The 56643-nt window shown below is 52.8% G+C and carries 60 protein-coding genes (1 of these 60 only partly in view); 9 read left to right on the plus strand and 51 right to left on the minus strand.

Features of this window, described 5'->3' with window-relative positions:
• Positions 1–315: 315 nt before the first annotated feature.
• The 10 genes from EVJ28_RS07915 to EVJ28_RS07960 all read right to left on the minus strand — a co-directional run bounded on the left by EVJ28_RS07915 (position 316) and on the right by EVJ28_RS07960 (position 7445).
• Positions 316–726, minus strand: a complete 411-nt coding sequence (locus tag EVJ28_RS07915; RefSeq protein WP_016510237.1) for a F0F1 ATP synthase subunit epsilon — start codon at positions 724–726, stop codon at positions 316–318.
• A gap of 28 nt (positions 727–754) precedes the next feature.
• Entirely contained in the window at positions 755–2173 is a 1419-nt protein-coding gene (gene atpD, locus EVJ28_RS07920; protein WP_131488619.1) for a F0F1 ATP synthase subunit beta, read from the minus strand.
• Positions 2174–2207: 34 nt separating this feature from the next.
• Positions 2208–3065: an ATP synthase F1 subunit gamma gene (gene atpG / locus EVJ28_RS07925; RefSeq protein WP_131457705.1), complete on the minus strand. Its 858-nt coding sequence runs from the start codon at positions 3063–3065 to the stop codon at positions 2208–2210.
• 36 nt (positions 3066–3101) lie between these two features.
• Entirely contained in the window at positions 3102–4610 is a 1509-nt protein-coding gene (gene atpA / locus EVJ28_RS07930; protein WP_131457706.1) for a F0F1 ATP synthase subunit alpha, read from the minus strand.
• 18 nt (positions 4611–4628) lie between these two features.
• Positions 4629–5162 (minus strand): F0F1 ATP synthase subunit delta, encoded by a 534-nt coding sequence (locus EVJ28_RS07935; RefSeq protein WP_131469476.1) that lies wholly within the window; start codon positions 5160–5162, stop codon positions 4629–4631.
• Positions 5162–5689: a F0F1 ATP synthase subunit B gene (gene atpF / locus EVJ28_RS07940; RefSeq protein WP_021066136.1), complete on the minus strand. Its 528-nt coding sequence runs from the start codon at positions 5687–5689 to the stop codon at positions 5162–5164. The genes EVJ28_RS07935 and atpF overlap by 1 nt, the downstream gene beginning before the upstream one ends.
• A gap of 71 nt (positions 5690–5760) precedes the next feature.
• Positions 5761–5973 carry a F0F1 ATP synthase subunit C gene (gene atpE / locus EVJ28_RS07945; RefSeq protein WP_035386543.1) on the minus strand — a complete coding sequence of 71 codons (213 nt, stop codon included), beginning with the start codon at positions 5971–5973 and terminating at the stop codon, positions 5761–5763.
• 82 nt (positions 5974–6055) lie between these two features.
• Positions 6056–6793, minus strand: coding sequence for a F0F1 ATP synthase subunit A (gene atpB, locus EVJ28_RS07950; protein WP_016510243.1), 738 nt, complete (start codon positions 6791–6793; stop codon positions 6056–6058).
• A complete protein-coding gene (locus EVJ28_RS07955; protein WP_070328179.1) occupies positions 6793–7221 on the minus strand; it encodes an ATP synthase subunit I in 429 nt (142 codons plus the stop codon). Before EVJ28_RS07955 ends, atpB begins: the two co-directional genes overlap by 1 nt.
• The gene (locus EVJ28_RS07960; RefSeq protein ID WP_131457708.1) at positions 7218–7445 is read right to left on the minus strand and encodes a hypothetical protein; all 228 of its coding nucleotides are present in this window, start codon (positions 7443–7445) and stop codon (positions 7218–7220) included. Before EVJ28_RS07960 ends, EVJ28_RS07955 begins: the two co-directional genes overlap by 4 nt.
• A gap of 757 nt (positions 7446–8202) precedes the next feature.
• Here EVJ28_RS07960 and EVJ28_RS07965 point away from each other — a divergent pair.
• Both EVJ28_RS07965 and EVJ28_RS07970 read left to right on the plus strand, forming a co-directional pair.
• A complete protein-coding gene (locus EVJ28_RS07965; RefSeq protein WP_442899283.1) occupies positions 8203–9306 on the plus strand; it encodes an ABC transporter ATP-binding protein in 1104 nt (367 codons plus the stop codon).
• Positions 9303–10889, plus strand: a complete 1587-nt coding sequence (locus EVJ28_RS07970; protein WP_131457710.1) for an ABC transporter permease/substrate-binding protein — start codon at positions 9303–9305, stop codon at positions 10887–10889. Before EVJ28_RS07965 ends, EVJ28_RS07970 begins: the two co-directional genes overlap by 4 nt.
• Positions 10890–10980: 91 nt before the next feature.
• Here the strand turns inward: EVJ28_RS07970 and EVJ28_RS07975 are convergent, their stop codons facing one another.
• From EVJ28_RS07975 to glyA, 10 genes are all read right to left on the minus strand, one after another.
• The gene (locus tag EVJ28_RS07975) at positions 10981–12132 is read right to left on the minus strand and encodes a GGDEF domain-containing protein (RefSeq protein WP_236634090.1); all 1152 of its coding nucleotides are present in this window, start codon (positions 12130–12132) and stop codon (positions 10981–10983) included.
• A gap of 149 nt (positions 12133–12281) precedes the next feature.
• A complete protein-coding gene (upp, locus tag EVJ28_RS07980; protein ID WP_035386536.1) occupies positions 12282–12911 on the minus strand; it encodes a uracil phosphoribosyltransferase in 630 nt (209 codons plus the stop codon).
• A 142-nt stretch (positions 12912–13053) separates the two neighbouring features.
• Complete coding sequence (locus EVJ28_RS07985) at positions 13054–14427, minus strand: glycoside hydrolase family 191 protein (RefSeq protein ID WP_161566969.1); 1374 nt, start codon at positions 14425–14427, stop codon at positions 13054–13056.
• 355 nt (positions 14428–14782) lie between these two features.
• Positions 14783–16024: a hypothetical protein gene (locus tag EVJ28_RS07990; protein WP_131470398.1), complete on the minus strand. Its 1242-nt coding sequence runs from the start codon at positions 16022–16024 to the stop codon at positions 14783–14785.
• A 154-nt stretch (positions 16025–16178) separates the two neighbouring features.
• Positions 16179–16850 (minus strand): hypothetical protein, encoded by a 672-nt coding sequence (locus EVJ28_RS07995; RefSeq protein WP_236634091.1) that lies wholly within the window; start codon positions 16848–16850, stop codon positions 16179–16181.
• 116 nt (positions 16851–16966) lie between these two features.
• Complete coding sequence (locus EVJ28_RS08000; RefSeq protein WP_131457714.1) at positions 16967–18205, minus strand: sensor histidine kinase; 1239 nt, start codon at positions 18203–18205, stop codon at positions 16967–16969.
• Between the two features lie 2 nt (positions 18206–18207).
• Positions 18208–18885 carry a response regulator transcription factor gene (locus EVJ28_RS08005; RefSeq protein ID WP_131457715.1) on the minus strand — a complete coding sequence of 226 codons (678 nt, stop codon included), beginning with the start codon at positions 18883–18885 and terminating at the stop codon, positions 18208–18210.
• Positions 18886–18957: 72 nt separating this feature from the next.
• Positions 18958–19227: a hypothetical protein gene (locus EVJ28_RS08010; RefSeq protein WP_131469478.1), complete on the minus strand. Its 270-nt coding sequence runs from the start codon at positions 19225–19227 to the stop codon at positions 18958–18960.
• A 108-nt stretch (positions 19228–19335) separates the two neighbouring features.
• A complete protein-coding gene (locus tag EVJ28_RS08015) occupies positions 19336–20274 on the minus strand; it encodes a hypothetical protein (protein WP_131488623.1) in 939 nt (312 codons plus the stop codon).
• Between the two features lie 3 nt (positions 20275–20277).
• Complete coding sequence (gene glyA / locus EVJ28_RS08020; RefSeq protein WP_070328192.1) at positions 20278–21531, minus strand: serine hydroxymethyltransferase; 1254 nt, start codon at positions 21529–21531, stop codon at positions 20278–20280.
• A 130-nt stretch (positions 21532–21661) separates the two neighbouring features.
• On the opposite strand from glyA, the gene EVJ28_RS08025 reads away from it, so the two are divergent.
• The gene (locus EVJ28_RS08025; protein WP_236634092.1) at positions 21662–22447 is read left to right on the plus strand and encodes an alpha/beta hydrolase; all 786 of its coding nucleotides are present in this window, start codon (positions 21662–21664) and stop codon (positions 22445–22447) included.
• A gap of 38 nt (positions 22448–22485) precedes the next feature.
• Here EVJ28_RS08025 and EVJ28_RS08030 read toward each other — a convergent pair whose 3' ends face one another.
• From EVJ28_RS08030 to rho, 10 genes are all read right to left on the minus strand, one after another.
• Positions 22486–23019, minus strand: coding sequence for a TIGR01440 family protein (locus tag EVJ28_RS08030; RefSeq protein WP_131457719.1), 534 nt, complete (start codon positions 23017–23019; stop codon positions 22486–22488).
• 5 nt (positions 23020–23024) lie between these two features.
• Positions 23025–23465 carry a ribose 5-phosphate isomerase B gene (rpiB, locus tag EVJ28_RS08035; RefSeq protein WP_070328195.1) on the minus strand — a complete coding sequence of 147 codons (441 nt, stop codon included), beginning with the start codon at positions 23463–23465 and terminating at the stop codon, positions 23025–23027.
• Between the two features lie 4 nt (positions 23466–23469).
• A complete protein-coding gene (locus EVJ28_RS08040) occupies positions 23470–23970 on the minus strand; it encodes a low molecular weight protein arginine phosphatase (protein WP_131439172.1) in 501 nt (166 codons plus the stop codon).
• Positions 23971–23991: 21 nt separating this feature from the next.
• On the minus strand, positions 23992–25002 hold the full coding sequence (locus EVJ28_RS08045) for an L-threonylcarbamoyladenylate synthase (protein WP_131457720.1): 1011 nt from the start codon (positions 25000–25002) through the stop codon (positions 23992–23994).
• Positions 24968–25840 carry a peptide chain release factor N(5)-glutamine methyltransferase gene (prmC, locus tag EVJ28_RS08050; protein WP_131488695.1) on the minus strand — a complete coding sequence of 291 codons (873 nt, stop codon included), beginning with the start codon at positions 25838–25840 and terminating at the stop codon, positions 24968–24970. Before prmC ends, EVJ28_RS08045 begins: the two co-directional genes overlap by 35 nt.
• Positions 25840–26910, minus strand: a complete 1071-nt coding sequence (prfA, locus tag EVJ28_RS08055) for a peptide chain release factor 1 (protein WP_131469483.1) — start codon at positions 26908–26910, stop codon at positions 25840–25842. Before prfA ends, prmC begins: the two co-directional genes overlap by 1 nt.
• 112 nt (positions 26911–27022) lie before the next feature.
• Positions 27023–27634 carry a thymidine kinase gene (locus tag EVJ28_RS08060; protein ID WP_070328199.1) on the minus strand — a complete coding sequence of 204 codons (612 nt, stop codon included), beginning with the start codon at positions 27632–27634 and terminating at the stop codon, positions 27023–27025.
• A gap of 116 nt (positions 27635–27750) precedes the next feature.
• Positions 27751–28974, minus strand: coding sequence for a cation:proton antiporter (locus tag EVJ28_RS08065; RefSeq protein ID WP_131457721.1), 1224 nt, complete (start codon positions 28972–28974; stop codon positions 27751–27753).
• A 99-nt stretch (positions 28975–29073) separates the two neighbouring features.
• A complete protein-coding gene (locus EVJ28_RS08070) occupies positions 29074–29316 on the minus strand; it encodes a type B 50S ribosomal protein L31 (protein WP_021066109.1) in 243 nt (80 codons plus the stop codon).
• 82 nt (positions 29317–29398) lie between these two features.
• Positions 29399–30739 (minus strand): transcription termination factor Rho, encoded by a 1341-nt coding sequence (rho, locus tag EVJ28_RS08075; protein WP_131457722.1) that lies wholly within the window; start codon positions 30737–30739, stop codon positions 29399–29401.
• Between the two features lie 377 nt (positions 30740–31116).
• Between rho and EVJ28_RS08080 the strand changes: the two genes are divergently transcribed.
• Complete coding sequence (locus EVJ28_RS08080) at positions 31117–31812, plus strand: C40 family peptidase (RefSeq protein WP_131457723.1); 696 nt, start codon at positions 31117–31119, stop codon at positions 31810–31812.
• Positions 31813–31859: 47 nt separating this feature from the next.
• Here the strand turns inward: EVJ28_RS08080 and EVJ28_RS08085 are convergent, their stop codons facing one another.
• From EVJ28_RS08085 to EVJ28_RS08125, 9 genes are all read right to left on the minus strand, one after another.
• Positions 31860–32345, minus strand: coding sequence for a DUF421 domain-containing protein (locus EVJ28_RS08085; RefSeq protein ID WP_236634093.1), 486 nt, complete (start codon positions 32343–32345; stop codon positions 31860–31862).
• 56 nt (positions 32346–32401) lie between these two features.
• On the minus strand, positions 32402–33172 hold the full coding sequence (locus EVJ28_RS08090; protein WP_131488627.1) for an ABC transporter permease: 771 nt from the start codon (positions 33170–33172) through the stop codon (positions 32402–32404).
• Positions 33162–34088, minus strand: a complete 927-nt coding sequence (locus EVJ28_RS08095; protein ID WP_131488629.1) for an ATP-binding cassette domain-containing protein — start codon at positions 34086–34088, stop codon at positions 33162–33164. The genes EVJ28_RS08090 and EVJ28_RS08095 overlap by 11 nt, the downstream gene beginning before the upstream one ends.
• A 100-nt stretch (positions 34089–34188) precedes the next feature.
• Positions 34189–35157 carry a class II fructose-bisphosphatase gene (gene glpX, locus EVJ28_RS08100; protein ID WP_131457727.1) on the minus strand — a complete coding sequence of 323 codons (969 nt, stop codon included), beginning with the start codon at positions 35155–35157 and terminating at the stop codon, positions 34189–34191.
• 17 nt (positions 35158–35174) lie between these two features.
• Positions 35175–36428, minus strand: coding sequence for a UDP-N-acetylglucosamine 1-carboxyvinyltransferase (gene murA / locus EVJ28_RS08105; RefSeq protein WP_131488631.1), 1254 nt, complete (start codon positions 36426–36428; stop codon positions 35175–35177).
• Between the two features lie 26 nt (positions 36429–36454).
• Positions 36455–37105, minus strand: coding sequence for a fructose-6-phosphate aldolase (fsa, locus tag EVJ28_RS08110; RefSeq protein WP_131488633.1), 651 nt, complete (start codon positions 37103–37105; stop codon positions 36455–36457).
• A 226-nt stretch (positions 37106–37331) separates the two neighbouring features.
• Positions 37332–38186 (minus strand): class II fructose-1,6-bisphosphate aldolase, encoded by an 855-nt coding sequence (fba, locus tag EVJ28_RS08115; protein ID WP_131468505.1) that lies wholly within the window; start codon positions 38184–38186, stop codon positions 37332–37334.
• A gap of 156 nt (positions 38187–38342) precedes the next feature.
• Positions 38343–38705: a response regulator gene (locus EVJ28_RS08120; protein ID WP_236634094.1), complete on the minus strand. Its 363-nt coding sequence runs from the start codon at positions 38703–38705 to the stop codon at positions 38343–38345.
• Between the two features lie 107 nt (positions 38706–38812).
• Positions 38813–39157, minus strand: a complete 345-nt coding sequence (locus EVJ28_RS08125; protein WP_161566970.1) for a YxeA family protein — start codon at positions 39155–39157, stop codon at positions 38813–38815.
• A 111-nt stretch (positions 39158–39268) separates the two neighbouring features.
• On the opposite strand from EVJ28_RS08125, the gene EVJ28_RS08130 reads away from it, so the two are divergent.
• The gene (locus EVJ28_RS08130) at positions 39269–39721 is read left to right on the plus strand and encodes a hypothetical protein (protein WP_131470026.1); all 453 of its coding nucleotides are present in this window, start codon (positions 39269–39271) and stop codon (positions 39719–39721) included.
• Between the two features lie 44 nt (positions 39722–39765).
• Here EVJ28_RS08130 and EVJ28_RS08135 read toward each other — a convergent pair whose 3' ends face one another.
• Entirely contained in the window at positions 39766–41421 is a 1656-nt protein-coding gene (locus EVJ28_RS08135; RefSeq protein ID WP_131470024.1) for a glycerol-3-phosphate dehydrogenase/oxidase, read from the minus strand.
• Between the two features lie 281 nt (positions 41422–41702).
• On the opposite strand from EVJ28_RS08135, the gene EVJ28_RS08140 reads away from it, so the two are divergent.
• From EVJ28_RS08140 to EVJ28_RS08150, 3 genes are all read left to right on the plus strand, one after another.
• The gene (locus tag EVJ28_RS08140) at positions 41703–42818 is read left to right on the plus strand and encodes an NADH-dependent flavin oxidoreductase (protein WP_131488637.1); all 1116 of its coding nucleotides are present in this window, start codon (positions 41703–41705) and stop codon (positions 42816–42818) included.
• A 264-nt stretch (positions 42819–43082) separates the two neighbouring features.
• On the plus strand, positions 43083–43295 hold the full coding sequence (locus tag EVJ28_RS08145) for a hypothetical protein (RefSeq protein ID WP_070328215.1): 213 nt from the start codon (positions 43083–43085) through the stop codon (positions 43293–43295).
• 39 nt (positions 43296–43334) lie between these two features.
• Complete coding sequence (locus EVJ28_RS08150) at positions 43335–44102, plus strand: helix-turn-helix transcriptional regulator (RefSeq protein ID WP_131488639.1); 768 nt, start codon at positions 43335–43337, stop codon at positions 44100–44102.
• On the opposite strand, the gene EVJ28_RS08155 is transcribed toward EVJ28_RS08150, so the two are convergent.
• The 4 genes from EVJ28_RS08155 to rpoE form a co-directional block, all read right to left on the minus strand.
• Positions 44094–44648 (minus strand): GNAT family N-acetyltransferase, encoded by a 555-nt coding sequence (locus tag EVJ28_RS08155; RefSeq protein ID WP_131470020.1) that lies wholly within the window; start codon positions 44646–44648, stop codon positions 44094–44096. The genes EVJ28_RS08150 and EVJ28_RS08155 overlap by 9 nt on opposite strands.
• Before the next feature lie 42 nt (positions 44649–44690).
• Positions 44691–45521 (minus strand): TVP38/TMEM64 family protein, encoded by an 831-nt coding sequence (locus EVJ28_RS08160; protein WP_131488641.1) that lies wholly within the window; start codon positions 45519–45521, stop codon positions 44691–44693.
• A 136-nt stretch (positions 45522–45657) separates the two neighbouring features.
• The gene (locus EVJ28_RS08165) at positions 45658–47253 is read right to left on the minus strand and encodes a CTP synthase (protein WP_131439214.1); all 1596 of its coding nucleotides are present in this window, start codon (positions 47251–47253) and stop codon (positions 45658–45660) included.
• A gap of 234 nt (positions 47254–47487) precedes the next feature.
• On the minus strand, positions 47488–47967 hold the full coding sequence (gene rpoE / locus EVJ28_RS08170; RefSeq protein WP_070328219.1) for a DNA-directed RNA polymerase subunit delta: 480 nt from the start codon (positions 47965–47967) through the stop codon (positions 47488–47490).
• A 205-nt stretch (positions 47968–48172) separates the two neighbouring features.
• On the opposite strand from rpoE, the gene EVJ28_RS08175 reads away from it, so the two are divergent.
• On the plus strand, positions 48173–49468 hold the full coding sequence (locus EVJ28_RS08175; protein ID WP_131468493.1) for a globin-coupled sensor protein: 1296 nt from the start codon (positions 48173–48175) through the stop codon (positions 49466–49468).
• A 45-nt stretch (positions 49469–49513) separates the two neighbouring features.
• Here the strand turns inward: EVJ28_RS08175 and mgtE are convergent, their stop codons facing one another.
• From mgtE to EVJ28_RS08210, 7 genes are all read right to left on the minus strand, one after another.
• On the minus strand, positions 49514–50872 hold the full coding sequence (gene mgtE, locus EVJ28_RS08180; protein ID WP_131457739.1) for a magnesium transporter: 1359 nt from the start codon (positions 50870–50872) through the stop codon (positions 49514–49516).
• Between the two features lie 96 nt (positions 50873–50968).
• A complete protein-coding gene (locus EVJ28_RS08185; protein ID WP_131488643.1) occupies positions 50969–53098 on the minus strand; it encodes a (Fe-S)-binding protein in 2130 nt (709 codons plus the stop codon).
• Between the two features lie 89 nt (positions 53099–53187).
• The gene (locus EVJ28_RS08190; protein ID WP_131457741.1) at positions 53188–53904 is read right to left on the minus strand and encodes a hypothetical protein; all 717 of its coding nucleotides are present in this window, start codon (positions 53902–53904) and stop codon (positions 53188–53190) included.
• Between the two features lie 6 nt (positions 53905–53910).
• Complete coding sequence (locus EVJ28_RS08195) at positions 53911–54429, minus strand: GNAT family N-acetyltransferase (RefSeq protein ID WP_131488645.1); 519 nt, start codon at positions 54427–54429, stop codon at positions 53911–53913.
• Between the two features lie 47 nt (positions 54430–54476).
• A complete protein-coding gene (locus EVJ28_RS08200; protein ID WP_131457743.1) occupies positions 54477–54905 on the minus strand; it encodes a hypothetical protein in 429 nt (142 codons plus the stop codon).
• Entirely contained in the window at positions 54902–55321 is a 420-nt protein-coding gene (locus tag EVJ28_RS08205; RefSeq protein ID WP_131439225.1) for a YwiB family protein, read from the minus strand. The genes EVJ28_RS08200 and EVJ28_RS08205 overlap by 4 nt, the downstream gene beginning before the upstream one ends.
• 127 nt (positions 55322–55448) lie before the next feature.
• Positions 55449–56643, minus strand: partial view of a glycoside hydrolase family 13 protein gene (locus EVJ28_RS08210; RefSeq protein ID WP_131488647.1) — the 3' portion only. The gene runs 509 nt beyond the window's last position; the window shows 1195 of its 1704 coding nt (coding positions 510–1704); the start codon falls outside the window, past its right edge; its stop codon occupies positions 55449–55451.

Consider the following 56643-nt stretch of genomic DNA (forward strand, 5'->3'; position numbering starts at 1 on the left):
TCGGCAGGTCTGGCATCATCGGGATCGCCTCCAGGATGTGTAGTTATAGCCAGTTTAGTCCGAAACGGCAAGGACGTACAGCGTCGCCCCGAGGGCACGCCGACTCCCGGGGGAACAGCGGGCAAGGCGAGACCCAGCAGCGACATCGTCGCGATGCGGCTCGCTGACCGCCCCCAGGAAAGCGGCGTGCCGGACAGGGCGGCTTGAAGGGCAATGAAAGCAGAGGAGCGCCATCCCATCCGGGATGACGCTCCTCTGCTCAAAATTATTTGAAGTTTTTCAGTGCCCTCACTTAAACGTGAGAGAGGATGCTCATCATTCTTTAATATCGCGAATGCTCAAGCGGTTGACAGCTTTCTTGAGCGCCAGCTCCGCACGTCGGAATTCAGTATCCGAAATCTTCGAATCTTGAAGGCGACGTTCGGCGCGGAATTTCGCCGCAGAGGCGCGGTCGTAGTCAATCTTATCCGCCATTTCGGCCGTTTCAGCTAAGATCGTCACCATATCGGGACGAACTTCCATGAAACCGCCGCTGAGTGCGATCAGCGTGCGTCCACCATCTTCGTGGCGCAGTTTAAGGACCGAGACGTCGAGTGGCGTCACCATCGGGATGTGTTTCGGCAAGATACCGAGTTCACCTGTCACCGATTTGGCGACGACCATTCGTGCCTCGCCCTCGTAGGCTGCACCATCCGGGGTGACGACGTTGACGTGAAGAGTATTCATCGTCTAGTTTCCCCCTTCCGTGTAGGTCTTAGACCAACGTCTTCGCTTTTTCGATGACGTCTTCGATTGGACCAACGAGACGGAATGCGTCTTCTGGAAGATCATCGTGTTTACCATCGAGGATCTCTTTGAAGCCACGGACTGTCTCTTTAACTGGTACGTACGAACCTTGTTGGCCAGTGAACTGCTCAGCCACGTGGAAGTTTTGTGACAAGAAGAACTGAATCCGACGGGCACGGTGAACCGTGAGCTTATCGTCTTCAGACAACTCGTCCATACCGAGGATCGCGATGATATCTTGAAGCTCTTTGTAACGCTGAAGCGTCTGCTGGACGTTACGCGCGATTTCATAGTGCTCAGGTCCGACGATGTCAGGCGAGAGAGCACGTGAAGTCGATGCGAGCGGGTCAACGGCTGGGTAGATCCCCATCTCCGAGAGACGACGCTCAAGGTTGGTCGTTGCATCAAGGTGGGCGAACGTTGTCGCTGGAGCCGGGTCAGTATAGTCATCGGCTGGTACGTAAACCGCTTGGATCGATGTGACCGATCCTTTAGCTGTCGACGTGATCCGCTCTTGAAGCATACCCATTTCCGTCGCGAGTGTCGGCTGGTAACCTACGGCAGATGGCATCCGACCGAGAAGGGCCGATACTTCAGAACCTGCCTGTGTGAAACGGAAGATGTTATCGACGAAGAGAAGAACGTCTTGTCCTTGCTCATCGCGGAAGTATTCTGCCATCGTGAGACCCGTCAAGGCAACGCGTAGACGTGCGCCCGGCGGCTCGTTCATCTGACCGAATACCATCGCCGTCTGCTTGATAACGCCTGATTCCGTCATCTCGTGGAACAAGTCATTTCCTTCACGCGTACGCTCACCGACTCCTGCGAATACAGAAATCCCGCTGTGCTCTTGCGCGATGTTGTTGATGAGTTCCTGGATGAGGACGGTCTTACCTACACCGGCACCACCGAAGAGGCCGATTTTACCACCTTTGATGTACGGTGCGAGAAGGTCGACGACTTTGATCCCTGTTTCCAAGATCTCAACATTTGTCGACAATTCATCGAACGTAGGTGCGAGACGGTGAATCGGTGCCCGACGTGCAGTCGTTGAAAATTCTTTATCGTCGATTGGGTTACCAAGTACGTTGAAGACACGACCGAGCGTCTCTTCTCCGACTGGTACTGAAATCGGTGAACCTAAGTCAAGTACTTCCATGCCGCGGCGAACGCCGTCCGTTGAGTCCATCGCAATCGTACGGACCGTGTCATCCCCAAGGTGAATCGCCACCTCGAGCGTCAAGTCGACACTGACATCTTGCGCCGTCTCTGCCACGTACGTGACTTTGAGGGCGTTGTAGATGTTCGGTAAGTGGTCCTCGAACTTAACGTCGATAACTGGGCCCATGACTGCGACTACGCGGCCTTTCATGCCGTATTCGTTCATCGTGTTAGCCTCCTACAATCTAGAGGGCGTGCGCTTATTCAAGCGCAGCCGCACCTCCGACAATCTCTGTGATTTCTTGTGTGATCGCCGCTTGGCGCGCGCGGTTGAACTTGAGCTTGAGTCCGCGGATGAGATCATCCGCATTGTCTGTCGCGTTCGCCATCGCCGTCATCCGAGCCGCGTGCTCCGATACTTTCGCATCGAGAAGCGCGCCGTAGATGAGCCCTTCCGCGTAACGCGGGAGGAGCGCTGCTAAGATCGTTTCTTCTTCTGGTTCGTATTCATACATCACATTAGATGCGGTCTGTTCGATATTCCCAAGCGGAAGCAGTCGATCCATCTTCACTTCTTGGCTGATGACAGAGATGAACGAGTTGAAGCAGAGCTTCAATTCATCGATCTCGCCTTCACTGAACGCGCCGACCGTCTGTTTGACGATCTCCGCGACTTCAATGAATGTTGGCTGGTCGTTAAGTCCTGTCATCGCACTGTACACCGGAATGTTACGTGTCTTGAAGAACTGAACGCCGACCTTCCCGATCACGTACAGACGGTACTCGTCTGTCGAATCGTGTTTGGCTTTCAACTCGCGGTACACGTCGCGAAGGACGCTGGCGTTGTATCCACCAGCAAGTCCGCGGTCCGACGTGATGACGATGTAGCCGGTCCGTTTGACAGGACGGACTTGAAGCATCGGGTGTGTTGCGCCTGAAGTACCGCCGGCAATCGACGAGATGACTTCTTGCAACTTGGTCATGTACGGCTTGAAGTTGGCGTTGCTCCCTTGAGCGCGGTTCAATTTCGAGGCCGACACCATGTTCATCGCTTTCGTGATTTGCTTCGTGCTTTGGGTCGAGGTGATCCGCATCTGGATCTCACGTAATGATGCCATTTCGATTCACCACCTTAATAGACGCTCGTCACCGGATTAAACCGATGGCGAGAACGTCTTTTTGAATTCCGCAATTGCATCGACCATCGCCTCGTCAGCAGGAAGGTTTCCTGTTTGACGGATTTCACGGCAGAGGTCCGCACGGTTTTGGTCGAGCCATGCGTTCATGTCTTTTTCGAAACGACGGATGTCTTCGACTGGGACGTCATCGAGATGACCTTTCGTGAGGGCGTAGATGATGAACACTTGCTTGTCGACCGAGAGCGGTGCGTTCAATTCTTGCTTCAAGACTTCAACCGTCCGTTGTCCACGGTTCAACTTCGCTTGTGTCGCTTTGTCGAGGTCTGACCCGAACTGGGCGAACGCCTCGAGCTCACGGTATGACGCGAGGTCAAGACGGAGCGTACCGGCAACTTTCTTCATCGCTTTCACTTGAGCCGCACCACCTACACGCGATACCGAGAGACCGGCGTTGATCGCGGGACGTACCCCTGAGAAGAAGAGGTCCGACTGAAGGAAGATTTGACCGTCTGTGATCGAGATAACGTTCGTCGGGATGTAAGCCGAGATATCCGACGCTTGTGTCTCGATGAACGGAAGAGCTGTCAGTGAGCCGCCACCGAGTTCGTCGTTCAACTTCGCCGCACGCTCAAGAAGGCGTGAGTGGAGGTAGAAGACGTCACCTGGGTAGGCTTCGCGGCCTGGAGGACGACGGAGAAGCAGCGAGAGCTCACGATAAGCTGCCGCTTGTTTCGAGAGATCATCATACACGACGAGGACGTGTCGTCCGCGGTCCATGAAGTACTCACCCATCGATACCCCTGCAAACGGCGCGAGGTAAAGAAGTGGGGCTGGCTGTGAAGCCGAAGCCGAAACGATGATTGTGTAATCGAGGGCACCATTTTTACGGAGCGTCTCAACTACGCCACGGACAGTTGATTCTTTCTGACCGATTGCGACGTAGATACAAACCATGTTTTCTTCTTTTTGGTTGATGATCGCATCGATTGCGACCGATGTCTTACCAGTTTGACGGTCACCGATGATGAGCTCACGCTGACCGCGACCGATTGGTACGAGGGCGTCAATCGCCTTGATCCCAGTTTGGAGCGGTTCGTGAACTGACTTACGGGCCATAACGCCGTAAGCTTTACGTTCGATCGGGTTGTATGTGTCCGTCACGATTGGTCCAAGACCGTCGATCGGTTGTCCGAGCGGGTTGACGACGCGTCCGAGGAGCGCATCACCGACTGGTACTTCCATGATGCGGCCCGTACGTTTAACCGAGTCGCCTTCTTTGATGCCTTTGTAGTCGCCGAGGATGATAATCCCGACGTTGCCTTCTTCTAAGTTTTGCGCCAAGCCCATTATGCCGTTTGAGAACTCTACGAGTTCTCCTGCCATAACGTTATCGAGTCCGAATGCACGAGCGATACCGTCACCTACTTGAATGACTGTACCTGTCTCACTAACTTCGATTTCAGAACCGTACGAAGCGATTCGCTCTTTTAGCAGGGCGCTGATTTCTTCAGCTTTGATCGTCATTGAATTCACCCCTATTTCTTACGCATTCAACAATTCACGCTCAAGGCGTGTTAGTTTAGTTTCGATTGTGTCATCATACGTCGTGTAACCGATCTGGACGCGAAGTCCACCGATAACCTGTTCATCGACGACGTTCTTCAATTGAAGCGTCTTGTTCATCTTCTGACCGAAGACGAGTTCAACTTCTTTCAGCTCTGCTGCCGACAACGGGTAAGCACTAATGACGAACCCTTCAGCGATGCCGCGGAAGTCGTTGATGTAATCTAAGACGTAACGCGGCAGCGCGCGAACTTCGCTCGCACGGTCGTTCTCGACCATGACGAGAAGTGTGTTAAGCACGATTTCTGTCATATCACCAAAGCTGTGTGTTAAAAGCTGTGCAAGCTCGCTGTCGCTGACTGCTGGATTCGTTAAGAGATCCACCAGTTCAGGCGTCGCGTGGAGCACTTCATCGAGCAGACGCACTTCCGCTTCGACTTGGTCGAGCGTGCCTTGCTCCCGCGCTAAGTCGAAGAGCGCTTTGGCATAGCGTTTTGCTAACGATATGTTCATCAGTTAGCGCCTTTCGCTTTAGACAGGAAGTCTGTGACGAGGGCACGTTGTTTCACTTCGTCGCCTTTAAGGTCTGACTGAAGGACGTGGCGTGCTGCCGAGAGCGCCTGTGTGACGACTTCGGTTTGAAGCGACTGTTTCGCGAGCTCGCGCTCACGCTCGATCGCTTTTCCAGCCTCGATCTTGATTTGTTCGGCTTCCAAACGCGCCTGCTCCACCAAGCGTGCTTGTTCGGCTTCTGCTTGACGACGGCTTGAGTCAAGCATCTCTTTTGATTCTGTACGTGCGGCGCTTAAAGCGTCACGTTGTTCGACGACATATGTCTCCGCGTCTTTGCGGCTCTTTTCAGCAAGCTCGATTTCGTTCGCTACATACTCTTCACGCTGTCTCATCATTCCAAGGAGTGGTCCCCAAGCAAATTTCTTCAACAGGGCCAAGAGTACGAGGAATGTGAAAAGTGTAAAGATCATATCCAGGATGCGGAGGCCTTCGCCACCAGCACCAGCTGCAATCATCATCGTATCCATGCATACCCTCCTCTTGACTAAATAAGTGAGGGAGACTTGCTCCCCCGTTTGTTGTTCTCGTTAACTCGTAATCAAGAGTTGAGGAGAAGGAAACCGACAGCCACACCGATGATCGGGAGGGCCTCAACCAAACCGATACCGATGAACATCGTTTGACGAAGTTCGTTTTTAAGTTCTGGCTGACGTGCTTGTCCTTGTACTGTTCCGTATACGATGAGACCGTTACCGATACCAGCCGCGAGTGCTCCGAGACCGATAACGATTGCTGTTGCGAGAAGATTCATTTGTTCCATTGTGTATGTTCCTCCTAAAAGTTAAGTAAATAGTTTTTTTGTTCAACGCTTTGGCGAGGCCAACTTATCCGAATCAATGCTCGGCTGAAGCTTTATGCCCGATGTACACCATTGCAAGCGTCAGGAAAATGTAGGATTGGATAACCCCGATAAAGATTGAGAAACCTTGCCATAAAATCATCGGCAGGATTGCGAACACAGCACCAAGCGGGTTAAGTGCCCCTTGTGCGGTAATTGCGAGTCCCAAGATGATGGTAATCATGATTTCACCGGCAAAGATGTTACCGTAAAGACGCAGACCGAGCGTCAAGGTGTTCGCGAACTCCTCGATGAGCTTGATCGGCAATAAGAACCAGACCGGCTTCACGAATTCCGCCGAATAGTGCTTGAAACCGTGTAGCTTCACGCCGTAATAGTGTGACATTGCAACGACGAGTGTCGACAATGCCAATGTGACGTAAGGATCGGCCGTCGGTGAGTTGAACCATAGATAGTGACCGGAAATGACGTTGAACGGCAGACCCATCAAGTTCGAAATCAGAATGAACAAAATCAACGTCATCCCAAACCCGATAAAGCGGCCTCCTGTCTTCCAATCCATCGCACTCGAGATAATCCCGCGTACGAATTCCGCGAAGAATTCCATCAAGTTCTGCTTACCTGTCGGCTTCATGGCCAAGCGTCGTGTTCCCCAAACGGCGAACGCAAAGACGAGCAGTGATGCGATTAGCACCGTAATGACGTTCGTCCAGCTCCCATATAACGTATAGTCTCCAAGTTGTAGAGAATATGTGGGAAACTCATGACCCATTAGTATTCACCTCTTTTCCTGCTGAGCTGGGCAAGTGTGAACTCGCCAAATTGTATGATGTGGCCGGCGATTAGACCAGTTACCACTGCAATCAGCGATACTCGATCCTCATAGAAGAGACCGACTATCACGGCTAACGCACCGACTGCCATTCTTGAAACAGTCCCGTGCGATTTCGGGCGTCGCCCATGTTCGATCACGTCAAACATCCGAATGACGCTGCGATTCTGCATATGTAGAATGATCAGACTGGCGACCCCACCCAGGAACAAGCCGAGAAATACCGGTTTGTACACAGGGACGATGAGCGCTCCGACGAGGAGAATGGCGAACCATCCGACAAACCACTTCGTATAGCGTTTCATCAACTCTTGCTGTGCTTTTCTGTCTGCTTGCACTTGTTGTAGTTCCGTTTGTTCTAGCTTCATTCGTCCTCTCCTGTCATTAAACTCCGAAGGGTGAGTACGAGCGCGGTGATCCCGATAAACATTCCGAGAAACACCGACACATTCCAACCAAACGTGCCCCAAAATTCACGTCTCGCTCCATATTGGCCGACGAGATAACCGATGACGATCGGTCCGGCGAGCGCGGTCGAGATTTGTGAGGCGAGCGTGGCGTAGGATAGGTAACGATTGTCTTTTTTCGTCATCCTAGTCCCCCTTTCTAACTGGCAGCCAGCACTTCATCTTCTTCGATTTACACTCGCATGACTATCAAAAGTCACACAAGTTCAGAGTACTGGAAATAGCATAAGAAGTCAATTGATTTCACAATTATAAAAGCGCTTTAAACCGAGTCATATCAAGGCTTTTACGCACTTCACAAACTAAATTAAAATCACTAAATTTTAAATAAGTGTGAAAAAACAGTGAAATAAAAATGTTAACTTTATAATATTTCACAAACCGAATCAGATGAGGAATAGTTCAGTTATACATCCGCGTATTGGAAAATACAACGTAAACCGCCCCACGTTCACAAAAGGTTTTAAAACGGACGCTGATTTCGTATTGAAATCGTTTTCATTATCCTGTATCAGTATACCGATTATCTTTTTGCCGTGTCGAGCGATTCCGACAATTTTGCAGTGATGAATCTCACATCGCCATTCCCAAGCACGCATCGGCTGAAAACCCAACGCTAGCACCAGTTGGAATGGCTACGTTCAAGATATAAGTGCCATCAATAAATGTATCAATTTCGCGACTTATAAACCGACGCCCGCATTATAAGTGTTATGATTGGCTCTTAACACCGTTTAAATCGCAAGGGATATTCCCCTGTTTCACAAAATGTTAAACACTTTCTCTGGAAATAACGTTTAAAATCTTTCAACAATGGGGAAATAAGGTTATGTAAAAATAATTATTGAAAAGGGTGAATGCATGATTGAGTTTAAAAACGTGATGAAGTCCTTCAAAAACACAACAGTGTTGAAGGAAATGAATCTCACCATTAACAAAGGAGAGCTCGTCGTCTTTATCGGCCCCTCCGGCTGTGGTAAAACGACGTCGCTTAAAATGATTAACCGCTTGGTCGAGCCGACGGAAGGAACCATTATCGTCGACGGTCAAGACACACGGAAAATGGATCCGATTCAACTACGACGCCAAATGGGCTACGTCATTCAACAGACGGGCCTATTCCCGCATATGACGATTCGTGAGAATATCCAGCTGATTGCCAGCCTCGAAGGACAAGCTGAACAGGATATGGACGCTCGAACCGAGCAACTGCTTCGAATGGTCGGCCTCGAACCCGAGCAGTTCATCGATCGCTATCCGAGTGAATTGAGCGGTGGTCAGCAACAACGCATCGGTTTCGTCCGCGCCCTCATGAACGATCCCAAGGTCATCTTGATGGACGAGCCGTTCAGTGCCCTCGACCCCGTAACACGTAGCGATCTCCAAGAAGAGCTGTTCAACCTGCAAGAGGAAGTCAAGAAAACGATTGTGTTCGTCACCCACGATATGGATGAGGCGATCAAATTAGCTGATCGTATTTGTATCATGCGCGACGGGGAAATCGTCCAGTTCGATACACCGGAACAGATTCTTCGTAATCCAAAAGATGCGTACGTCGAATCATTCATTGGCAAAAACCGGATTTGGAACAGCCCTGAATTCATCAAAGCGAAAGACATCATGATCACCGACCCAGTCTCAATCAGCGGGAAACGCACTGTCTTGCAGGCGATTGAAATCATGCGCTCACGCAAAGTCGACAGTTTGCTTATCACAGACCGGGAGCAGGTTCTACAAGGTCTCATTAAATTGAAAGACGTCCACGGGATCCAAGATAAGACAAAACGACTCGAGGAAGTCATGAACGTGAACTATGCTTTCGTCTCAAGCGAAGATTCATTGCTCGACATTTTAGATGTTATGAACACGAGTGATCAAGGCTATCTTCCGGTCGTCACCGGGGCGACGCTAAATGGACTCATCACACGCAGCAGTTTGCTTTCCGTCCTCAGTGAGCAATTCATGCAAGAGGAGGAAACGCTATGAATACAATCCAATCATTTTTAAATTACTTTGCGAGCAACACCGACCAAATCGGTACATTGCTCTTTGAGCACTTACAACTGACCGTCTTCGCCGTCTCGCTTGCGGTAATCATTGGCGTACCGCTCGGTATTCTAATTTTACGGATGCCGCGATTCGCTAAACCGGTTCTCGGTCTGACGAGTGTCGTCCAGGCTGTACCGAGTCTCGCCCTGCTCGGTTTTCTCATTCCGTTTATCGGGATCGGGTCTACCCCGGCCATCATCATGGTCGTCTTGTACTCACTTCTCCCGATTGTGAAGAACACGTACACGGGTTTGTCGAGTATTCCAGGTGACACGCTCGAGTCCGCTAAAGGAATCGGTCTCACTGACCGTCAAATCCTAAGCAAGATTCAACTTCCGCTCGCACTCCCGATCATCATGGCTGGGATTCGGATTTCAGCGGTTACAGCCGTCGGTCTCATGACAATCTCGGCATTCGTCGGAGCCGGCGGTCTAGGGTATCTTGTCTTTGCAGGCATCCAGACAGTCGACAACAACCAGATTCTAGCAGGTGCGATTCCGGCCGGCCTACTTGCGCTCTTGATCGACTTCATCGTCAGTCGTATTGAGTATAAAGTCGCCCCGAACGGAATCGTTCTTGCAGACGGCCGCGTGAAGAAAAAAAAGCATCGTTCCGCAAAGAACGTGAACAAACCGCTCATCATAATTGCGACAACGTTCATCGTGCTTCTCGCCGTTTCGATCTTCGCCTTCACCCGTGAAGACGATACGATTGTCGTCGGCTCGAAAAACTATACTGAACAGCTAATTCTCGGCAATATGGTCGCCGATTTAATCGAAGACAAAACCGACCTCGAAGTGAAACGTCAACTCAATCTCGGTGGCACACAAGTTGCGTTTAATGCGCTTCGTACCGGCGAGATTGACACGTATATCGAGTACACGGGCACGCTCTACGTCGATGTCTTAAAACAAGAAGTCGAGAACGATCCAGAAGTCGTCTACGAAAAAGTCCAGTCGCAGGTCCAGGAACGTTTTGACATTCGTACGCTCGACCCAATCGGCTTCAACAATACGTATGCTATCGCCGTCAAACAAGAAGCTGTAGACAAGTATAATCTAACTACCGTGTCTGATCTCGCCGCAGTGAGTGACGAGCTCATCTTCGGTCCCACGATCGAATTCTCGAACCGGGAAGACGGCTATCTCGGGTTAAAAGAAGCTTATCCGTTTAATTTCCAAGACGTGAAGCCCGTTGATGGCGGACTTCGTTATACGGCACTTATGAACGATGAGAGTGACGCCATCGACAGCTTCTCGACTGACGGTTTATTAAAGCGATTTGAACTTGTCGTCCTTGAAGACGATAAAAAGTTTTTCCCGCCTTACTACGCCGTACCAATCGTCAGTGAAGAAACGCTCACAGAACATCCTGAGCTCGCCACCGTATTGAACTTACTCAGTGGAAAAATCACGGATGAAACCATGCAAGAGTTGAACTACCTCGCCGACGTCGAAAAACAACGTCCTGAGAAAGTGGCTCGTGATTTCCTCGTCTCTGAAGGTTTAATCGAAGAATAAAGACAGAAATCCCGCCCCTCGAAAAGGGCGGGATTTTGTCTGTCCGTTTGGTGATCACTTCCGTCGTTTTCGACGCCTCGAATCGAACGGCCTACATCGCTTTCCCCATCGAAACGCGGTTGCGCCCGCTTTGCTTCGCCTGATAGAGCGCTCGGTCAGCCGCCTCGATCAAATCAGACTTCTCGACGTCCAGTCCCGGGATGTGTTCTGCGACGCCGATGCTGACGCTCACTTTACGAAGCGGCTGATACGCTTCGTGCAGAATGTTCAGCTTAAGAACCGCTTGGCGAATCCGCTCCGCGACTTCTTTTGACTGACGGGCATGGTGTGGCCGAAGTAACACCGCGAACTCCTCGCCGCCATAGCGGGCGACCATCCCATTTTCCCCGACCGCTTTATCCACGGCTTTTGCGACCCGTTCGAGACAGGCGTCTCCCGCCAAATGACCGTACGTATCGTTATACAGTTTGAACGCATCGATATCGAGCAGGAGGAGCGCGACGTCCGTACCTGATTCTTCCGCCTCATCCCAAAGCCGCTCGAGCTTTTCATCGAAGGCACGACGATTCCAAACGCCGGTCAAGGCGTCATGAAGCGACCGATAAATCAGCGCCTGCTTGCTGCGCTCGAGCCGAAACGTGTGCACGAATGCGAGCAACAAGAGGATGGCGATCGCGACGACGATGACAATCACCCACGTAGCCGAATTTGAGGCACTGACACTTCGCTGTGACGCCTCTTGAATGATCTTGTCGATGTCTTCCCGGATGTCGGCGTCAACGTCTCGGAATTGATTGATGTAATCGATCCCGCTATAGCGCCGCGAATTCGCTTCCACAATTTTACCCGCACCGACGAGGTCAAGCTGTGACTCATAAAATATCTCCATCTCATTAATGAGCGGAAGCGCCTCTCCTTGAATGATTTCCTGCATAATCGGATGGCGGTGGTCAAGCTCGTGGATGACTTGAATCGTCTCAGCAAGAGCATACTTCGTCTCATTATATTGTCGGAGCGACAACATATCTTGATTATATGTATAGCCACGGACCGATAACTCTTGATCGAGCAGGAGCGCGAACAGTTCAGACGCCGCGTTCGCGATCGGGATCGCCTCTTCGACGATACGCTCGTTCTGCCGCTCGATATTTTGGAAAGCGCTGTAGCTCCATAGACTCGTCAAAAACAGCGCTAATAACGCAATCAACAGGTAGGCTTGCAAAAGTGACAGTTTAGGCCTCATGGTCGTTCTCTTCCTCATTTCAACAGATGACATTCACTTCTGTCTTCACTATCGGCTGTTGCTTCGATTTTCTCAACTATTTTGGATCGGTTTTGACAGATTGAGCGCACAAAAAAGGAGGATCCGACTGGAACCTCCTTCCGTCTTGCTTATTTTGTTCCGAACAAACGGTCACCTGCATCACCGAGTCCTGGCACGATGTAGCCATGTTCGTTCAACTTCTCGTCGAGTGCGGCGAGATAGATTTCAACGTCTGGGTGCTCGGCTTGAACGCGTTCGACGCCTTCTGGTGCTGCGCAGAGACAAGCGAGTTTGATCGACTTCGCGCCGTGTTTTTTGAGGGCTGCGATGGCATCAGCTGCAGATCCGCCGGTCGCAAGCATCGGGTCGACGACGATGAAGTCACGCTCGGTAATATCTGTCGGCAACTTGAGATAGTATTCGTGCGGCTCGAGCGTCTCCGGGTCACGGTAAAGACCGATGTGACCGACTTTGACGTTCGGCATCATTTTGAGGAAGCCATCCACCATGCCGAGGCCTGCCCGTAAAATTGGGACGATTCCCAATTTCTTGCCGGCAATCATCTTTTGTGTCGATACCGAGACCGGTGTCTCAATCTCCACATCAGTAAGCGGAAGGTCGCGTGTAATTTCATATGCCATGAGTGAAGAAACCTCTTCTACGAGTTCACGGAACTGCTTCGTCCCCGTCTCTACTTTGCGCATAATCGTCATCTTGTGCTGAATCAATGGGTGATCATAAACGTGTACTTTTCCCATTTTGCTTCACTCCTCTCTAAATCTCTCTCGAGCATTGTACCCCAACTTCTCTTAGAAAGGTAGGGTCAACTTCCGTTTTTGAAGAGGTCAGACGAAACCCCAAGGGCCAGTTTGACACCTTGGGGTTGATCTGCCTTCTAGATTAGAATTTGAAGAAGTTCAAAAAGCCGGCTGTCTTGTGCTTTACTTTTGCACACATGTTGCCTTTAGCTTTTTCGTGCTTTACGAACTTGGCATGCTTAGCAGCATGTTTTTTCGCGTGCTTCTTCGCTTTCTTTTTCTCTTTTTTCAGTTCTTTTTTTGTTTTCTGCTTTGGCTCAGCTTGCTTCGAATCTTTTTGCTCGACTGGTTTCGTTGTCGTGCTCGTCGATGGAGCAGGCTTCGTCGGCGCTGTCGTCGGTTTTGGCGCAGTCGACGTTTCCGTTACTGGCTTCGTCGCTTCCGGTTTTGGCGCAGTCGACGTTTCTGTCGCTGGCTTCGTCGCTTCCGGTTTTGGCGCAGTCGACGTTTCCGTCGCTGGCTTCGTCGCTTCCGGTTTTGGCGCAGTCGACGTTTCCGTTACTGGCTTCGTCGCTTCCGGTTTTGGCGCAGTCGACGTTTCCGTCGCTGGCTTCGTCGCTTCCGGTTTTGGCGCAGTCGACGTTTCCGTCGCTGGCTTCGTCGCTTCCGGTTTTGTTGCTGTTGACGTCTCTGTCGTCGGTGCTACTACGACAGGTGCCGGAGTTGGTGCAGTGTCTTTCGTCCGTGTCACAAGACCTGCGTTCCAGTTCACGTAAGCGTCTGCTTCGTGGAAGTGGATAAACTTCGAGTCAGCGGCAAGTTTGTGGCTTTCCGCACTTTGACGCGTCGAGATCGTGAGCGTTTTGACCGAATGTTTCGTGTCGACTGCTTGAAGTTTTTTGATCATGTTTTGTGACCAGGCGTCGCTTTTGATCGTGTCAGCGTTGAAGCTCTCCCACATGATGCCATCGACGTAAGGTGCTGTCGACGTTTCGAGTGTGTCAAAGCCCCAGTTTTGGACCATAGCGATGCTGCCGTAACGGGCACGCGCTTCTTTCAAGAAGTTGACGAGACCGTCACGTTGCTGCTTGAGCACGGTCGGGTTGTTCAAATGTTCGTTGTCGATATCGCCGACCGTATCCATGAACACGCCATCGATCCCTTTAGCGATGACTTGGTTTTGGATTTCCGTGAGCAAGAGCCCTTGGAAGTGCGGTGAAGCGATGTTCGTCAAGTAAGAATCCCATTCCGGGTAGTGGACACGTTGTCCGTTACGCGTGAAGAAATCACCTGACTGAAGTTTTGACATGAGACCGGTGTTCCACGTCGCGACTTCCATGACACTAATATAACCGAGTACTTTCGTACCGCGTGACTTGATCTGTTCAACTTGAGCTTTTGTATAATGAAGCGGCTCGATGATGACGAGATCATAGTTTTGCATATCTTTGATGATCGTTTCGGTCGGGTGACCATAATACACTTGATAGTTCTTCACACCGTCGAGTGGGTTCATCGTTTGCGCCCCCGTTTTTGACATGTTCAGACTAACAATTAACAACACTACCGTTAGAGACATAATAAACTTTTTCAATTTCAATACCTATTCCTCTCCTGATGACTGACAAAACTTGGTGACGGACAATGATGGTTGAATTGAGATGTGTCTCTCCGTTCCCCCTTTTCTTCATAATTTGATGACGAGAAGGTTAGTGCTGTGTGTTTTATAGATGTATCGGATTCATGTATGTAATGTTGAACCTTCGCAAAAAAAATTATAGGATAGTTTTCCAGCAAAATATAGTGTCAATTTGACGACAAAAAACCGCTTCATGACATAATCTTGTCATAAAGCGGGTAATACATCTAGTTCAGCTATTATATCGAATCGATCGATTCAACAATTCCTCGAGCCGCATCAGGTCGATGGCGTACGTTTGTTTCGTCGTCAGGTCGATGAGGTGGACACGTTGATTCCCAGGCTCGACCCAAACCTCGAAATGTTGCTCTTGCAAGTGTTCGTACAAGGAGAGTGTCCCGTGTTGGACGGCTGCTTCTGACTTGGTTCCGCCTGTCACATGCGTCAGTAGTTTGAACAGTTCTTGCGTATTCGGCCCATCGAGATATGACGTCTCCCCATTCGTTTCGTACGTGGCGAGTTTCGTCTTCACCGAACGAGCGGATGAACTCATCAGCTTCGTGGTCATCGGCCGTCTGACACTGCCCCACACTTCGATGACCGCGTCATATTGTTTAGACAATGTGAGCGAGGTGACGTCGCTTACGTCTTCAATCGGCTGTTCAGAAAGCACGACTCGTTTCAACAGTTGGCGTTTTGAATGATCGAGCGTGAACGCATCAGTTGTCGAATCGGTATATACATACTTTCCGGTGAAGGCGCTCGGAAGAACGGTGCGGGCCCATGACGATTCCGTACCCATCTGTAGCGCGACCCTACCATCCGCTAACTTCGTAAGGAAAGCGTATCCGTCATTCTTCCCGCTCTCGAATACGAACAGCCCCGGTTCGATCGTCCGGTCGAGCGTCCGTCCGTTCCGCATCACCTCATACGTCACGTACAACGAACCGCTGTCCGGCGTCTGATAGCGGAATGTCGATCCCGGGACGATTGTTTCATGCGCTTGATTGATCCGGAACAAGTTGACAATTTTTGCGACATCAGGCTCCGGATAAAACGTGACCGTCTCTCCGACGTCGACCTCGACTAGTTCACTCGAGACGAGCGATTCGAATTCGTGGACGGGTTCGATTTGGAACGTCCGCTCGATTTGTTCGTGGCTGTTCGCACAAGACAAATAACGGTCGTCGCCGCTCACCCAATACTTAATCGTCTGGCTACCGAGCTCTGCATAAAGCGGATGACGGAACGTCACTTCAGCCACCTCGCCCCGGCGTGACGGGAGCCGTTCCGTCGTTTGTTGTCGACAATACGCCAGCAGTCGCTTCTCTGTTTCCGGTAAAACGCGAACCTGCTCATCTTGATTCGTCGCGTATGCTTCGAGCGGGCGTAACGCGAGGGCGTTCATTTCTTCTTTTGACCCGCAGCCGCTGAGGTAACAGAGGGCGAGCAGGGCAGTCCAACTCAGTCTCATCACTCGTCTCCCCTCTCCCTACATCGTCGTTATCTGTATTATGTTATATCGACATAAATTCCCTCTCCATCATATCATAAGATACGAATCGATTATGTTTGCAGAAATATTACGAATCAAAAACGGGTGCCTCCAGCGGGCACCCGTTCGTTCATCAATTGTCGTCATCACGACCGTCGTCACTATCAACGCTATCGTCTGCGCTGTCACGGTCATCATCACGTTCGATCTCTTTGACTTGCTCTTGCATGTTCAATTCAAGTTTGACGCGATCACCGGCTGTTGGCATCTCATCATCGACTTCATAGCGCGCGGCGAGTGGGTACGTCACTTGCTTCCCGTCACGCTCAATGACGACGTCTCGAGCTGAGAGGCTGACGAAACTACCGTAAATATCGAAGTCGTCGCTCTCCCGGTCGACTTCTTTCACTTCATTGTTTTGATTGAACTCGAGTTTGACACGGTCACCGGCTTTTGGGGTGTCGTCATCGATCTCGTGGCGTGCCGCAAGTGGGTACGTCGATTCTTTTCCGCTGAAGCTGATCGTCACGTCCTGATCTGACAAGCTGACGAGCGTCCCGTATAGTTCATAGTCGTCATCGTCGACCGAACGGACGGGCACGTCACTTGAAGATGAGTTCGATTCGGAAGTAGCGGCAGCTTCCTTCGCAGCGTCGTCTTTCGCGTCGTCGGTTCCACTATTGGCACTATCAATGGCGCGTGGGATGATGACCGTATCCGTCTTGTCGTTCGCGATATACAACCCGATCCCCGCGACAGCGAGTACGGCCAGGCCGACCCCTAAAATCCACCCAAGTAATTTCATGATGTTTCCTCCTCGTTCCATGTGCTGTTCCGTCTCTACACCTTCATCATAGAACGTTGACGTTAGAGCATCACGAGGATTTCATTAGAAAATGATGAGTGCCTGAGAAACTTTCCTCATTTCGTGACGAAGAATACGCTCCCGTCCGGCGCGTTCGCGTAACTTCCAACCTTCCAGCCGTTCAAATCGGCGACTTCTTTGGCGATGGCCAGCCCGAGACCGCTGCCGCTCCGGTCGCGCGCTTCATCAAGCCGATAGAACCGGTCGAACAACCGCGCACGCGCCTCCTCGGTCAGAGTCGTCCCATGGTCGCGCACCTCAATCCGATTTGGTGTCATCGTCACGCTCGTGTCGGTCGCGTACTTCAAGCTGTTATCGATGAAGATGACAATCAATCGTTGCAACGAGTCGCGATGTCCCGTCCAACTCCCTGCCGCTTCGATCGGGACGTGGTTTCCGTGCGACCGTTCGAATCGTTCCTCGAGTTGGAGCGCGAGGTCGCTCAAGTCGATCTGTTCGACTTCGATGTCCTCTAAAGCGGCGAAGCGGCTCAGTTCGAGCATCGGTTCAATCAAGTCCTCCCGCATCTGTCTCGACTCGGTCAAAATATGATCGATCGCCTCGTCGCGTACGACGGGGTCATGTTGACCCCAACGTCTGAGCAACTTGGCGTACCCTTCGATGACGGTAAGCGGGGTTTTGAGTTCATGTGAAACATCCGCGACGAAACGGCGTTGTTGCTCCATCGACCCTTCGACACGGGCAATCATCTGATTGAATCCGGTCGCGAGCGTCGACACCTCATCTTGATTCGGACCGACGTCAATCGTCTCGAGCGTCCCCGACTCCGTGATCCGGCCCATCGTCATCTCGAGCCGCCGGAGCGGATCGAGTCCTTGGCGCACGATCCATAAACTGCCGACGAACGTCATCGCCACCGCGATCAGGAAAATGATGAGGAAGATCGTCGCGAGCGTCTGTAACGTCTCACTTACCGCCGCGTCTTGAAAGGCAAAACCGAGACCGTTCGACGTAGCGATGACGAACCAGTCATCGATCAGTGCCGGCTCTCCAAAATTGATGGGAAAACTCAAACCGTCTGCCGCTCGTCCGCCGATGATGCCCCAATCGCCATTGCTCTGCCGCTCGAGGACGATACTGTCCTCATGCAGTGACAGCACGGCCTGACGGTTCCGCTCATCCTCCTCGAGCAGACTGAGCGCTTGACGGAGCACGTCATAGCGGGCGTCGACAATTTGCTGACGCGAGACGACCCAGGCGACCCCGAACGACGTGATGAGCAAAAACAGCATGAACCCGGCCATCGCGAGGGCGATCTTCGTCCGTAATTTCATACTCACTCACCACGCTTCAGCATGTAGCCGACGCCTCGTACCGTCTGAATCCAAGAACCTCCGAGTTTCTTCCGTAAGTAACGCACGTAGACGTCGACGACGTTCGTGTCCCCATAATAGTCGAAACCCCAGACGTGCTCGACGAGTTGGTCGCGCGTGAGCACGCGTTCCGGATGCTCGAGCAAATAGACGATCAAATCGAATTCACGACGAGTCAACTCGACTTTCTGTCCCTCGCACGTCACCTCATGCCGGTTAACGTCGACCGTGAGTCCCTCATAGGACAAAACACGTTCAGTCGCATCGACATGGACGTGCTGGCGCATCCGCAAAAACGCACGGATCCGGGCAAGCAGCTCCTCCATCTCGAACGGCTTTGTGATGTAATCATCCGCCCCAAGGTCGAGCCCGCTCACTTTATCGTACCGGTCGCCCCGCGCCGTCACCATCAAGACCGGGAGCAACGGTTGTTCTTCCTTCACCCGACGGACGACCTCGAGCCCGCTCATTTGTGGAAGCATCACGTCTAAAAGCATCAAGTCGACGCCCCCGGCGAGCGCTCGTTCAAGCCCGCTGCGTCCGTCGTGGGTGACCTCGACTTGATAACCGGCGTGCACCAGTTCAAGTTCAAGCAGTCTGGCAATTTTGGCATCGTCTTCTACGACGAGGATTGTCGGCATATAGTTCATCCTTTCTTGAAAAAAAGCGCCGAGCAGTCCGCCCGACGCATCCTTATTCTGTTCCCGGATTCATCAGTCGAAAAACGGACGAACCGCTTCTGGAATCGCCTGTTCGACGCGCAGCTCGATCGAGTCGCTGAAGCGTTCAAACGAGGATTCGATTCCCTCCGCTTGGAACGACACGTCAGTACCGAATTGAACGATTTGATCGAGCCAGGCGTTCCCGGTCAGCGTGAAAATCAAAAATCCTGCCACTCCCGCTGCCATCAACGTGAGTGCGAGCGCCCCGATGATAGCGCCTTTCATGAATCGGGCGAATTTACCTGTTGTACTATGTTGCATGTGCCTCTCCCCCTACTTCTTTTTCTTTACTGTACGGGAGCGGGTTGAGAAACGTTGGTGAACCAGATTAGAATTTGATGAGAAAAAGGTTGCGGCATGGCCGCAACCTCATTCATCTTCCAGTACCGATTTCGCAATCGGTGCCCAATATGTGCCTTCCATCGCGGCGACTTCGGCGAGCGTCGTCCGGTACGCTTCGTCCCCGGCCTTCTTCTCAGCGATGCCCTTCATCCACAGGACGTCTGTCTTGTAGCCCGATGCCGGGTACGTTTCGACGTACGCCGCATAATCCGAAACTTCCGCTTCCCCGAGCTTGTTGTCGACGAGGAGGCGATAGAAACCGACGGCCTGTTCTTGCCCGGCTTTCGGCGTGCCTTCGAGGAGGGCGTCCGCCTCTTTATAGCGTTTGTCTTGGACGAGCGTCTCGACATCCGCAAGCGGAATGACTTGCTGTGTCGGTGTCGCCGACGCTTCCTCTTCGACCGGCGTTTCTTCCGTCTGCAACGCCTCGTTCGCTTCCTCGAGACGGGCGACTTCTTGCTCGAGCTCTTCTAGCCGTTTGGCGAGCGCCTCGTCCTCGGTCACCGTCTCGACCCGTGGCGCGTCTTCAGCCACCGGTACGGCGGGTGGAGTCGCTTCAGGCCAAAACGCGAGGGCGACAAGCGCCAACGCGACGACAGCCGGTAGTCCGAGCCACTTCTTATCCCATTTAAAGGCGGTACGCCATGGCGAGAGGTCCGCATGCTGCATGACGGCTGGCGACAACGAACGAAAGCGGCGCTTGGCCGCCTTCTTTCCGTTTGCTTTCATTTCGAGGGCGAGTCCGAGCCGATGGAAAGCCGCCGGCACTTTCATCCCGAGAAGCGGCACAATTCGTTCACTCGCCTCGACGTAATACCCATGGTCAAGGAGGGTCATCACGACGCCAAACTCGTTCGCGACGAGACGGAACGTCGGGTCATGCTCTCCTTTTCGGATGAGCCATTCCGTCATATCGACGAGCGGCAGTTCTGCAAGTTCCCGTTCTGCTAGTGTCCGTGCGTCCATTCGTCAGCCTCGTTCAGGATAGAGCGAGAATTTCGCCGTCAAGGCACGCACGTCTTCATGCGCCTCGGCGAGTACTGCTTCATCTTCATGGTTTGTCAGGACACGACCAATCAGACGGGCGACTTCACGCATATCGTCTTCTTTCAAACCGCGTGTCGTCATCGCTGCCGTCCCGAGACGGATCCCGCTCGTGACGAACGGTGACGCCGGGTCGAACGGGATCGTGTTCTTGTTGACCGTGATACCGGCCGCATCGAGCGCATGCTCGGCCGCTTTACCGGTAATGTCGATGCCACGAAGGTCGACGAGGAGGAGATGGTTGTCCGTACCGCCCGATACGATGCGGAGCCCTTCTTCTTCTAAACCTTGCGCGAGCACTTGCGCGTTTTTGATGACTTGCGCCTGATAGTCTTTAAACTCAGGTTGGAGCGCCTCTCCGAACGCCACCGCTTTCGCGGCGATGACGTGCATGAGCGGGCCGCCTTGAATACCAGGGAAGATCGACTTGTCGATCGCTTTGGCGAACTCTTCTTTACAAAGGATCATCCCGCCGCGCGGGCCGCGAAGCGTCTTGTGCGTCGTCGTCGTCACGAAGTGCGCGTGCTCGACCGGGTTCGGATGGAGTCCGGCCGCGACGAGTCCGGCGATGTGGGCCATATCGACCATGAGATAGGCGTCGACGCTGTCGGCGATTTCACGGAACTTGGCGAAATCGATCGTCCGCGGGTATGCTGACGCTCCGGCGACGATCAGTTTTGGTTTATGTTCTTTCGCGAGGGCGGCGACGACGTCATAGTCGATGTGTTCTGTGTCTTTGTCCACACCGTACTCGACGAAGTTGTACTGGACGCCCGAGAAGTTGACCGGACTTCCGTGCGTCAAATGGCCACCGTGCGACAAGTTCATGCCGAGCACCGTGTCGCCCGCTTCAAGCACCGTGAAGTAGACGGCCATGTTCGCTTGCGCACCCGAATGCGGCTGGACGTTGGCGTGTTCTGCACCGAACAGTTCCTTCGCCCGGTCGCGTGCCAAGTTTTCGGCCACGTCGACGAACTCACAACCACCGTAGTAACGGCGACCTGGGTAACCTTCGGCGTATTTGTTCGTGAGAACCCCGCCTTGCGCTTCCATGACCGCTTCTGAGACAAAGTTCTCCGAGGCGATCAGTTCAATGTTCTCCCGTTGACGGGCGAGCTCGTGTTGCATCGCTTCAAACAATTCCGCGTCCTGCACTTTCAACTTCGTCGTGTTTACCATGTTGAAACCCCCTCTGAATGTCTAAAAATCAACAACCCCATCGTACCATATGCTCGTTTTTTTGGGTATCGTCATAATCGGGCGTAAAGTTGGGTATGATATTGAAGAAGAACAGTAGAGGAGGATTATGATGATTGAGACGAGACAAGTGACGATCACCCCGTTCGAGCGCGAGCGGACGGTGCGGATTTATACGCCGAACGACTACGAGCTGACGGACAAACGCTATTCGGTGCTCTATATGCACGACGGACAGAACGCGTTCGACGACGCGGACGCGAGCTACAATATGAGCTGGCGCGTCGGGGAGTATTTGGACGCTTCAAAGCGCGACTTGATCGTCGTCGCCATCGATAGCGCACCGGGTGAGATGCGACTCGACGAATACGGCCCTTGGGAAAATCCGTTCGTCGGAGAAACGTTGTACGGCCGAGACATGACGTTAGGCGGCCAAGGATCGGCCTACATCGAATATGTCGCCCAAGAGCTGAAGCCGATGATTGACGCCGAATATCGGACGAAACCGGACGAGACCGGGAGGATCGGCAGTTCGATGGGCGGCCTCATTTCAATTTATGCCGCTTGCGTCTATCCGGATGTCTTCCAACGCGTCGCTTCCCTGTCGTCAGCGTTCTGGTTCAACCAGACCGAACTCGAGCAGTTGATCGAGTCGAGTGATTTGACAGGTATCGAACGCCTATATATGGACGTCGGCCGTAAAGAAGTCGAGCAGCCGTCAGAGGACGGGCCGACGAACGAGATGTATCTCGAGTCGAGCGAGCGCGTCTACGCCTTGCTCCGCGACAAAGTCGATCACTTACGCTTCGAGGCAATCGAAGAGGGCGTACACAACGAGCTCGCCTGGCGCGAGCGTTTCCCGATGGTCGTCTCGTATCTGTTCAGTGAAGAGGTATAACGCAAAAGACAGCCGGTCGCTATGACCGGCTGTCTCTGTTATTTCGCTGGATAATGGGCCCGAGGGCCACCGATCAATTTCGGTCTCGTGACGGCGAACGTGACGTACGCCTCGCCGAGCTGTTTCGCCGATAACCGGACCGGGATCGCGACCGGCTTTAAATGCATGCCGATCAGCGTCGAGCCGATGTCGATCCCAGCGTCCGCTTGAATCGCTTCGACTACGCACGGCGCGTTGAGGCGCTCATACGCTTTCTCCGCCATCGCCCCACCCGCTGAGCGGACCGGGACGACAGTCACTTCGGTCAGACCGAACTGCTTCTGCGTCCGACGCTCGACGGTGAGGGCACGGTTAATGTGCTCGCACCCTTGAAACGCCAGATGGACGCCCGTCTTGTCGCGAAACGCGAGGAACGCTTCGATGAATTCCGACGCCACATCGATCGATCCGGCTTTCCCAATCGTCTTGCCGATGACTTCGCTCGTCGAACAGCCGATGACGAGGATTTTGTCTTCATCAAGCGGAAAGCGTTCGTGCAGCTCCAACAGCAGGTTCGAAAGTTCAGCTTTCATCGCGGTCACTTCGTTTCGTAAGCGCTCATTTTGTCGACACGGTTCGAGTGGCGTCCGCCCTCGAAGTCTGTATCGAGCCACGTTGCCACCAAGTCAATCGCGAGCCCGGGTCCGACGACACGCTCGCCCATCGTCATGATGTTCGAGTCGTTATGTTGACGTGTCGCCTTGGCGCTGAACGAGTCGTGAACGAGTGCTGCGCGGATCCCTTTAACTTTGTTCGCCGCGATGCCGATGCCGATGCCTGTGCCGCAAATCAAGATGCCGCGGTCGAACTCGCCGGCAGCGACAGCCTCAGCGACCGGGATGGCTACGTCTGGATAATCGATCGACTCGGCCGAGTGTGTCCCGAAATCTTTATACTCGTGTCCAAGCTCTTCTAATAAGCCGATAATGTCTTTCTTCAAGTTGAATCCGCCGTGGTCGGCGCCGATTGCAATTTTCATGTGTTCATTCCCCCGTCTTCTTTGGTAGGCGTCTCGGTGGTTTCGTCACCTTTGACCCGTCATTCGTCAATTTTAGCACAAGTCGATTGACGAGTGGTTCGAGTTCGTTTCGGACTTGGCGATAGACGTTCATCGAGCCTCCGAACGGGTCGTTAATGTCACGTTCGAGTCCGGTCACGAACTCATATAATGTGAACGTACGATCGGCCAAATCCGGATACGTATCCCGAATCTGTTCGCGGTGTGCCCGCGTCATCGTCAAAATGACGTCTGCCCAACGTCCGAGTACGTCATCGAACGTTTGCGTCACGTGTTCGAGTTCAATCCCTCGTTCACGTAATACTTGAAGAGCGTTTTCTGAGGCATCAAACCCTTGCATTGTCCGAACTCCAGCCGAACGAATATCAAATTCGTCGCCCGTCACTTTCGAGCGGAGCAGGGCCATCGCCATCGGGCTTCGGCATGTGTTCCCACTACATATGAATAATACGCGTTTCATTGACATCGCGTGATCCTCCTCATGTCCTTAAGCCTCTTCCTCTAGACGGATAATTTTCCCGCCTGCCGCTTTATACAAGCGATTATATACGGCAAGGGCGACTCCCGTCGGTTCAATCCGATTCACGTAAATCTCTTCTACATCTGTCTCATCGAATTTGCGCAACGCCTCGTAAAGTCGCTGGGCCGCCATCTCCATCGTGTCACCGAGAGAAAGCGTGACGTCAGCCGGGGTCGTTGCTTCATCAAATACGAGCGCGCCGATCCGTTTGCCCGCCGCCTGCCGCATCGTGATGGTACGGACGAGGTCATCGCGTCCGCCATCAACTAAATACAAAGGTGCGCTCGGGGCATAGTGGGTGTACTTCATTCCTGGTGATCTGGGCGCGGCCGCTTCATCACTTAAATTCGCATCGAGCGCGACTGGCCCGATGACGGCCTCGATCGCTTCTTTCGTCACGCCACCGGGACGCAAAATCGTCACCGGTTCCGTCGTGCAGTCGATCACAGTCGACTCGACGCCGATGCCTGTCGGTCCCCCATCCATAATACCCGCGATCCGACCGGTCAAATCATCGGCCACGTGCTCGGCCGATGTCGGTGACGGTCGTCCTGAACGGTTCGCACTCGGCGCCGCGAGACCGAGACCGGACGTGCGGATGAGTTCGAGTGCGGCCGGATGGTCCGGCATACGGAGGCCGATCGAGTCGAGTCCGGCCGTCACGAGTGACGACGCTCGACCGTTCGACGGTAAGATGATCGTCAAGGCACCGGGCCAAAACGCTTCCATCAAGCGTTTGGCTACCGGCGGGATGGTTTGCGCGAAATGTTCGGCCTGTTCGACCGTAGCCACGTGGACGATGAGCGGGTTGTCCGATGGTCTTCCTTTCGCCTCGAAAATCTTGCGGATGGCGATATCGTTCGTCGCATCCCCGGCGAGGCCGTACACCGTCTCTGTCGGAATCGCGATCACCTCGCCCATCTTCAAGAGACGAACCCCTTCCTCAACTTCTGTTGGCTTGATCCATTTCGTTTCCATGCGCAATCCCTTCCCTCACGGCGTAGACAATTCGGTCTTTACCGTTTATATCTTTTAAAATACCCGTTTCTGCTTCAGGATAACGTTCGGACAGGTACGATTTCACAACTTGTCCTTGATTATACCCGATTTCAAACGCAATCAATTGCCAATCGGCACGTAGCACGCGTGTTGAGTCCGCGATGATTTTCCGGTAGAACTCGAGACCGTCCGCCCCCCCGAATAATGCGAGGTGCGGTTCGTACCCTGCGACCGTTTCATCGAGCAGTTCATCAGCTTCGATGTAAGGCGGATTTGAGACGAGCACCCGAATCGAATTGTCGGCGACCGGGCCGAGGCAATCCCCTTCATGAAACGTCACACCGGCCCGAAGCACTTCCGCGTTACGTTTTGCCACCGCGATTGCTTCCCGGGAAATATCGACCGTTTGGACGCGGACACCAAGCTCGAGACTGAGCGTGATGGCGATCGCACCACTGCCCGTGCCGACGTCGACGATCGTATCGTCTTCAATCGGTCCAACGTGCTCGACGACCCATTCGATCAATTCTTCGGTCTCCGGCCGTGGGATAAGTACGTCCCGGTTCACTTCAAACGTCCGGCCATAAAATGGAGCGTAACCGATCAAATGTTGGACAGGTTCACCAATTAGAAGTCGCTCAAGCCCCTTCTGAAATGTTAGTTCATCGTTAGCTGGCAACTCTTCAGAAAGCCGGACGAGCAGACCAGTTCGATCGACGCCGAGCACATGCATGAGCCACCATTCGGCGGTCGATGGGTCACGCCCCGCGTCAACGAGCATGCGTTCCGCTTGTTTCAACCTTGCGGCAACCCGCATCACTCCATACCCTCCATCAAGCCGGCCTGATCTTCCATGACGAGCGCATCAATGATGTCTTCAAGCTCCCCGGCGAGCACCCGGTCGAGTTTTTGAAGCGTGAGGCCGATGCGGTGGTCGGTCACGCGGCTTTGCGGGAAGTTATACGTCCGGATCCGCTCCGAACGGTCGCCCGTCCCGACGGCCGACTTCCGCTGCGCTGACAGTTCTTCGAGATGTTCGCGCTGCATCTTGTCATACAGACGGGCCCGCAAGACTTTCATCGCCCGATCTTTGTTTTTATGCTGTGATTTCTCGTCTTGGCATGACACGACGAGTCCTGACGGGATGTGTGTCAACCGCACGGCTGACTGGGTCGTGTTGACCGATTGACCACCCGGCCCTGACGACGTGAACGTGTCGACGCGGACGTCTTTCATATCGATATGCACTTCGACATCTTCCGCTTCCGGCAAGACCGCGACGGTGGCTGTCGACGTGTGGATCCGTCCACCCGACTCCGTCGACGGGACGCGTTGCACACGATGTGCCCCATTCTCAAATTTCAGTTTCGAGTAGGCACCGGCACCGTTGATCAAAAACGTCACTTCTTTAAAGCCGCCGAGTTCCGTATAGTTGGCGTCGATCAGCTCGGCTTTCCAGTTTTGACGCTCCGCGAATCGGGTGTACATCTTATACAAGTCGACCGCAAACAGTGCCGCCTCGTCGCCACCGGCTGCCCCGCGAATCTCGACGATGACGTTCTTGTCGTCGTTCGGGTCTTTCGGGATGAGCAGGACGCGCAGCTTCGCTTCGAGCGCTTTCACAACTGGTTCGAGCAGCGCCATCTCTTCTTTAGCGAGTTCGCGCATATCGGACTCGAGCGTTCGGTCTTCTAACATCGATTTCGCTTCTTTGTAGGCCGTACTCGTCTCTTTATAGCGTCGATACGCTTGTACCGTCTCCTCGAGTTGAGACTGTTCTTTTGAATATTGACGCAGTTTATTCGAGTCGCTGAGCACTTCCGGGTCAGCGAGCATCTCATTCAGTTGCATATATCGTTCTTCTAAAACGCTTAAACGGTCAAACATCATGATCCGTCCTTTCTGTTCACCAAATCGTTCTCTTCATTATACCAAAAAACGAACCGAGCTAGCTCGGTTCGTCGACAAATTGAATACTTAGAGCGAACCGACAAAATCCTCAATCCGCTACTGTATGACGGATCGGGCGTGGTTTGTTCGGGACGTCATGACAATGGCGGCAACGCGGTTCGTACGACTCAGCGGCACCGACTAAGATGACCGGGTCCTCAAAGCGAGCCGGTTCTCCGTTGATCAAGCGCTGCGTCCGAGACGCCGGGGCGCCGCATGACAGGCAGATTGCCTGCAGCTTCGTGACGAACTCGGCACGCGACAAGAGCTCCGGCATCATCGTGAACGGTTCGCCACGGAAGTCCATATCGAGTCCGGCGCAGATGACACGTTTGTCTTCTGACGCCAACTGCTCGATGACGTCGACGATCCCCTCATCAAAGAACTGCACCTCGTCGATGGCGATGACTTGCGTCTCTTCGCGCACCGCATCGTACACATCTTGACTCGTTCGAGTCGGGACGGCCACGACCGAGTTGCCGCTATGGGAGACGACGTTCTCTTCGTGGTAGCGGTCATCGATGGCCGGTTTGAACACTTGAACCGGGATCTTCCCATAGTGCGCCCGACGGACACGACGGATCAATTCCTCCGACTTCCCAGAAAACATACTGCCACAAATCACTTCAATCCAACCGTAACGGTTCGTCACATGCATCATTCTACTTCGCCCTCTCCATCGTTAATCGCTTTCCGATTATAACCATCTTTCAGTCATAGGAAAAGGGTTGACTTCTAACAAAAATCGGAGCGACATCATCCCGTCCCGATTTCTCTTCATTCTTCCGCTTCCTCTTCTTTTTTATAATCAATCAAGTTCAATTTGCGCGCGAGCGGTCGAATCGTCAGCCCGTGCAACGTCACCGAGGTAAAGACGAGTCCGATCGTGAGCGGTAGCATCTGTGACGCATCCTCAATCCCGAGACCGGCCACTTCCTCCGCGAAAAAACCTGCGACCGTCATCGCGACGATGCCGCGCGGGGCAATCCAACCGATAAATCCGCGTTCTCTGAGCGGAAGTCCCGCACCGGCCGTCGATACGTAAATCGCCAACGGACGAACAAGAAACAAGATGCCGGCAATCGTCAACAGCAATGGCCACTGGAAGATATTCAATAGTTCTTCACGCGACAGCGACGCCGTCAGCAAGATGAACACGGATGAGATCAGCAAGATCGAGATGTCTTCCTTGAACGACTGCAGTTCCTCGATGATCTGTTCATCGCGAAGTTTCGTGTTCGCCATCGTCATGCCCATCGCCGTCACGGCAAGGAGACCGACTTCATGCATCATGAACTCGCTCAAAGAGAATAAGATCAAGACGGCCGAAAGCGTCACCGAGGCGCGTAAGTAACGTGGAATCTTCTCACCTACGAACCAGCCCATCAAAACGTGACCGAACACGTAACCGAGACCGATACCGACGAGACATGCTCCCGCAAAGAGCAGTTGCATCCACAAGTCCATGCCTTCATAGACGATGTAGCCGATTCGAATCACGAACAAGCCGAGCAACGCGCCGACCGGATCGACAATGATCCCTTCCCACTTTAAGATGGCACCGACCCGATCTTTCAGATGGGCTTGCCTGAGCAACGGGATGACGACCGTCGGACCGGTGACGACGAATAGCGCTCCCATCGTCCAAGCGACGACCCAATGGAGACCTCCTACGTATTGAATCAACAGCGAAGCCCCGACGAACGACAACGTCACACCCGCTGTCACGATGCGGACGATCGAACGACGGAATTGGTTGATCTCGCTGAAATGAAGCCCTAAACTTCCTTCAAATAATATGATCGCGACCGCAAACGAAATGATCGGGCTGTACAAATCACCGAGCAACTCTCGCGGTTCAAACAAACCAAAGATTGGACCGGCCAGCACGCCGGCGACCGTCATGACGATAATCGCCGGAATTTGGTAGCGCCACGCCAACCATTGCGAGACGATCCCCACGCCAACCAACAGGCTAATGCTAATCAATATATACTCCATGGAAGCCCCCTCACGTCAGTCTTCCGTCTCTTTACCCTCGCTTGGACAACAAAAAACCGCCAAGGGCAATCCCTAGGCGGTGTGCATACAACTTGACGATTAACGTTGGTACTTCTTGTTGAAGCGCTCGATACGACCGTCCGCAGATGCGAATTTCTGGCGACCTGTGTAGAACGGGTGCGAATCAGAAGATACATCGACACGGATGAGTGGGTATTCGTTACCATCTTCCATCGTGATTGTTTCGTTAGAGTAACGAGTCGAACCACTGATGAATTTAAACTCAGTCGTTGAGTCCATGAATACGACTTTACGGTATTCTGGGTGGATTCCTTGTTTCATTGCTTTTCAACTCCTTCTGCCCTAAGTATTCTTTCAACCTAGAGAAAGTTCACTAGAATATAATAGCACCCGGCTCACGGATTTACAAGTCCGTTTTCGTTTTTTTCACCGGGCGGCGACTCTTTTTCTTATCGGCCTCGAGCGCCGCAAAAAAGTCGAGATTTGTTTGCGTCTCACGCACACGACGCAAGAACTGATCGACGAAGTCCGGCGACTCGTTCATCGTACGACGAATCGTCCAAAGCGAGTCGAGCTCGTCCTGGCCGAGGAGGAGTTCTTCTTTCCGCGTACCCGAACGACGGATATCGATGGCCGGGAAGATGCGGCGTTCCGCGAGCTTCCGGTCGAGGTGGAGCTCCATGTTGCCGGTCCCTTTGAACTCTTCATAGATGACGTCATCCATCCGCGAACCGGTATCGATGAGCGCCGTCCCGAGAATCGTCAAACTGCCGCCGTCCTCGATGTTACGGGCCGCCCCGAAGAATTTCTTCGGTTTGTGGAACGCTGCCGGGTCGATTCCGCCCGAGAGCGTACGCCCGCTCGGCGGGACGGACAAGTTATAGGCGCGCGTCAACCGAGTGATCGAGTCGAGCAAGATGACGACGTCTTTCTTATGTTCGACGAGGCGCATCGCCCGCTCTAGCACGAGCTCCGAGATGCGGGTGTGATTCTCCGGTGTCTCGTCAAACGTCGAATAGGCGACGTCTGCCCCCGGCACCGAACGTTGGATGTCCGTGACTTCTTCCGGACGTTCGTCGATCAATAAGATGATCAGTTCGACGTTCGGGTGGTTCGTCGTGATTGAATTGGCGACTTCTTTCAATAGAGACGTCTTCCCGGCTTTCGGTGGGGCGACAATCAAACCACGTTGTCCGAAGCCGACCGGTGCGATCATATCCATGACACGGACCGATAGATGGTTCGGCTCCGTCTCGAGCACCATTTGCTTTTCCGGATAGATCGGCGTGAGCGCAGGGAAATAGTCGCGGTTCCGGGTCGAATCAGTCGTTTCCCCGTTGACCGCCTCGACGCTCAAGAGCCCTTGGAAACGTTCATTTTCTTTCGGTTTCCGGACTTTCCCGGTGACGAGATCCCCGTTCCGCAAACTAAAGCGGCGAATCTGTGAAGCGGCGATATAGATGTCTTCGGACGATTGGGAGTAGTTGATCGGTCGGAGGAAACCGAAGCCACCTTCATTTTGTGACTGCGGGTTCGGAGGGATGATCTCAAGGACGCCTTCGAGGAAGTAGAGGTCCTTCGATTCGGCTTGCGATTTTAAAATTCGGAACATGAGTTCACGTTTCCGTGCTTCCCGATATTGAGGCACATTCACTTCTTTTGCGATTTCATACAATTCTTTTAACGTCTTCGTCTCTAGTTCACGAAGCGTATAGTTTTTAGCTGGTTCTGTACTTTGCGTCATAAACGTCACCTGTCTTTCTTGTGATTCTATATTTAAAAAGTAATTGTAAAGTTCTTATTCATCTAATCACAATTCAATCATGCCGTCACTTTATATAAATGGCTATATGACAGTCTATTCCCCTGATATTCAAATAATAACAACTTCTTCTTTCCTTATGTAACAAAAAGGTCTCTATACCTACATATTGTTTCAAATATGTTACAAGAAAACTATTTTTGACTTGTGATTGAAAAACGCCATCGGTCTTACGCATGATATAGTTTATTTGCACAGGAAACCGGGTAGAAAACTCACCTTGTGCTCAACTATCGTAAACACACATCGATCATATACACTCACAGGGTTTTATTTTAAAAAACGGAGGGAATTATATTATGTTGAAGCGTTTCGCATCTATCATCGTCGCCGCCACTATCGCTTTCTCGGGTCTTGCATTCACAACAGGTGAACAAGCAGAAGCAGCTACTGGAACATTCGCTTACTCGAAAGTCAACGGCTTGAACATTCGGACATCAGCATCACTCAGCTCGTCAGTCGTTACGAAGATGAATAAAGGTCAACGCTATACATACCTCGGTAAAGTTGGCTCGTTCTACAAGATCAACTACAAAGGGACTCACCGTTACATCTCAGCATCATCGACGTACACGTACTTGAAGCCGAACACGAAAACGGCTACTAAAGTGACAACGACTTCTTCTTCAAGCGCTCGTACGAAACTTGTCGCCGAGTCGAAGAAATACCTTGGCACACCGTACCGTTACGGCGGAACGACAACAGCTGGATTTGACTGCTCTGGTTACACAGGACATGTTTACAAGAAAGCGATCAACAAGTCGATCCCACGTGATTCACGCTCACAGTACTCAAGCTCGAAAAAATTGTCGAAGTCAGCGATTCAAGCAGGCGACCTCGTGTTCTTCTCACATAACGGCGGCACGATCCAACACGTCGGTATGGCAATCAGCAAGACACAAATGATCAACTCAGAAACAGGCGGCGTTAAATACGCGAGCTTCACATCAGGTTACTGGGCACCACGTTACGTCGGTGCTGGAACGTACCTCTAATTCAATAAAACCTCAAACGACTCGGTTCAACGGAACCGAGTCGTTTTTCATTTACGCACGTTTTGCAAAACAGCTTCCGTACTCGTCAACACCGAGAACGTCCCGTCTGTCTCAAGGACAACCGCCTCGACTTTGTCGTGAGCGGTCCCACTCGAGCGGATGGCTTGGAGCACTTCGATCTCAAGTACTCGTTCTTTACGCATCTCCGCTTCTAAGTAACTCCCCCGATAGTATAGCATCGTCGGTGTCGATTTAATCAGCTCGTTCACTCGTTTTGACCGATTGGCCAGCTTCGCCATGACGTATTGCAACGCGACGAGCGTGGCAAAAGCGACGAGCCCATTCAGTAGCGGCGTCTGTCGGCTCGTGAGCGTCGTCGCTAAAATCGAACCGAGCGCAACGGTCACGATAAAATCGAAGGCGTTCATTTTCGAGAGTGTCCGTTTTCCCGATACACGTAATATAAAAATGATGGAAAAGTAAGCCCCAATCCCTGTCAAAATGATTTGCATCATCGTTTTGAGTTGATCCATCGTCTCCCCCCTTTTCTGTTTTTGAACAATCACTTCGAAAGTTCACTCGTCGTTCATCATTTTTGTTTCAAGGCCCCGCGTGCGTTCGTCGCCGCGAAGACGACCATGATGACACTTATCCCTCCAGCCACGGCAAGGCCTGCCGATAAGGCGCCCCAGTCGATCGTCGGTTGGGTCAACACGGCCCGCATGCCTTCGAAGATGTACGTCGTCGGATTGAACGTCGCCGCCACTTTGAGCCATTCCGCCTCGATCAACTCTTTCGGGACGAACGTCGTCGACAAGAAGATGAGCGGGAAGAAGAGAAGTGTCCCGGCCTGTGCGGCTTGGGCGTTCCGTGTCTTCAAGGCGACACCGACCGAGTATCCGGCAAAGCCAAGTCCGAAACCGAGCGCGAGCAGAACCGTGAACAAGAACCCGGCCACACCGACCGGAATCGATAACCCGAGTAAGAACGCGACAGAAAAGATGAGCAGCGTTTGAACGAACAGCTGTAGCATCCCGGCAATCATCGGCCCGAGCACGATGGCAGTCCGTGTCGAAGGTGTGAGTAGCAACCGGGCGAAATAGCCACTCTCGATGTCACGCACTAACGCTTGGCCGGCCCCCCCGGCCCCGCCGACAGCACCTGACACGATCGATACCGGCAAGATGAAATTCAAGTAGTCGCCACCACCGAACTGCGGCAATGCGGCCACACTCGACAGCCCGCTCGTATAGACGAGCAAGAAAAAGACAGAAATCATCAAGTTCGGGATAAATGAAAATGGGTTGCGGATCGTCGTCACCAGACTCCGCTTTGTAAACAACCACGTTTCAGTCCACACTCGGCACACCTCCTTCGTACGATTCACCCGTCACTTTCAAGAATACGTCGTCAAGCGACGGCTGTTTCACAGTGAGTCGCTCCGGTTGTAACGCCTGCTCATCGAGTTTCCGGACGACGTCGGTCAACGTGTAGTCGCGGAGTTCGAAGACGAGGCTCGGTCCGGTCGCGGCTTGTCCGAATAGCTCAGCGGCGGCTTGTGCTTCTGCATCGGTATGAAACACTAGAGTAATCGACTCGCCTCCGACGGTCTGCTTCAATTCCTCCGCTGTCCCTTCGACGACAATCTTACCGTGATGGATGATGGCGATGCGATCGGCTAGCTCGTCCGCCTCCTCTAAATATTGTGTCGTTAAAAAGATGGTCGTCCCGAACTCTTGATTGAGACGCCGTACCTCTCTCCAAATCTCGATTCGACTCGCCGGGTCGAGTCCTGTCGTCGGCTCATCTAAAAACAGTACGATCGGACGATGGACGAGCGTGAGCGCCAAATCAAGCCGACGCCGCATCCCGCCGGAGTACGTGCCACTCTTTCGGTCAGCCGCATCCGCGAGCGAGACGATCGACAGCAGTTCCTCGGCCCGTGCTTCTGCTTCACGTTTCGTCATCTTGAACAGCCGTCCTTGAAGGACGAGCAATTCCCGGCCGGTCAACACTTTATCGATGCCCGTCTCTTGGAGGGCGACGCCGATGGACAACCGGACGTCCTTCTCCTGCTTGACGACATCAAACCCGTTCACGCGCGCCGACCCGCTCGTCGGTCGAATGAGTGTCGTCAACATCTGTATAGCTGTCGATTTCCCGGCCCCGTTCGGACCAAGAAACGCAAAGATTTCTCCTTGTTTCACTGAAAACGATATTCCGTCGACGGCCGGTACATCCCCGAACGTCTTGACGAGTGACTCCACTTCGATCATCGACCCCACCTCCTGCCTTTCTCATTCCCGTTCTATTCATGTTTTAAATACGAAAGAACGCATCAAAAAAGCTGCAGAGAGAATCTGCAGCTCGAGAGAATTAAGGTTTCATGACCATTTTCGGTTTTTTCTTCAATGAATGAATCCCTTCGACGAAACGGACCGTACCCGATTTGGCGCGCATGACGACCGAGTGTGTCTGACCGCCCTGACCCGTGAATTGGACACCACGGAGCAGTTCACCGTCTGTCACACCTGTCGCCGCGAAGATACAATCCTCGCCTTTGACGAGATCGTCAAGAAGCAGGATGCGCCCCGTGTCGGCGATACCCATATCTTGGCATCGTTTTTCCTGGGCCGTGTCTTCCGGCAACAACCGTCCCTGGAAGTCACCACCGAGGCACTTCATGGCGACGGCTGCGATGACGCCTTCCGGCGCTCCACCTGAGCCGAGCAAGAGATCGACACCGGTTTTCGGGAACGCCGTGTTGATGGCGGCCGCGACATCGCCGTCTGGAATCAACTTGATACGAGCTCCCGTTGCCCGAACCCGTTGAATCATCTCTTCATGACGGTCACGGTGCAAAATCGTGACGACGACGTCTTCGACGTTCTTGCCCTTAGCCTTGGCGACAATCGCGATGTTTTCTTCGATTGAGTTATCGAGGCTGATCAGTCCCGCCGCTTCTGGACCGACCGCAATCTTATCCATATACATGTCTGGCGCATGAAGAAGATCACCTGCGTCCGCGACCGCGAGCACCGCGAGCGCGCCCCACGTTCCCGTCGCGACGATGCTCGTCCCTTCGAGCGGGTCGACGGCGACGTCGAGGCGTGAGCCGTAACCGTTCCCGACTTTCTCGCCGATGTAGAGCATCGGTGCCTCGTCCATCTCACCTTCCCCGATGACGACGATCCCTTTCATCGGAATCGTATCGAACACTTCGCGCATCGCTGTTGTGGCTGCGTCGTCCGCTTGTTCTTTCAAGCCCTTCCCCATCCAGCGGGCCGAAGACAGCGCTGCCGCTTCTGTGACCCGGACCAATTCCATTGATAAACTACGTTCCACCCGAATTCTCCCCTTTGTTACTCGGACACCTCATCGACCCAGACGAGGGCGCCGAGTTGTTTTAGTTTGCCGACGAAGTCGACGTACGAGTCGTTCAGACGTTCCGCATAGAGAACCGTCGACTCTCCCGTTGCCTGCAGACCAGCTAAGACGAGTGCCGCGGCGCTCCGAGCGTCGGCAGCCTCCATCTCAGCGTTCGCAAGCGTCGTCCCGCCACGAATGACGGCCGACGAATCTTCAAGCGTGATTTGCGCGTTCATCCGCCGCATTTCGGCGATATGACGGAAACGTTGGACGTATAGCTTATCCGTCACGATGCTCGTCCCGTTCGCTTTCAACAAAGCGGCTGACATGACCGGTTGCAAATCGGTCGGATAACCCGCGTAGTGGAAGACGCGAATATCAATCGGTTCAAAAGCTTTCGCCCGAACCGTGATCGCTTCTTCCCCGACCTCGACTTCAGCACCGTAATCCATCAATTTTTGGATGACCCCTTCTAAATGGGTCGGAATAACGTTTCGAACCGTCACTTCCCCTGCAACCGCACCGTAAATCATAAACGTTCCGGCTTCAAGACGGTCCGGGATGAGCGTATGTGTACAGCCGTGCAAGCGCTCGACCCCTTTAATTCGAATCTCATCGGTCCCGGCACCGATGACGTATGCGCCCATCGATGTCAGCATCGTCGCGACGTCGACGACTTCCGGATCAGTCGCGGCATTTTCAATGACGGTCGTCCCTTCGGCCAGGACCGCGGCGAGCATCGCGCTCACCGTCGCCCCGAATGAACGAAGGTCGAGATAGATCCGGTTGCCGGCCAACTTGTCGGCGTTGACGTGATAGAGACCCGACTCGTTCTCGACTTTAATGCCGAGACGTTCTAGCGCCTTCAAATGTAAATCGATCGGTCGTGGACCAATCGCATATCCCCCTGGTAATCCAACGGCCCCTTTCCCAAAACGAGCTGCGAACACACCAAGTAAGTAGACAGCGGCCCGGACTTTCCGAGTTTCTGAGCCGAGCAGCGGCATGGCGACGGCATCTTTTGCATGAAGCGTCATCCGCTCCCCGTCCCGCTCGATTGTCACCCCGAGTTCTTGTAATAGGCTGAGCATCACTTCGACATCTTCGATGACGGGGACGTTCTCGATTGTCACCGGTTCTTCGGTAAGAAGTGCTGCGACGAGACAAGGCAAGGCACTCTGTTTGGCGCCACTAATGTCAACTGTTCCTTCAAGCTTCTGCTGTCCAACGATATGGAGAATTTCCACGATGATCAAACCTTTCTACGACGAACTTATTTGGATTGAGCATTATTCCAATCCGCTAAGAACTGCTCGATCCCTTTGTCAGTGAGCGGATGATTCATCATCTGTTCGATGACTTTGTACGGTACCGTGGCGATATTAGCCCCAAGCAGGGCTGCTTTCGTCACGTGGACCGGATGGCGAACGGACGCGGCGATGATTTCCGCATCGATGTCATGGATGGCAAAGATATTCGCAATCGTCTCGACGAGGTCAAGACCGTCGTGGCCGATATCATCAAGGCGACCGATGAACGGCGAGACGTATGACGCACCCGCCCGAGCTGCTAAGAGCGCTTGGTTGGCGTTAAAGATGAGCGTCACGTTCGTTTTGATACCGAGCTTCGAAAACTCATTGACAGCGATCATACCGGCTGCTGTCATTGGCACCTTAACTGTAATATTCGGCGCGATCGCCGCGAGTTCCTTTCCTTCTTTGACCATACCCTCTGCGTCGAGTGCAATAACTTCCGCACTGACTGAAAGGTCCCCGACGACCTCACAAATCTCACGGAGCCGTGTATGGAAATCGACGCCTTCTTTCGCGACGAGCGACGGATTCGTCGTCACGCCCCCGATGACGCCCATTTGGTGGGCTTTCTTGATGTCTTCCACATTTGCCGTGTCAATGAAAAAACGCATGTACATGTCCTCCTCGAATCGGATTGTAATCGCTTACTCTCTTATTATGAGGAAATCGACACGGAATTGCTATACTCTTTACACCAGCGCGGCAATGCCGAGCATCGAAGTGGTGAGGAAGGCGATACCGGCGAGTGTACCGACGGCCGTCCAGACTATGACTTCCCATAATTTTTTTCGACAAAAAAGCCGGTTCTCACGAGGAGAACCGACTGATGTGACAAGATTACGCTTGGTTGCTTGAACCAAACTCACGCATTTTGCCAGTAACGACGTTGTAGATCGCTTCGACACCAGGGCCGATGACTTTACGTGGGTCATATACTTTCGAGTCAGTGTTGAGCTTCTCACGTACCGCACGAGTCCATTCTTGTTGGCACTCTGTGTTGACGTTGATTTTGCTGTGACCGAGCTCGATTGCTTTTTTGATTTGGTGCTCAGGGATTCCTGAACCGCCGTGAAGAACGAGTGGCGTTTTCGTCGCTTCCGCGATTTCTTCCATCTCTTTAAAGCCGAGGTTTGGCTCGCCTGCGTATTCTCCGTGTACAGAACCGAGTGCCGCTGCAAGAGCGTCAACTTTCGCTTCCGTTACGACACGTACACACTCGTCGAGGTCAGCGTATTGTACGCCGCCAACGACGCCGTCTTCTTCGCCGCCGACTGTGCCGACTTCCGCTTCAACTGAAGCGCCTTTAGCGTGTGCGTATTCAACGACTTGTTTCGTCATTTCGATGTTTTCTTCGATCGGGTGGTGTGAACCGTCGATCATAACAGACGTGAAACCAGCGTCAATCGCTGCTTTACACTTGTCGAATGAAGAACCGTGGTCGAGGTGGATCGCAACTGGAACAGTGATGTTGTAGTCGTGCATGAGACCTTCAGTCATTTTAACAACTGTTGTGAAGCCACCCATGTATTTCGCTGCACCTTCTGATACACCGAGGATAACTGGTGATTTCTCGTCTTCCGCAGCGCGAAGAATCGCTTGCGTCCACTCGAGGTTGTTGATGTTGAATTGGCCGACTGCATACTTGCCTTCGAATGCTTTGTTAAGCATTTCTGTCATTGATACTAATGGCATAATGATGTCCTCCTCTGTTCGCTGTTGTGCACTGTGGGGAAAAGTGCCCCTGTGCAATTCGTTCCCATTATAACACACGTCAAAACTTGTGCCTATGCTATTCACATATAGAAATGGCCCCACGCAAGCGTTTACATATGTCATCTTCGTGACGATTCACTGAATGTTGAGCACTTCTTTCACTTTCTCGATCATGCCGTAAATATCGAACGGCTTCTCGAACTGAGCCGTGATCCCGAGGCGACGCACTTCTTCGATTGTCGATTTCTCCCCAAATGCGGTCATGATCATGACCGGTGTGTCGATGTCGTTGTTCCGCATGTTCCGTAACACTTCATGCCCGAACATGCGCGGCATGTTCATATCGAGCAGCACCAAATCGTAAGTACTTTGTTCTAGCTGTTCCCAAGCGCTCAAGCCGTCCTGGGCCGTGTCGACCTCGATGCCCAGATTTTTAAACACTTGGGCGAGCATCAAGCGAATTCCATCTTGGTCGTCTGCGATTAACATGCGTGACATCCATTTACCTTCTTTCCGTAGCTTCTATAGCTTTGTGCGATAATATAACCATACCAAAATCATTTTCGTTTGGCGACGCATCATTTTCTAAAAGATGGAAACGAGGCTCACGTCCCCGCCTCCCCGGCTTGCTCAGTTTTCAATTCAAAGGGAACGTCTCGTTCGTCGGCGATTTCATACGACGTCACCGTCCCTTCATCTTTCACGTACAATTGCAAAAAATCACCTTCTGCGAGCCGTGAGTCAGACGTGAATGTGAGCGAACGTTTTTTTCGCTCCTCATCATAGCCGATTGTTGTATACACATAGTCCGTCCCATCTCGCTCCGCCGTCTCTACCCTCGGGATTTTCACATAATATGTATCCGCGAACAGACGGTCCAAATCGATGACCAACCATCCGGCAAAGACCGCGAGACCGAATGTGACGATGAGTACTCGGTTCCGTTGCATGGGCATCCCTCATTTCTCTTGATCGCTATCTTCCAATACCATATATGAGCGATTCCTAAACGCAACGCTTCTTGTTATACTCGACGTACAAGACATGATGGGAGACACGACATGAAGCATCTATTCGGATTTTTACTTTTTTTAGTGACGCTGGCCGGAGGTGTCGCCATCACGGCTGGGACGTTCGGAGAAGAGCCGTCCGCCATCGCGTATGAAGAGGGGTATGAAGACGATATACCGCTCGCTACTTCAATAGATGCGGAATTAGAAGACGTACCCGAGACGTTCAAACTCATCTCCGAGGTTTTCGACGAACCGATTCCAGCAGAAGACGTCGAGCGCATGCATCTACTCGTCTCCAATCCAGATTTAGACGAGGCGACCGTGCATCCGCTCGGTGAACTTGAAGTCACGTATGACGGACGACCGACAACGCTCATCGTCGAAGCGGAAGTGTATCGCGAGGACGGAACGTATATTGTTTTCTATTTTTCGGGCGACGAGGATCTGGTCTTCGCAATCGATGACCGGATCACAGCGTACTATGAAGAATTAGGCATATGAAAAGGAACTTCGCTCGCTTGAGCGAAGTTCCTTTCGGTATACGTTTAGTCGATCGTGACCGGGACGACGGCGAGGTCGATCTCTTTCTCGACTTCTTCCCGCTCCTCGGCGAGACGTGCATCCGACCATTTGAAGACATCGGCCATACAGCGCAAGATACCGTCTTTATAGTCTCTGACGAAGTCGATGTCGAAGAACATCGCCCCTGTCCGACGGACGAGGAAGTCAATGGCACGGACGACCGACTCTTCTTCGATACCGTACATCAACTGCGCGTAGACGATCTCGGACAGGTCATAAGCGTTCGTATCCATCCGCTCGACGACGCGATCGATGTTCGACCCGTAGAGACGGACTAACTGCTCCGCTTTCACGTCATCGAAACCAAGGTTTGTCAGCTCGTCTGTCTTCTTCGTCAAGAAGTCGTCAAAGCCGTTCGAACCACCCACATGTCCACCTGACATCGGCATATGTTTCGTCCGTGACGCCAAGAAGACGATGCCCTCGTCTTGTTTGAGTAGCTTCGCGACGAGATCGACGACCGTCTCAGACATCTTCCGGTAGCCTGTCAACTTACCGCCGGCGATTGTGATCAGGCCGCTGTCCGATTGCCAGATCTCATCTTTCCGTGAGATTTCGGACGGGTCTTTGCCTTCCTCATAGATGAGCGGACGGATGCCGGCCCAGCTCGACTCGACGTCATCTTCCGTCAACGACACATCCGGGAACATATAGTGGATCGCGCCCAAGATATAGTCGCGGTCTTCTGTCGTCATGCGTGGGTGTGCCTTATCTTTATCGAAGAACGTGTCGGTCGTCCCGACGTACGCTTTGCCGTCACGCGGGATGGCGAACACCATTCGGCCATCTGGTGTATCGAAGTAAGTCGCTTGTTTGAGCGGGAACTTCGATTGATCGATGACGAGATGAATCCCTTTCGTCAGACGAAGCATCTTGCCTTTATTCGAGCCGTCCTGCTCACGGAGCACGTCGACCCATGGGCCGGTCGCGTTGATGACTTTTTTCGCATAAATTTCATACGTCTTCCCGTCGATTTGATCTTCGACGTTCACGCCGACGACTTTGCCTTGCTCGTATATGAGACCGGTCACTTTCGAGTAGTTTAAGAGGAGTGCGCCATGGTTCGCTGCTTCTTTCGCGACTTCGATCGTCATGCGCGCGTCGTCCGTCCGATACTCGACGTAATAACCGCCACCGACGAGCCCATCTTTTTTGACGAGCGGTGACTTCTCGATCACCTCTTCGGGCTTCAACATCAAACGGCGCTCCGCTCGTTTGACGCCGGCCAAGAAGTCATACACCATCAGCCCGAGCGCGGTCGATAGCGGTCCGAACGTGCCGCCCTTGTGCATCGGTAGAAGCATGCGCTCCGGCGTCGTGACGTGCGGTCCGTTCTCATAGACGATGGCGCGTTCTTTCCCGACCTCGGCGACGAGCGCGACTTCGAACTGTTTCAAATAGCGCAAGCCACCGTGGACAAGTTTCGTCGAGCGGCTCGATGTTCCGGCCGCGAAGTCTTGCATTTCAAGAACCGCCGTCTTCATTCCCCTTGAAGCGGCGTCGAGGGCGATTCCGGCACCGGTGATGCCCCCACCGACGACGAGGATGTCATGACGCTCACTCGTCAATTGTTCGTATCGCTTGGCACGTTCTTTTGCTGAGAAGTTTCTGATTTCCACTTTATTCCCTCCTATAATGAATCCGGTTCGTATAAACAAAGAGACCACAACAAAATAAGGCTTCGCCTCCTATGTCGTGGTCTCTCTGTCGTCTCCAACCGGTTATCAACTTTTCTCCTGTATTATACCCTATTCTCTATTGTTCAACCATCGACATTCTCTATTGTTCAACCATCGATCGGCTCACCAGATGCGCAACCTGCCTGAGCGAAAGCGTCACGCTCGCAATTTGAAATTCAGAAGACTAGACTTCAAAGTATCACTACGAAGGAGGAGTTTTCATGAAACGCATGTTACAATCTTTTCAATTTAAAAATGGCGTCGAGCTTCATAACCGGCTCGTCCTTGCGCCGATGACCCATTATTCGTCCGAGCCGACAGGTGAGGTTTCGGAGCACGAACTCGCCTACTATCGGAAGCGAGCGAAAAATGTCAGTCTCGCCATCACGGCGTGTGCCTATGTGACAGCAGACGGTAAAGGATTCCCGAACGCGTTTGGCGCGAGCGACGATCACTTCATCACCGGTCTCCGTCAACTCGCTGAAAGTTTGAAGGCGGAAGGCGCCAAAGCCGTCCTGCAAATCTTCCACGCTGGGCGCATGTCTCCTCCAGAGCTCGTCCCGAACGAACAACCCGTGAGCGCAAGCGCGGTCGCACCCGTCCGTGAAGGTGCCGCCACACCGCGTGCCCTCGAGACAGAAGAAGTCGAGGCGATCATCGAAGCGTTCGGTGAAGCGACACGTCGTGCCATCGAAGCTGGATTTGACGGCGTCGAGATTCACGGAGCGAACACGTACTTGATCCAACAGTTCTTCTCACCGCATTCAAACCGCCGAGACGACCGCTTCGGAGGCGACGTACAGGCGCGCCTAACGTTCCCGCGTGAAGTCATCCGTTCTGTGAAAGCCGCGGCGAAAGACGCTGACGATTTCTTGATCGGCTACCGCTTCTCACCAGAAGAAGTCGAAGAGCCAGGTATCACGCTCGACGACACGGACGTATTGATCGACATGTTGCTCGAGGAAGGACTCGACTACCTTCACGCCTCGCTTTGGAACTTCAATATCGGTTCGATGCGCAACGAGAACGTGACTGAGCGCTCGATCGACCGGATCGCGAAACGCATCAACGGTGCCGTCCCGCTCATCGGAGTCGGACAACTTCAGCGCCCAGGTCAAGTCGAAGACGCTTTGAACGTCATCGACCTGGCCGCGCTCGGCCGTGAACTCATCATCGACCCTGACTGGCTTGAAAAAGTGCAAACGGATCGTGAAGAGGAGATCGAAACGGCGCTCGACTTGAACAAGCAAGCCGAACTCGCTGTCCCGGCCCCACTTTGGAACGCCATCACGACACGTGCCGGCTGGTTCCCGATCAAAGACGAAGCAGTCAAATAAGCAAGCTGTCCGCAGACATATGTCTGCGGATTTTTTATTGCGTTCGGAGACGAGACCGGACTGTGACACAAATAAGTCTCTACGGACACATTTTCGTCACATTTATCATCTTTTTCACCGCTCCTTTCGTGTTGACCTAACTTTCCAAGCATTCGCCCCATTCGTAAGCTAAGGACAGGAAGCGTTTCCTCATTGAGACCGCGGCTCGAGACCAATCATTCGTTCCGTCTGTCTGTTTGACCTTGTTTTGAAAGGGGCATATATATGACAAAAAAGCCGTTTGATCTCGATGTACACAACAAACAGCTTAATCAACATCACCAGCGCACAAAACAAGCGGCTGAAACGTATCGCAACAAAAGCAAAGAACTCGAACACCACCTCGAATCATCCACACGTTCCCGAGAAGAAGCACTCGCCAAAGAAATCGCCGAGCTGAAGCAGGCGACGATGCGAAACGCTCAACGAGACAAATGAACGATTCCCGATGATACGATGAAAGAAGTGACTTGACCGGTGGAAAATAAAATCGAACGCCAATTTATGAACCACTTGCAGCGCGACAAAAACTTGTTTGCTGACTTTCAGCTGCTCGATAACTTTTATGCGCTCGACCAACAGATTGTGAGTGCGCTCCGGAGCGCCCATCCGGTCCGGGCCGAACAATTGCTTGAAACGTTGACGTTCGACCTTTTGAAACTTCCGGTCACGGATGAATATAGGAGTGTTCGCTTCTACTATCGCGGACTCGTCTATCACGTCATCCGCATGATCCCGGTCGACAACCCGAACGTCCAGATCGCGCTCACTTATACGAGTGCGCTCCTCATCTTGATCGACGAACTGACGACGACGCTCGACTTCATCTATGCCGTCCCGGTCATCGTCGATTCCTTGACGAAAATGATGGCTTTCTTGTCCCCACCCGTATCGACCAATCCGAACGTGACGACGATCATCCACTTGATCGAGGACCATCTGCAAGAACCGGCGTTATCGCTCCCTTGGATCGCCCAACGAATCGGTATGTCGAACAACTATCTGTCGGCCCTGTTCAAACAAGAAGTCGGGGAAAGTGTGCCAGAACGGATTCGCAGGCGACGGATCGATGCGTCGATCGCCGACCTGCTCGGTACGAATCTGCCGATCTGTGCCATCGGCGAAAAATACTGTTTTACCTCTTGCACGGCGTATATTACCACGTTCAAGACGTACAAGCAGATGACCCCGCTCCAATACCGCCAATTGTTTCTCACATCTAAAAAGCGCGATGCCTCAACTTGAGACGTCGCGCTTTTGTTCGTCTTCCCATTCTTCACGAAGCATGCCCATCCGAATCGAATCGTAGCGCTCGCCACGGACGACGCGGACACGTCGCATCCGACCTTCGAGCTGCATGCCAACCTTTTCAGCGACGCGCACCATGCGCTCGTTCCCTGACCACGTCGTCAATCCGACCCGAACCGTCGAGAGCGTTCCGAACAGATGGTCGATCCAAAGTTTGAGCGCCCTCGTCCCGACACCTTGATTCCAGCGGTCTGACTGATGAAGGATGATCCCGACTTCGAGCCATTCCTTCCCGGCGTCTTCATAATAGTAGGACACCGTACCGAATACCGTCCCATCGACTTCGACGACCCACATGTCGTCACGTCCGACGTGGCGGTCCGCCTCCTCCCGATAAGCATCATAGCTTCGCGCGCGATGTTCAAAATAAGGCGCGTCCCAACGTTTCCATTCGGGCGCCGCTTCTTTGTAAATCAATTCCCATAATCGGTCCAAGTCGTGCGCCTCGATCGGTCGGATGACCAGTTCTTCATCTCGATACATAACATCGTCCTCTCTATATGTGTCCACCACTCATTCGAGACGTTAGTTCGAATTCCCTTTTTTCCGTTTCCGCCAGACGAGCGCCAAGATGACAAGGATCAAGCTTGCCGTCACCGAGACGACCGCGAACGGGCTCGTACCGGTCACGAACAGTTCACCGAGCGAGACCGAATAAGCTAACCCGAACGACGTGACGAGCTTCGCTCCGGCTGCGATCATCACGAAACGGACGAACGGCACGCGGCTGAATCCGGCGGCTATGCAAATCACTTCGTCCGGTAAGATCGGGATGATGAACAAGACGAGCAAGACACCGAGACCGTACTTACCGACATAACGATCATACGTCGCGAGTTTATCCGCATCGATCAAGTGCATGACCCGCTCCCGGCCGAACCGCGCGAGCCCGTACATGACGAGAATGCCGAGCGTCGTCGCGACACTGCCGATCAAGGCAGCGCGCAACGGGCCGAGGGCGACACTGCCGATCGGGACGCTGATCGCTTCCGGGACCGGCAGCGCGATCGGCTGCAGGAAACTGAAGGCGGCGAACACCCAGATCGCATGCGCCTCATAACGCTCGAGCAAACGATCGAGCCCATACGTATCGTATAAGATGAGGCCGAATGAGACGTAATAGATCAAGACGAATAATAAAAGCAACGTGAATGTCACTTTTAACATCTGCTTCAAGTAGACGCTCGACCCTTCACGAATCGACCGCAACAGACCGATCGATAGAGCCAACAGGACAACCCCGGTCCACCCGAGTTGATACGGCAATAAGAGTGTCGGCAAGACGACGAACGGCAATATGCTCAACGCGACTAAAGCGACACCATACCCCCAGTAAATAATCTTTCGTTCCCCCATGTGACATCGCCCTCTCCCCGTTCTACTCTTAGTTTACCCGGATTTAGGTGAACATGTATCCATCCTAAGCTGTTGAAGCAGTCAGTCTTTTGCCCGAGAAAAAAAGCCACGACCGAAAACGGTCGTGACCTCTCCCTCACTCTGCGAGTGCTGCTTGGATGAAATCGTGGAACAAGCGCTGCGGGCGCTCTGGACGCGAAATCAATTCCGGGTGGAACTGTGACGCGACGAACCACTTGTGTTCTGGAATCTCGATGATCTCGACGAGACGGCCGTCCGGGCTCGTCCCCGAGAACTTGAAGCCTTCCGCTTCGAACGCTTCACGGTACTCGTTGTTGAACTCATAGCGGTGACGATGACGCTCATAGACGAGCTCTTGGTTGTAAGCGGCGTGCGCTTTCGTGCCCGGCTCAAGCTTACAAGGGTAAAGGCCGAGGCGGAGCGTACCACCGAGGTCCTCGATATCTTTTTGCTCAGGAAGAAGATCGATGATCGGGTAGTTCGTCGTCGGATCGATCTCTGCCGAATGGGCGCCGTCTAACTTCAAGACGTTACGGGCAAACTCAACCGTCGCGAGCTGCATCCCGAGACATATCCCGAAGAACGGGACGTTGTTCTCACGCGCATAACGCGTCGCTTCAATCTTCCCTTCAATCCCACGCTCGCCGAAGCCGCCCGGGACGAGAATCCCGTCGGCGTCGCCGAGAAGCGCCTCGACGTTTTCAGCCGTCACGTCTTCTGCGTTGACCCAGTCGATGTCGATGTCGGCGTTGAACGCGTAACCGGCGTGCTTGAGCGATTCGGCGACCGAGATATAGGCGTCGCGGAGTTCGACGTATTTCCCGACGAGCGCGATCTTCACTTTCTTCTCGAGATGCGTGACCGTATGGACAAGGTTTTTCCAAGCCGTCATGTCAGCCGGTGGCGTGTTGAAGCCGAAGTAGTCGTTGACGAGCTGGTCCATGCCTTGTTTTTGAAGGTTGAGCGGCACTTCATACAACGTCGACGCGTCTTGTGCCTCGATGACCGCTTCTTTGCGCGTGTCACAGAAGAGGGCAATCTTTTCACGCATGTCTTCCGGGATATCATACTCGGTACGGAGCACGATGATATCCGGCTGGATTCCGTAACTGCGGAGCTCTTTGACGCTGTGTTGTGTCGGTTTCGTCTTCATCTCGCCAGCTGCGCGAAGGTATGGGACGAGCGTACAGTGAACGTACATGACGTTCTCTTTACCGATGTCGTTCTTCACTTGACGAATGGCCTCAATGAACGGAAGCGACTCGATGTCCCCGACTGTTCCACCAATCTCTGTGATGACGACGTCCGCGTTCGTCTCGCGGCCGGCACGGAAGACGCGGTCTTTAATCTCGTTCGTGATATGCGGGATGACTTGGACCGTCCCCCCGTTATAGTCACCGCGACGTTCTTTTTTCAATACCGTCGAGTAGATGCGTCCCGACGTCACGTTGGCGTTTTGCGACAAGTTGATGTCGATGAAACGCTCGTAATGTCCGAGGTCAAGATCGGTCTCGGCGCCGTCGTCCGTGACGAACACCTCACCGTGCTGGTATGGGCTCATCGTTCCTGGGTCGATATTGATATATGGGTCAAACTTTTGAATCGTTACGTTCAAACCTCGGTTTTTAAGCAGACGTGCGAGTGAAGCGGCTGTGATCCCTTTGCCGAGTGAAGATACTACCCCACCTGTTACGAAAATATACTTTGTCATCATCATTCTCCTCTCTTGAATGCCCCTATTGGGAAACGAAAAACAAAAAAAGCAAAAGTGCCCCCACTGACATGGGGGACACTTTTGCTGCATCGTACGTGCTAAACTAGCCCATGACTAATTTACGTCAGAGACGATGCAGTCGTCAAGTTATTATTTTTTTCTTGGTTACGTGTGCCAAAAAGAAAAAGAGACACGCCTAGCCGGGACAAATGCCCGGCTTTTTGCGGTCTCTTATAAGTCGTCCTCGTCTTCAAGGTCGAGGTCGTCGTCTAAGTCGTCGTCCTTGAACTCGTCAAGGTCTGGTACTTTTTCAGTTTCATCATCCGCATCAAATTCAGATGCATCGAAATCTTCACCTTTAGCAAAGACGTCAAGGTCGTCTTCGATGTCGACGATGCCTTCGTCCGTCTCATCAAGATCTTCCTCGAACTCGTCGAGCTCGCCGCGTTGGCGTGCCTCAATGACGAGATCTTCGTCTGACTTATCGAACGGATACCAAACACGAAGCGCCCAACGGTTAGCTCCCAAGTTGACGAATAGTCCGTCGATGTTCATGTCCGTGTAGAGTTGCGCGATTTTCTCGAGCTCTTCCTCTTCACTTGTGAACGTATAGTTTTGTCTGATCTGCTCGCGGATTTCATCAAATGAAACTGGTTGCTCCCCAGTCTTTTGAAGAATTTCGTAAACAAAATCGATCAACGATTTATTCATTAAAGGACACTCCTTTTCCGTCACTAGTTAAACATCACTCCTCATTATAAACAAAACCGATATAAAAAAGCTAGAGGAAATTATTTTCTTGCTTTGAACACCTTGGAACGGGTGGAGAACACATCGACCACTCAGTAATTTCAAAAATCAACCGATATAGAAGTGACACCTCTATTCTATGTATGATGAAAAAGGAGATTTTTGAATGGCACTTTTCCGTAAACCGAAAAAAACTGATTATACCGCATCAATCGCTTTCCCTGACGCAGCGACCATCGCACAACCGTCAGACACCCGCCTGAGCGGACGCGCGCATTACATGGGCTATACGTCAACTCAAGTCGAACGACTTCAAGCGATGGCACCGCTCGTCGAATCCGTGCTTGATGACGTGTTAGAAAGCGTACTCGACCATTTGATGTTGCAGCCTGACATGGTCAAGATCGCCAACGCCTCATCGACGCGCGAGCGTTTGAAAAAAGTATTCGCCGACTACTTCCGCAGCTTGTTGACGGGTCGGATCGATGAGAAGTTTCTCGCCATGCGTAAACGCATGGGACAGACCCACCATAATTTCTCGGTACCGGTCGTCTGGTTCCTCGCGACGTATTCTGCCTTCAACACGTTGCTCGTCCCGAAAATCGTCGAGCACTATCAACACGATCCGGCGGCGATGACCGAGTCGTTGCTCGCGTTGTCTCACGCGATGAATTTAGACGCTCAAATCGTGACCGAGCAGTACGTCGACGCCAGACTCGGTGAAATCGAATCGGCAAACGCGGCCCGGACCGATTTGTTGACCGATATCGGTCGTGTCAGCACGGAAGTCGCGACGACGATGGAACGGACCGGCGCCGCCATGTCCGAGACGAGCGACCGGGCCCACCAAGTGTTGTCTGAAACCGAACAGACGGAGAAGATGAGCCGTCACTTGATGGAACTGACGCAAACGAACGGCAAACAGATCGAGCAGATGGAGACGGAGTTCACGCAATCGGCGACATACGTCGACGCCTCGCTCGAGCGCATCACAGCACTCAAAGACGGCTCGCAAGAGATCGTCAGCATGACCCGCAGCATCGAACAGATCGCCAACCAAACGAACTTGCTCGCGTTGAACGCCTCAATCGAGGCGGCCCGGGCCGGTGAGCACGGCAAAGGCTTCGCCGTCGTCGCGACCGAGGTCCGGACGCTCGCCGAGAACGCCAAACAGCTGAGCAGTCAAATTAACGTACTCATCCACGAGAACGAGACGAACATCGCCGCCCTGCTCGACCAGATGGGACAAATGCATCGGACGAACGACGAGGCGATGCGTCAGTTGAGCGCGGTCAAAGTCGGCTTCTCGACCGTGAAAGACGAGATGGGCAACTACGTCCTCTCATTCGAACGCAACAAGCAAGACCTCGGACGGATGGTCGAGACGATCTCAGCCATCAACGAGACGACGCAAGGACTATCTCACCTGACGTCTTCACTGCTCACAAAATCCGAAATGTAAGTAAACGAAAGCCGGGCCTGGTCGCTGACCAAGCCCGGCTTTGTTTTACATCAGTTTTGTCAAAAATGCCGTCGCGACACCGAAGTAGATGAGCAACGACAAAATATCGTTAATTGTCGTAATGAGCGGACCCGACGCGACGGCCGGATCAACGTTTAATCGATACAAGATGAGCGGGATAATCGTCCCGGCGAGCGTACCGATGATGAGCGTCATAAGCAGCGAACTACCGACGACGAGACCGAGCGTCCAACTGTCCTGCCAGAAAAATGCGATTACTGCAATTAGCACTGCACACGTGACACCGATGATGAGGCCGACCTTCAGTTCCCGGAAGATGAGTGCGCCAACTTGCCTCGGCGTTAAATCACGGGTTGCGAGTCCTCGGACGACGACGGCGAGCGACTGTGTACCCGTATTCCCGGTCATCCCGGCAATCATCGGCATGAAGAACGCGAGCGCGACGACTTGTTCGATCGTACCTGAGAATCTATCGATGATACTGCCAGAAATCAAACCGATGAACAACAGTAAAATCAGCCACGGTAAACGCCGATAGGCTGCGACGAGCGGTAACGTGTCAAAATCAATCGACTTACCGGACGCAGACAGTTTCTCGATATCCTCGTTCGCCTCTTGAATGACAATATCGATGATGTCATCGATTGTGATGACGCCGACGAGCCGGTTGCCGTCCTCGACGACAGGAATCGAAATGAAGTCATAACGACCAATCAACTTTGCTACATCTTCCTGATCGGTCATCACGTCGACTTTAACGACGCGTTTGTACATGACGTCCGCAATCGCCTCGTCCGGTTCGGCCAAAATTAAATCTTTATACGAAACGACACCGACGAGTCGTTTTTCTTCATCCACTACGTATAAATAGTTCAGGTACTCAGCGAGTGCGGCGAAATCTTTTAACTTCCCTACCGCCTGACGGATCGTAAACTGTTGCGGAATCCAAACGAACCGGTTGTTCATCAGACGTCCCGCCGTCTCCGCCGGATAGGTCATCATATTTTGGACGACACTCGATTCCTCATCTTTCATCTCAGCTATGAGTTCCTCGACTTTTTCCGGATCGAGTTCAGACAAAAACGACATGACATCATCATTTTCCATTAAATCGAGGACTTCGGTCGTCCGCTCAAAACCGAGCCGGTGTAGTACTTGAAGCCGGGTCGTCTGATCGAGTTCTTGAATCATGTCGGTCATTTGTTCGATAGTCAAGTACAATAAGAATTTATTCTGATGTTTGCTCGGCAACAGTTTGTATTGCTGGGCGACATCGTATGGCTGCAGTTCATCAACGATGTTCTGGAACTCGTTCTTTTTGGCTTCTTTTAATGCTTGAATGATGGCCAAAGCAATCTCGTTATCGGTCATCAATTCGACCATACGCTCACGTCCTTTATTCGGTCTAATCTTTGCTTATTCCTAATTTTACGATGCGACGAACAAAAAAGACAGAGCACAAAGGCTCCGTCTTAGCGATTACTGTACAAGCGGTTCTGGTACTTCGATCGGCTTCAGTGAACGATCGAGCAGCTCGACGACGTCGAACGTTCCGACCGTCTCATCGACTTCTTTCGCTTTCGTACCGTCCGAGAGCATCGTCAAGCAGTATGGACATGCCGAACCGATGACCGTCGGCTTCGTCTCGAGCAACTGCTCGGTCCGAGCGACGTTGACACGCGTCCCGACTTTCTCTTCTTGCCACATGAGTCCACCACCGGCTCCGCAACACATGCCGTTCTCGCGGTTACGTTCTGCTTCGACGAGCTCGACACCTGGAATCCGTTCGAGGACGAAACGCGGTGCGTCATAGACATTGTTATAGCGCCCGAGATAGCACGAGTCGTGGTAGACGACGCGTTCGTTCACGGCCCGGTCCGGTTTGACCCGTCCCGTATCGAGCAGTTCGGCGAGCAGCTCGGTATGATGGTACACTTTCACACCAGTCAGCCCGAAATCCGGATACTCGTTTTTGAACGTGTTGTACGCGTGCGGGTCGACTGTGACGATTTTCGTGACCCCGTACTTCTCGAACAGTTTGATGTTCGCCTCGGCGAGTTCTTGGAACAACAGTTCGTTCCCGATGCGACGCGGCGTGTCACCTGAGTTCTTCTCCTCGTTCCCGAGGATGGCGAACGAGACGCCGGCCTTGTTTAAGACACTCGCAAAACTTTGGGCGACTTTTTGGCTACGGCTGTCATAAGAGCCCATCGCCCCGACCCAGAAGAGAAATTCGAACTCTTCCCCAACTTTCTTCTTCTCTTTGGCCGTCGGGATGACGAGCTCTTCCCGGTCGTTGCGCCAGTTCTCGCGCTCTTTCCGGTTCATGCCCCACGGGTTGCCTTGGCGCTCGATGTTCGCGACCGTGCGCTGCGCCTCAGGGTCCATCTTGCCCTCCATCATGACGAGGTAACGGCGAAGATCGATGATCTTATCGACGTGCTCGTTCATGACCGGACATTGGTCTTCACAGTTCCGGCACGTCGTGCACGCCCAAATCTCTTCTTCCGTGATGACGTTGCCGATCAACTCATCGGCGACGAGCATGTGCCCGTTCTGGGCCGCGGCCGCGATCTCCGCACCTTGCGTGTTCTGGAACATGAGGGCCGGTGCCCACGGTGATTTCCGTGTGATGGCCGCACCTTTCATGTTCATATGGTCACGCAGCTTGACGATGAGATCCATCGGCGACAGCATCTTGCCGGTACCGGTCGCCGGACAGACGTTCGTACAGCGCCCACACTCGACACAAGCGTATAAGTCGACGAGTTGCTTCTGGTTGAAGTCCTCGATTTTGTTGACACCGAAGACGACTTCTTCGTCCGACTCTTCCGCCTCTTCCATCGCCGAGAAATCGACCGGCGCGAGACGGCCGACTTTGTGCGTCCGGCCGAGCCAGACGTTTAACGTGCCGGCGATCAAGTGGGCGTGCTTGCCTTGCGGGATGTAGATCATGAAGCTGAGCAAGAACATGAGGTGTAGCCACCAGAAGACGACGAACAAGGCGAAAGCGACGCCCCCAGGTACCCAAGCGAACGCTGAACCGATCAGTGTCGCGACCGGTTCGCCCCACATCGGCAGCTCTTCTTTATAGACGAGATAGAACCCGTTGCCGAACAAGACCGATACCATGAGCCCGCCGATGAAGATGAGGGCGAGGCCGGCCATAAAGTTCCGCTTCAAGCGCACGAGTTTCTCGACGTAACGGCGGTAGAATCCCCAAACGACCGCGACGAGAATCATGAGCATGACGATTTCTTGCATGAACGTGAAGATCGGATAGACCGGTCCGAGCGGCACATGCGGGAAGCGTGTCCCGACGGCGAGCCCTTTCCAGATGAAGTCGATGGCCCCGAACTGGACGAGGATGAACCCATAGAACATCATGACGTGGATGATCCCGCTCTTCTTATCCTTCAGTAGTTTCTTTTGACCGAACACGTTGATCATGACTTGTTCGAGCCGTTCCTTATTCGTTTGGCTCCATTCTGCCTTCTTCCCAAGCTTGATGAACGTATACCGCTGATAGACGAGCGTCGCGAACAAATACAGTCCATAGCCAAGAACGAGCAAGAATAGAATCCAGTTGACGATTAAAAATGTCGACATCCCCAAAACTCCCCCTTATGAAAACGGATTCAATCTTGAGTTCAGTATAACAAAAAGTGAATGAACAGTCATTCATTTTCTTGTTGGAATCAAAAGTCGAGCACATGTTTCAAGAACAACAAGATGCCGCCGTAGCCGAAAACGGCGAGCACGAACGTCCGGAAATGGAGGTTGCGGTCGGCCGGCAGCTCGAACTTGACGATATTGAGGATCATCGCCCCGGCGACGAACGCAAACAGGAGCGCCTCGACGTGCGTCGCGAGATCGATGAAACGGGCGAACAAGCCGCCAACGAGAATCCCGCCGCTCAAAAAGTAACGGCCTTGTGCCAAATAACGTTCCCCGTAGTGACGGTACAAGTCGTGACCGACAGCGAGGAAATGGACACCGAGCGCCGTCGCATAAAAACTACGTGCCACAAACGTGACCGACGTCGCCGTGACGACGTAAGCCGAGAACGACATGTACGCCGTCAGAAGCGTCACTTGAAGCCAATACGACACGTTCCGGTCAATCGTCTCGTCTTGAAAGTACGGTGTCCGCACGAACCGCATCGTCCCGTAGAAGACGGTGAAGCCGAGCAGGCTGACGACGTATATTTCTGAAGGTAAAGCAAGGTCGAGCCAGTCGACCCGGAGCGTATCTTGGCGCTTATTGAGCGACGGCAGTAAATACATGAAAAAATACGTGATGGCGATCCCGCTCGAAAATGAGAACCATTTCTTAGACGGTATCCGGTCGCGTGGAAACAAATAAATCCCAAAGAAATTGATGAGCACTAAATACACGACAATCCAGTTCGCCATCCCATGTCACCCTTTCAGTTCAATCCAAAACCGCTCGACGACGTTTCCATCTTCTTCGGTATACGGTGTGTCGGCGACACCCCCATTGTTCAAAATGACTTGGCGAGAGGCGACGTTCTCTCGGTCACACGTGATGAGCGCCCGCTCAATCCCGAGTTCCTTCGCTTTCTCGAGCGCGAGACGCAGCTGTTCCGTCGCCAAACCGCGTCCGCGCGCACTCGGCTTGATGCCATAACCGATATGTCCCCCGAAGTTCAACAGGTGGGCGTTTAACTCATGGCGAATATTCGCCGCCCCGAGCAACTCATCCCCGTCCGTCAACCAATACGTCGTGCTCGGCACCCAACCGTCCTCAATCTTTTCACGGTCTTCCGCTTCGAGGAGTCGTTTGACGTAGGCGTCAAAATCGCTCGTATCTTTATTAATCGTCGTCGGGACGATGTTGCTTCCGTCCTCTTTCCATTCGCTTAACAGGGCAAGAACTTGATCTTGCTGTTCGACTGACGTCTTCACGAGCCGTAACATAGCATTTCCCCCCTAATCATATGTATGAAAAAGACCGCAATGCGGCCTTAGTCTTCGAGTCCTAATCGTTTTGGCATCACGGGTGCGAGTTGTCTCGCTTCGTCTAAGCGACCGGCTTCGACGAGCGTGTGGAACCGTAAAAATTCCTCATGCTCAGCGTCACCGATTGCCGCCAAGTAGTCGATATAGCGATCGTACACCGATTTATCTTCCGGTCGCGCCTCGATCAACGCGATATAGAGTCGGACCGTGTCTTCTCCGTACAAGAGCGGGAACTCGTCGTTCAATTGGAGCAACTTGTCGACCGCATCCATATCGACGCCGGTCTCACTATCATAATGACCGATGACTTGTTCGGCATGGTCTTCGAGGCGGCCTCGCCATTCCTCATACTCTTCCTCGTTCGTCTCGAGCATCTCGAACCAATCCTCGTTCAACATCTCTTCAATCTTTTTCACACGTTCTGCAAAATTCATCTCGTTTCTCCTCCTTCAAACGTCCAAGCGACGTCGACTTCGTAGTCGCCCGCCAAGTCGTCATTCATCGCCAACTCGTAATGGAAACGGCAACGGCCGTCCCGGACATCGAGCCGCACCGTCGTCGTCGCCATCGTCATCGACATATATGGATTTTTGTATAGGCTTTGTGTCAGCCGTCCTTCAATGAAGGAATGGTTCATCTCGATCGGTCCTTTACAGATGAGGGCGAGCCGCCCGGTCGTATATTTCAACGTTGTCGGCACGATGCCGTCCTCACGCTCTTGGTCGAACATCAAGATGAAGCCGGTCTTTAATTCATAGTAGAGACCGTCGGCATGGAGCTCGATCGGTTCATCGACCTCACTGACTTTCGTCGTCTGCCGGACACGGACCCGTCGTGGTTCAATTGCCATGGTGATTCCCCTTTCCGCTGTCTCATCGTACCATATCTCCTAAACGGTCCGGAATCGCTAACTTTTTCTTTCCCGGTTCGTGCCAGCTTCACACTACAAAAAAGACAGGGTTTCCCCTGTCTTTTAGTCAGCTCAACTTGTAGACGCGTGCTTCGAACGGCTTCAAGTGGAGGAGCATCGTCTCATCATGCGCGTCGAGCGGCATGTTCCTCAAGACGACGTCGTCTGAACGAAGCATGATATCCGTCGCGAAGATCGCTTCTTTGCCCGTCAAGTTCGACATGACGAGGTATTGCGTGTCACCGAGCGTCCGTGTGTAGGCGTAAATCTCCGGATGTTCCGGCAAGACGACGTCGTACTTGCCGTAGACGAACGTCTCGTCGTCTTTACGGAGACGGATCATCTCTTTATAGAAGTTGAGGATTGAATCCTCGTCCTCGAGCTGCGCGCCGACGTTGATGTCCGTATAGTTCGGATTGATACCGAACCATGGCTTCTCGGCGAACGTGAAGCCGGCGTTCGCGGCGTCGCTCCATTGCATCGGCGTCCGTGTGTTGTCACGCGACGAGTTCCACGTGATCTCCATCATCTCTTCATGGCTCTTGCCGTGCTCAAGTCCGATATAGTAACGGTTGCGTGTCGCGATGTCATCGTACTGGTCGATCGAATCGAACTTCACGTTCGTCATCCCGATCTCTTGGCCTTGATAGATGAACGGCGTCCCTTGCATGAGGAAATACATCATCGCGATCGATTTGGCGCTCTCTTTCCAGTAACGCTCATCGTCGCCCCATGACGACACGGTCCGTGTCTGGTCGTGGTTTTCGACATACAAGGCGTTCCAGCCGTCTGCCTCGAGTCCTTTTTGCCATTTCGTCAAGACGTTTTTCAAATGGACGACATCTAATTTCGACTCGGCATCTTCACGCCAAAGGCCCATATGCTCGAATTGGAACACCATGTTCATCTTGCCGTCCTTCTCACCGACCCAAAGGTGGGCGTCGTCAGGCGAGACACCGTTCGCTTCACCGACCGTCATGATGTCATGTTTGTTGAACGTCTCGTCGCGAAGTTCTTCCAAGTAGCCGTGGATGCCGTCGACGTTCATATGCATCTCGAACGACGGCACGAAGTCGAGGCCTTCCGGGTTTGGAAGATCGCCGAACGACGGGTGTTTGCGGATATGGCTGATGGCGTCGACGCGGAAGCCGTCGATGCCTTTGTCGAGCCACCAGTTGATCATGTTGTAGATCGTCTGGCGCATCTCAGCGTTCTCCCAGTTGAGGTCCGGCTGTTTCTTCGAGAAGACGTGCAAGAAATAC

The sequence above is a fragment of the Exiguobacterium sp. SH3S3 genome (assembly GCF_004337115.1).
Classification (GTDB): Bacteria; Bacillota; Bacilli; order Exiguobacteriales; family Exiguobacteriaceae; genus Exiguobacterium; species Exiguobacterium aurantiacum_A.

Bases quoted from the DNA above. Each gene is read 5' to 3' on its own strand.
- EVJ28_RS07915 (WP_016510237.1), bottom strand. From the start codon at position 726: ATGAATACTCTTCACGTCAACGTCGTCACCCCGGATGGTGCAGCCTAC.
- atpD (WP_131488619.1), bottom strand. From the start codon at position 2,173: ATGAACGAATACGGCATGAAAGGCCGCGTAGTCGCAGTCATGGGCCCA.
- atpG (WP_131457705.1), bottom strand. From the start codon at position 3,065: ATGGCATCATTACGTGAGATCCAGATGCGGATCACCTCGACCCAAAGC.
- atpA (WP_131457706.1), bottom strand. From the start codon at position 4,610: ATGACGATCAAAGCTGAAGAAATCAGCGCCCTGCTAAAAGAGCGAATC.
- EVJ28_RS07935 (WP_131469476.1), bottom strand. From the start codon at position 5,162: ATGAACATATCGTTAGCAAAACGCTATGCCAAAGCGCTCTTCGACTTA.
- atpF (WP_021066136.1), bottom strand. From the start codon at position 5,689: ATGGATACGATGATGATTGCAGCTGGTGCTGGTGGCGAAGGCCTCCGC.
- atpE (WP_035386543.1), bottom strand. From the start codon at position 5,973: ATGAATCTTCTCGCAACAGCAATCGTTATCGGTCTCGGAGCACTCGCG.
- atpB (WP_016510243.1), bottom strand. From the start codon at position 6,793: ATGGGTCATGAGTTTCCCACATATTCTCTACAACTTGGAGACTATACG.
- EVJ28_RS07955 (WP_070328179.1), bottom strand. From the start codon at position 7,221: ATGAAGCTAGAACAAACGGAACTACAACAAGTGCAAGCAGACAGAAAA.
- EVJ28_RS07960 (WP_131457708.1), bottom strand. From the start codon at position 7,445: ATGACGAAAAAAGACAATCGTTACCTATCCTACGCCACGCTCGCCTCA.
- EVJ28_RS07965 (WP_442899283.1), top strand. From the start codon at position 8,203: ATGAAGTCCTTCAAAAACACAACAGTGTTGAAGGAAATGAATCTCACC.
- EVJ28_RS07970 (WP_131457710.1), top strand. From the start codon at position 9,303: ATGAATACAATCCAATCATTTTTAAATTACTTTGCGAGCAACACCGAC.
- EVJ28_RS07975 (WP_236634090.1), bottom strand. From the start codon at position 12,132: ATGAGGCCTAAACTGTCACTTTTGCAAGCCTACCTGTTGATTGCGTTA.
- upp (WP_035386536.1), bottom strand. From the start codon at position 12,911: ATGGGAAAAGTACACGTTTATGATCACCCATTGATTCAGCACAAGATG.
- EVJ28_RS07985 (WP_161566969.1), bottom strand. From the start codon at position 14,427: ATGAACCCACTCGACGGTGTGAAGAACTATCAAGTGTATTATGGTCAC.
- EVJ28_RS07990 (WP_131470398.1), bottom strand. From the start codon at position 16,024: ATGAGACTGAGTTGGACTGCCCTGCTCGCCCTCTGTTACCTCAGCGGC.
- EVJ28_RS07995 (WP_236634091.1), bottom strand. From the start codon at position 16,850: ATGAAATTACTTGGGTGGATTTTAGGGGTCGGCCTGGCCGTACTCGCT.
- EVJ28_RS08000 (WP_131457714.1), bottom strand. From the start codon at position 18,205: ATGAAATTACGGACGAAGATCGCCCTCGCGATGGCCGGGTTCATGCTG.
- EVJ28_RS08005 (WP_131457715.1), bottom strand. From the start codon at position 18,885: ATGCCGACAATCCTCGTCGTAGAAGACGATGCCAAAATTGCCAGACTG.
- EVJ28_RS08010 (WP_131469478.1), bottom strand. From the start codon at position 19,227: ATGCAACATAGTACAACAGGTAAATTCGCCCGATTCATGAAAGGCGCT.
- EVJ28_RS08015 (WP_131488623.1), bottom strand. From the start codon at position 20,274: ATGGACGCACGGACACTAGCAGAACGGGAACTTGCAGAACTGCCGCTC.
- glyA (WP_070328192.1), bottom strand. From the start codon at position 21,531: ATGGTAAACACGACGAAGTTGAAAGTGCAGGACGCGGAATTGTTTGAA.
- EVJ28_RS08025 (WP_236634092.1), top strand. From the start codon at position 21,662: ATGATTGAGACGAGACAAGTGACGATCACCCCGTTCGAGCGCGAGCGG.
- EVJ28_RS08030 (WP_131457719.1), bottom strand. From the start codon at position 23,019: ATGAAAGCTGAACTTTCGAACCTGCTGTTGGAGCTGCACGAACGCTTT.
- rpiB (WP_070328195.1), bottom strand. From the start codon at position 23,465: ATGAAAATTGCAATCGGCGCCGACCACGGCGGATTCAACTTGAAGAAA.
- EVJ28_RS08040 (WP_131439172.1), bottom strand. From the start codon at position 23,970: ATGTCAATGAAACGCGTATTATTCATATGTAGTGGGAACACATGCCGA.
- EVJ28_RS08045 (WP_131457720.1), bottom strand. From the start codon at position 25,002: ATGGAAACGAAATGGATCAAGCCAACAGAAGTTGAGGAAGGGGTTCGT.
- prmC (WP_131488695.1), bottom strand. From the start codon at position 25,840: ATGCGGGTTGCCGCAAGGTTGAAACAAGCGGAACGCATGCTCGTTGAC.
- prfA (WP_131469483.1), bottom strand. From the start codon at position 26,910: ATGTTTGACCGTTTAAGCGTTTTAGAAGAACGATATATGCAACTGAAT.
- EVJ28_RS08060 (WP_070328199.1), bottom strand. From the start codon at position 27,634: ATGATGCATGTGACGAACCGTTACGGTTGGATTGAAGTGATTTGTGGC.
- EVJ28_RS08065 (WP_131457721.1), bottom strand. From the start codon at position 28,974: ATGGAGTATATATTGATTAGCATTAGCCTGTTGGTTGGCGTGGGGATC.
- EVJ28_RS08070 (WP_021066109.1), bottom strand. From the start codon at position 29,316: ATGAAACAAGGAATCCACCCAGAATACCGTAAAGTCGTATTCATGGAC.
- rho (WP_131457722.1), bottom strand. From the start codon at position 30,739: ATGACGCAAAGTACAGAACCAGCTAAAAACTATACGCTTCGTGAACTA.
- EVJ28_RS08080 (WP_131457723.1), top strand. From the start codon at position 31,117: ATGTTGAAGCGTTTCGCATCTATCATCGTCGCCGCCACTATCGCTTTC.
- EVJ28_RS08085 (WP_236634093.1), bottom strand. From the start codon at position 32,345: ATGGATCAACTCAAAACGATGATGCAAATCATTTTGACAGGGATTGGG.
- EVJ28_RS08095 (WP_131488629.1), bottom strand. From the start codon at position 34,088: ATGATCGAAGTGGAGTCACTCGTCAAGACGTTCGGGGATGTACCGGCC.
- fsa (WP_131488633.1), bottom strand. From the start codon at position 37,105: ATGCGTTTTTTCATTGACACGGCAAATGTGGAAGACATCAAGAAAGCC.
- fba (WP_131468505.1), bottom strand. From the start codon at position 38,186: ATGCCATTAGTATCAATGACAGAAATGCTTAACAAAGCATTCGAAGGC.
- EVJ28_RS08120 (WP_236634094.1), bottom strand. From the start codon at position 38,705: ATGTCACGCATGTTAATCGCAGACGACCAAGATGGAATTCGCTTGATG.
- EVJ28_RS08125 (WP_161566970.1), bottom strand. From the start codon at position 39,157: ATGCAACGGAACCGAGTACTCATCGTCACATTCGGTCTCGCGGTCTTT.
- EVJ28_RS08130 (WP_131470026.1), top strand. From the start codon at position 39,269: ATGAAGCATCTATTCGGATTTTTACTTTTTTTAGTGACGCTGGCCGGA.
- EVJ28_RS08140 (WP_131488637.1), top strand. From the start codon at position 41,703: ATGAAACGCATGTTACAATCTTTTCAATTTAAAAATGGCGTCGAGCTT.
- EVJ28_RS08145 (WP_070328215.1), top strand. From the start codon at position 43,083: ATGACAAAAAAGCCGTTTGATCTCGATGTACACAACAAACAGCTTAAT.
- EVJ28_RS08155 (WP_131470020.1), bottom strand. From the start codon at position 44,648: ATGTATCGAGATGAAGAACTGGTCATCCGACCGATCGAGGCGCACGAC.
- EVJ28_RS08160 (WP_131488641.1), bottom strand. From the start codon at position 45,521: ATGGGGGAACGAAAGATTATTTACTGGGGGTATGGTGTCGCTTTAGTC.
- EVJ28_RS08165 (WP_131439214.1), bottom strand. From the start codon at position 47,253: ATGACAAAGTATATTTTCGTAACAGGTGGGGTAGTATCTTCACTCGGC.
- rpoE (WP_070328219.1), bottom strand. From the start codon at position 47,967: ATGAATAAATCGTTGATCGATTTTGTTTACGAAATTCTTCAAAAGACT.
- EVJ28_RS08175 (WP_131468493.1), top strand. From the start codon at position 48,173: ATGGCACTTTTCCGTAAACCGAAAAAAACTGATTATACCGCATCAATC.
- mgtE (WP_131457739.1), bottom strand. From the start codon at position 50,872: ATGGTCGAATTGATGACCGATAACGAGATTGCTTTGGCCATCATTCAA.
- EVJ28_RS08185 (WP_131488643.1), bottom strand. From the start codon at position 53,098: ATGTCGACATTTTTAATCGTCAACTGGATTCTATTCTTGCTCGTTCTT.
- EVJ28_RS08190 (WP_131457741.1), bottom strand. From the start codon at position 53,904: ATGGCGAACTGGATTGTCGTGTATTTAGTGCTCATCAATTTCTTTGGG.
- EVJ28_RS08195 (WP_131488645.1), bottom strand. From the start codon at position 54,429: ATGTTACGGCTCGTGAAGACGTCAGTCGAACAGCAAGATCAAGTTCTT.
- EVJ28_RS08200 (WP_131457743.1), bottom strand. From the start codon at position 54,905: ATGAATTTTGCAGAACGTGTGAAAAAGATTGAAGAGATGTTGAACGAG.
- EVJ28_RS08205 (WP_131439225.1), bottom strand. From the start codon at position 55,321: ATGGCAATTGAACCACGACGGGTCCGTGTCCGGCAGACGACGAAAGTC.